Below are 55,796 nucleotides of genomic sequence, written 5' to 3' on the forward strand. Positions count from 1 at the left end.
GCAGCCCGGGGGCGCCGCCCTGCGCGAGGACCACACGCTGGTGCAGGACGACTGCCGTGCCCTGGGTGACGGCCGGCCCGACGCACTCTTCGGAACCGTCGCCGCACATCGCATGCACCATCACCTCGCCTCCGACGGTGCGGAGTCGGTGGCCGACTATCTGACCCAGAGCCTCTCCACCAGGAACACCCGCGAGTGGTGCGAGGAGCTGCTCGCGATCGCGGGCGCTCCGCTGCTCGGTGGTCTCGGCGGTACGGACGACCGGCGGGCCCGCGCGCTCGGCGAGGCCCCGGAGGTCGCGGGCGATGCCCGGCGTCGGCTGGTGGACCGCCTGCTGCACGCCGTCTGGCTGTGCGAGGACCCGACGCAGCCCCCCGACGATGCGGTGAACGGCGTCCTGAAATCGGCGCTCGACTGGCTCAGTGTGGATGCGCCGCACGGGGCCGAGGTACTGGCGCACAGGGCCCGCGACTGGAGCGGGCTGGCCGACAGCAGACAGCCGTTGCAGCCGTGCGCGTGCACGAACCACATTGGCTAGGGCGTGCCAGGCCCCGCGAGACAGGCGGAGCTTCTCAAACAGGCCCGAGGAGGCAGCGTTGCGGAACGATCTGTTCATCAGCACGGGGAACTGGCTCTACAACACCTTCTGGTCCAACCGCATACGGAAGGCGCTCACCGGGGTGCTCGCCTTGGCCTTGATCATGGGCGCCGTCTACTTCCGGCCGTCCTCGGATCCGGACACCTGCGCCGCCGGCATCGCCAAGCGCGGCGGCGAGTGCATCGGCGTCAACGGCTCCGGCTACGACTTCGGCACGCCCGAGATCACCAAGGTGAGCGCCGCGATCGCCCGGGAGAACGAACGGATCGCCGAGAAGCCGCACATCACGGTGGCGATGATGCTGCCGCTGGAACCGAAGATCCCCGCCGAGCGCAAGCAGCTCCGCAGCGATCTCCAGGGGGCGTATCTCGCGCAGTACCGGGTGAACCGCAGGGAGAACACGCCGTTGCTGCGCCTGGTGCTCGCCAACCCCGGCAAGGACTACCGGCAGCAGGAGGAGGTGGTAGACGCCCTCGCGGAGATGGCGGACTCCCAGGAGAACCTGCGCGCCGTCACCGGCTTCAACCTGAGCCTGTCCGACACCGAGAAGGCGATCCGGCGGTTGACCAACGAACTGGGCATTCCGGTGCTCGCGAGCAGGGTCAGCGCCGACGGGCTCGCCAACGAGGACGGCGGAACCGGCGAGCTCGCCTACGACGGGCTGGCCCGGGTCATCCCGACCAACCGGCAGCAGGCGGACGCGCTCGCCAGCTTCCAGGGCGACCTGAGCGACCGGGAGACCGTGCTCGTCCGGGACACCCGGCCGCGCGACATCTACGTGAAATCGCTCGCCAGGGCGTTCAGCCGGGACGAAGACGGTCCGCCCGGGGCCAAGGACCAGCCGTTCGAGTCGCCCGGGATCACCGAAGTGGGGGACACCGGCAACGACTTCACGACGATCGGCCACAACATCTGCCAGTCGGCGGCCAAGGTCGTCTACTTCGCCGGCCGCCCGGCCCATCTGCGGCTGTTCGCCCTGAAGCTGGCCGACACCCCCTGCCACGGCAAGCGGTACACGGTGATCAGCGGTTCGGGCGCGGCCACCCTCGAGCGCTATATGAGCGAGGCGGACTGGAAGCGGCTCGAAGGGAGCGACGACGGCACGGGCGAGCCCGCGGTCACCGTGCAGTACTCGGCGCCCGCCCACCCGGATACGTGGGACCGCGCACTGAGCGACTGGGAGAAGGAGCGCGAGGAGGAGACTGGCAGGAAACCGGCGGCGAAGGAGCGCCCGGCCTATCTGACGGAGCCGCAGAAGGAGCTGCGGGCGCTGCAACGCGTGATCGAGCAGCAGAGCGCGGGCGACATCGGTCCGGTGGCGCTGGAGGACTCCAGGACGATCATGGTCCATGACGGGGTGCGCACCGTCGCCGAGGCCGTCTTCCTGGCGAACTCCCAGACGGAGGGTTCGGTGCCGCCGCTCGACCGCGTCACGGCGCAGTGGGCACGGCTGGAATCCCGGCACCGGGTGACCGGAGCGAGCGGCTGGATCTGCCTGACCAACGGGGGGAATCCGTACGACAAGCCGGTGGCCGTGGTCGAGCTGGACCCGAGCACGCGCAAGCTGGCCTTCGAGGGGATCGGCTGGCCACTGGGGGAGGCGCAGCCGTCCGACTGCGTGGTGCCGAGCGGCATCGACTGACGCGGCGGGCCGGGCGACCGGGCCGGGCGACGGGGGCGGGCGACGGGGGCGGGGGCGGGGCCGGGAGGTCAGCCTCGGGCGCAGGCGGCCACCGCGTCCGCGACCGGCGTTTCGCCGCCCACCAGCTCCAGCGTCCGCCCCGCCGTGCCGGGCTCGTCCAGCAGCGCGAGCAGGACGGCCGCCACGTCGTCCCGCGCGATGTCCGCGCGGCCCGTCTGCTCGGCGAGGTGAACGTACCCGCTGCCGGGGGCGTCGGTCAGCCTCCCCGGGCGCAGCACCGTCCACTCCAGCGAGGCGCGCGCCCGTACGTCGTCGTCCGCCTGGCCCTTCGCGCGCAGGTAGGCAGCGAAGACCGGGTCCGTCCCGGCGGGCGGCTCCGTGGCCACGCCCATGGCGGAGACGACCAGGAAGCGGCGCACGCCCGCGCGTTCGGCGGCGTCGGCGAACAGGACGGCGGCGTCCCGGTCGACGGTCTCCTTGCGTTCGACGCCGCTGCCGGGGCCCGCGCCGGCGGCGAAGACCGCGGCGTCGGCGCCCTCCAGATGGCGGGCGACCTCGCCCACCGGCGCGGATTCGAGGTCGCAGACGACCGGCTCGGCGCCCGTGGTGCGAAGGTCCCCGGCTTGTTCCGGGTCGCGGATGAGGCCCACGGCGGCGTCGCCGCGCGCGGTGAGGAGCTGTTCGAGGCGTTGGGCGATCTGACCGTGCCCACCGGCGATGACTGTGCGCATACCGCGACCGTACGCCCTTGCGGGGGTCGTTCAGCCCTGCGACTGGCGGGGCAGGTCGAGTTCCGCCGCGGCGGCGGAGTCGCAGTACTCGCGGACCGCGCTCGTCCGGGCGACGATCCGGCCCCGGTGCACCACGATCCTGCTGTACGCCAGCGACAGTGCGCCCGCGATGCTCGTGCCCCGTACGGCCAGCAGCTCGGCGGGGAATCCGGCCTCCACCCGCACCTCCGGGAGCCCCATCGCGGCGCGGGCGCGGGTGCTGACGGTGTCGTAGGCGGCGATCGCGTGCGCCTCGCCGTACGCGGCGAGCAGGTAGGCCGCGCCCAGCGGATCGCCGCGTCCGACCTGGTTGGAGGCGTCCCGCAGGGCGCCGCTGCCCGCCGCCACCTTGACCCCTGCGGCGCGCAGCAGCCGTACGGGGGCGACACGGGAGGGGAAACGGCGCTCCAGGGTGCCGCAGCTGCCCTGCGGGAGGGCGACGACGCCGATCCCGGCGGCGGCCAGTTGGTCGGCCGCGCGCATGGTGGTCTCGTGCGGCAGCCGGGACAGCCCGCCGCAGGGCCCCAGCGTGACGCCGGGGCGCAGCCCGCCCGCCGCGGCGGCGAGCCGGGCCAGGCGGGCGGGGTCGTCGGCGTCGGTGTGCAGGTCGACGGCGCAGCCGTGTTCGGCGGCGACCTCGAGGACCACCTCGACATATCCGCCCGGGTCCGGGTCGAGGTCGGGGCAGCCGCCGACGACGGTCGCGCCCATCTTCACCGCGTCCCGCAGCATGGCGAGGTCCTCCGCTCCGGCCAGGCCGGTCAGCAGCCGGGGTACGGCGACGGTGGTCAGGTCGGCGAGCCCGCGCAGCGCGCGGCGGGCCTGGAGCACGGCCTCCAGGGAGCGCAGTCCGGCGACGTCGCCGATGCGTACGTGGGAGCGGAGGGCGGTGGCGCCGTGGCCGAGCTGGAGGAGGGCGGCCTCGGTGGTGCGCCGCTGGACCTCGTGCGGATCGCTGGACGGGGGGCTGTCGGCGCCCGGGGCGGCGGCGCTCAGCGCGGTGAGCGCCGTGTCGTAGTGCGCGTGCGGTTCGGCCGGTGCGGGGAGCAGCAGATAGCCGGACAGGTCGACGCGGGTGTCCTCGGGGAGCTGCGGGGAGTGGGCGGCGGCCGGGGCGAGGGCGGCGGGGGAGAGGCTGCCCGCGGTGCCGACGGCTTCGATGCGACCGTCGACCAGGCGCACGTCGACGGTGCGGCCGTCGGCGAGCCGGGCGCCGCAGAGCAGGAGCGCGGCGGAGTCGCCGGCCGCGACGCGGTCGGGGTGTCTCGGCTCCTGCGGCTGGCTGTCGGACATCGGGCTCCCCACGGTCGGCGGATGATCGAAGTCACATCGTGATCACACAGAGTGAGTCGAGGGTAAGGGCTGCGAAGGATGCCGTCTGGGAGGAGCGCAATAGTCGTACCGGCGTGGTGTGAGGTGCCGCGTGTGACGTGGTGTGAGGTGTGGTGTGAGCGACGTCGGCGCCGGGTACCAAGGGCCGGACACGGGCGGCCCGATACTGATTTCACCTTCGGCGGCCGAACGTGTAATGTCTTCATCGCTCGCCCCAATAGCTCAGTCGGCAGAGCGTCTCCATGGTAAGGAGAAGGTCAACGGTTCGATTCCGTTTTGGGGCTCTGGTGCGTGAGGTCTCCCATCATCTGATGGGAGCCGTCGCATCGTGGCGGTGTAGCTCAGTCGGTAGAGCAAGCGGCTCATAATCGCTGTGTCACCGGTTCAAGTCCGGTCACCGCTACTTTACTCAAAGTAGCCGATTGTGGGGTCGGTCCTCCGATCGGCTACTCTTCCTGCGTTCATCGTCCTATTCCGTCAAGGAGCACTCTCACGTGGCTGCCACCGACGTCCGCCCGAAGATCACGCTGGCATGCGTGGAGTGCAAGGAGCGGAACTACATCACCAAGAAGAACCGGCGTAACAACCCGGATCGCATGGAGATGAAGAAGCACTGCCCGCGCTGCAACTCGCACACCGCGCACCGCGAGACGCGATAAATCGGTTCGTCAGCGAGGCCGTCCCCGTTTTTCCGGGGGCGGCCTCGTTTCTTTTCGCAGGTGACGCACGTCTTACGTAGGTGACGTTCGCTCCGCGGGGCCCACAGGTGACGACCTGCCCGCGGGCATCGACCAGGAGGTAACTGAGCGATGGCGCTCGATCAGTCGTTCGTCGGGCGGACCTATCCGCCCACCCGTCCGTACGAAGTGGGCCGGGAGAAGATCCGGGAGTTCGCCGAGTCCATCGGTGACACCAATCCGGCCTACACGGACCCCGCCGCCGCGGCAGCGCTCGGCCATCCGGATGTGATCGCACCGCCGACCTTCGTCTTCGCGATCACCTTCAAGGCGGCCGGTCTGGTGATAGAGGATCCGCAGCTCGGGCTGGACTACACCCGAGTGGTTCACGGTGACCAGAAGTTCGTCTACGTGCGCCCGGTGTGCGCCGGGGATGTTCTGACAGTCAGCTCGCGGGTCGAGTCGATCAAGTCCCTGGCGGGGAACGACGTCCTGGACGTACGGGGCGACGTGCACGACGCGGCCGGCGAGCTGGTGGTGACCGCGTACACCAAGCTGGTGGCCCGCGCTGCCGAGGAGGGCTGACGAGGATGACTGCGAAGATCGCGTACGCCGATGTCGAGGTCGGCACCGAACTGCCCGCGCAGACCTTCCCCGTGACCCGCGACGCGCTGGTGCGCTACGCGGGGGCCTCGGGCGACTTCAACCCCATTCACTGGAACGAGCGGTTCGCGGTGGAGGTCGGGCTCGACGACGTCATCGCTCACGGCATGTTCACGATGGCCGAGGCGATCCGCGTCGTCACCGACTGGACGGGCGACCCGGGGGCCGTACGGGAGTACGGGGTGCGCTTCACCCGGCAGGTCGTCGTCCCCGACGACGGCGTGGGCGCGTCCATCGAGGTGACCGCACAGGTCGCCAAGAAGCTGGACGACGACGCGCGTACGGTGCGCGTCGATCTCGTCGCCAAGAGCGGCGGCCAGAAGGTGCTGGGAATGTCCCGCGCCGTTGTCGTGCTGGCCTGAGCCGAGCCGAGCCGAGCCGAGTCACGCCAGAGCCTGAGCTGTACGGCCCGGCCGCCCCCCCCGTGGGGCGGCCGGGCCGAGCCGGATCCGGCGGTTGACTTAGGTAGTGAGTGGCCACTACCTTTCTCTCATGGTCAGAATGAGTGCCGACGAGCGCCGCGAGAGTGTCATCCGCGCCGCGCTCACCGAGTTCGGGCACGGCGGTTACGAGGGCACTTCGACGGAGGCGATCGCGCGCCGGGTGGGTGTCTCGCAGCCGTACCTCTTCCGGCTCTTCCCCGGCAAGCGGGCGATCTTCCTGGCCGCGGTGAGCCGTGGCCTGAGCGAGGTCCGGCTGGCGTTGGAAGCGGCGGCGCGCGACGCGCCGGCGGGGGAGGAGCGGGTGCATGCGATGGGCGCGGCGTACCAGCAGCTCATCTCCGCCAATCCCGACGTGCTGCTGATCCAGGCGCAGGCGCACGTCGCGGTGGCCGCCGCCGAGCGCTCCGGCGATCACGAGCTGGGCCGGCGGGTCCGCGGCGAGTGGCTGGAGATCTGGGACGCGGTGCATCTGCAGCTCGGTGCGGACGCGGGCGAGACCACCCAGTTCCTGGGCTACGGGATGCTGACCAACACCCTGGTGCTGATGGGCTTCCCGGCCGAGCACCGGGTGTGGGGCGGCTTCTACGTGGCCGTGCAGCCGCCGCCGGAGTCAGAGCCGCAGCCGCAGTGTGCGCCGCAGGTCCGCGAGGAGGTTCCGGACACCCGCACCGGGTGAGTCCCCGCTGAGGCACCTGTGCCGGTCCTGTCGGTCCTGTCGGTACCTCGGGCCAGCTGAGCTGTGTGCGCGAAAGTTAGTGACTGATAACTCATTTCCCTTCCCCTGCTTCGGAGATACCGATGGACCAGCCAGCATCCCGCCGCGGCAGCGCCGTCTGGGCGCTGATCATCACCGGCGTCGCCAGCTTCATGGCCGCGCTCGACAACCTCGTCGTCACCACCGCCCTGCCCGCCATCCGTGACGATCTCGGCGGCGGCCTCGAAGAACTCGAATGGACCGTCAACGCCTACACCCTCAGCTTCGCCGTACTCCTGATGCTCGGCGCCGCCCTCGGCGACCGCTTCGGACGGCGCCGGATGTTCATCCTCGGCATCGGCCTCTTCACCGCCGCCTCCGCGGCTGCCGCGCTCGCCCCCGGCGTGGGCGGCCTGATCGCGGCGCGGGCGGTGCAGGGCGCGGGCGCCGCACTGCTCATGCCGCTCAGCCTGACCCTGCTCTCCGCCGCCACTCCGCCCGCCCGGCGCGGCGCGATCTTCGGCGTCTGGGGCGCGATCCAGGGCCTCGCCGTGGCCATGGGCCCGCTCATCGGCGGGGCCGTCACCGAACACATCTCCTGGCAGTGGATTTTCTGGCTGAACATCCCGCTCGGCATCGCGCTGATCCCGCTCTCCCGCGCCCGCCTGCTGGAGAGCCGTGGCCCGAACGGCCGTCTCGACGTCCTCGGCACCGTGCTGGCCAGCCTCGGCCTCCTCGGCATCGTGCTGTCCCTGGTGCGCGGCAACGCACAGGGCTGGGGCAGCCCGCAGATCCTGCTGGGCTTCACGGCCGGTGCGGCACTGCTGGTCGGCTTCGTGCTGTACGAGCGGCGCGCACCACAGCCCATGCTGCCGCTCCGCCTCTTCCGCTCCCGCACCTTCAGCGCGGTCAACGCGGCCAGCCTGCTGATGTCCCTGGGCATGTTCGGAGCGATCTTCCTGCTCGCCCAGTTCCTCCAGCTCGTCCAGGGCTACACGCCTATGCAGGCCGGGCTGCGCATGCTGCCGTGGACGGCCGTGCCGATGCTGGTGGCGCCTCTCGCCGGGATCCTCTCGGACCGCTTCGGCGGGCGGGTCATCGTCGCCACCGGGCTGTCCCTGATGACCGTCGGCCTCGGCTGGTTCGCGCTGATCACCGAACCCGACGTGTCGTACGCCGCCCAGGTCCCGGCCTTGGTCATCAGCGGCACCGGCATGGCGATGTTCTTCGCCCCGGTCGCCTCGCTGGTGATGGGATCGGTCCGGAGCGAGGAGCAGGGCATGGCGTCGGGCGCCAACAACGCGCTCCGCGAGATCGGCGGCACGCTCGGTGTCGCCGTCCTGGCCTTGGTCTTCGCCTCGTACGGCGGCTACGGGGCGCCGGACCACTTCGTCGACGGGCTGGTCCCCGCGCTCTGGGTCGGCACCGCCGCCCTGGCGCTCTCGGCGATCGCCGCGCTGCTCGTGCCGCGCGTCCGCCGGGCGGGCGGTGCCGGGGCAGCGACGGCCCCGGCAGAGGACCAGGCAGCGGATCGGGCGGCAGATGTCGCACCGGTCACGGAAGGAAAGGCGGCCCCCATGGCGCAGCGCTGACGGCGCCCCCGCGCGGCCCTTGGCGCACCCCCTCACCACCCACGCCCGCGCACGGGAGCGGCCACGGCGAAACGCCGGGGCCGCTCTCGTACTCTTGACGGCGTGCAGGAACTCCACGAAGCCCCTCTCGCCCCCCTGACCACCCTCCGGCTCGGCGGCCCCGCCGCCCGCCTCCGGACCGCGACCACGGACGACGAGGTCATAGCCGCCGTACGGGAGGCCGACGCCGCCGGCACGCCCCTGCTCGTCATCGGCGGTGGCAGCAACCTGCTCATCGCCGACAAGGGCTTCCCGGGCACCGCCCTGCGCATCGCCACCACCGGCTACCGGCTCACCGGCACCAGCCTGGAACTGGCCGCGGGGGAGAACTGGTCCGCGTCCGTCGCCCGCACGGTGGAGGCGGGCCTCGCGGGCATCGAGTGCCTGGCGGGCATTCCCGGCTCCGCGGGCGCGACCCCGATCCAGAACGTCGGCGCGTACGGCCAGGAGGTCTCCGCCACCCTCACCGAGGTCGTCGCCTACGACCGCCGTACCGGCGACACGGTCACGATCCCCCGGGAGGACTGCGGCTTCTCCTACCGGCACAGCCGCTTCAAGGCGTATCCGAGCCGCCATGTCGTACTCCGTGTCCGCTTCGAACTGGAGGACGCGGGCGGGCTCTCCGCGCCCCTGAAGTACCCGGATGCCGCGCGGATGCTGGGAGTCCAGCCAGGGGAGCGGGTCGCGGCGGAGGAGGCCCACGACGCGGTGCTCAAGCTGCGTGCGGGCAAGGGGATGGTGCTCGACCCGGAGGACCACGACACCTGGTCGGCGGGCTCCTTCTTCACCAACCCGCTGCTCACCGAATCCGAGCACGCCGCGTTCCTCGCCCGGGTCGCCGACCGGCTCGGCCCGGAGGCGGCGCCGCCCGCCTTCCCCACGGGGGACGGCCTGATCAAGACCTCGGCGGCCTGGCTGATCGACAAGGCGGGCTTCGCCAAGGGTTACGGCACCGGGCCCGCCCGCATCTCCTCCAAGCACACCCTCGCGCTCACCAACCGTGGCCACGCCACCACCGAGGACCTGCTGGGGCTGGCACGCGAGGTACGGGAGGGCGTGCGCCTGGCGTTCGGCGTGACCCTGGTGAACGAGCCGGTTACCGTCGGCTGCGCTGTGTGAGGGGCGCGCGTGAGTGAGGCGCGTGAGTGAGGCGCGTGAGTGAGGCGTTGGTGGGCGCTCACTCACCCTTCTAGAGTAAAAGGATGCCCACCGAGAAGCCGACCCGGTCCACGCGTGACCGCATCCTCGACGCCGCCCACGCACTCATGCGCACCATCGGCCTCGCCCGCACCACCACCAAGGAGATCGCCCGTGCCGCGGGCTTCTCGGAGGCGGCCCTCTACAAGCACTTCAGCAGCAAGGAGGAGCTCTTCGTACAGGTGCTGGAGGAGCGGCTGCCGCCACTCGGGCCGCTGCTCAACGAACTCGGCGCCGACCCCGGCGATCGCAGTGTCCACGCCAACCTGGCCGAGATCGCCACGCGTGCCGCGCTCTTCTACGAGTCGAGCTTCCCGATCGCCGCCTCCCTCTACGCCGACCCCACGCTGCTGCGACGGCACCACCGCGCGACACAGGCGCTCGGTACCGGCCCGCGCAAGCCGGTGGAGGCGCTCGCCCGTTACCTGCGCGCCGAGCGCGAGGCCGGGCGGATCCGCCCCGGCGCGGACCCGGACGCCGCAGCCGCCCTGCTGCTGGGGGCGTGCGCCCAGCGCGCGTTCCTGTACGACTTCCAGGGCGGAGAACGACCGGAGCAGCCGCTCGACGACTTCGCCTCCGCCGTCGCCCGCACGCTCCTTGAGGGCGTGGGCTGACGGCGGCGTGGGCTGACGGCGTGGGCTGGGGACCGGTCTGTGGGCGCGCCCCGGCCGGTCAGGGCTCGGACCGGAGCCAGTCCTCGATGCCCGCCAGCATCGCGTCACGCTCCCGCGCCGGTGCTGCCGAGGCGCGCACCGACTGGCGGGCCAGCTCGGCCAGTTCCGTGTCCGTGAACCCGTGCGCGTCCCGGGCGATCTCGTACTGCGCCGCCAGCCGGGAGCCGAACAGCAGCGGGTCGTCCGCGCCGAGCGCCATCGGCACCCCCGCGTCCCACAGCGTCCGCAGCGGTACGTCCTCCGGCTTCTCGTAGACACCCAGCGCGACGTTGGAGGCCGGGCACACCTCGCAGGTCACCCCGCGCTCCGCGAGCCGCGCGAGCAGCCGGGGGTCCTCCGCCGCACGCACGCCGTGCCCCACCCGCGCCGCCTGCAGGTCGTCCAGGCAGTCGCGGACGCTGGCGGGCCCGGACAGCTCGCCGCCGTGCGGCGCGGCCAGCAGCCCGCCGTCCCGGGCGATGGCGAAGGCACGGTCGAAGTCGCGTGCGAATCCGCGGCGTTCGTCGTTGGAGAGCCCGAAGCCGACGATGCCGCTGTCCCGGTAGCGCACCGCCAGCCGCGCGAGCGTACGGGCGTCGAGCGGGTGCTTCATGCGGTTCGCCGCGACCAGCACCTGGATGCCCAGGCCGGTGTCCCGCCGGGCGCGTTCCACCGCATCCAGGATGATCTCCAGGGCGGGGATCAGACCGCCCAGCCGGGGCGCGTACGAGGTGGGGTCGACCTGGATCTCCAGCCACCGGGAGCCGTCCCGTACGTCCTCCTCGGCGGCCTCCTGCACCAGCCGCTGGATGTCCTCGGGATCACGCAGGCAGGAGCGCGCCATGTCGTAGAGCCGCTGGAAGCGGAACCAGCCGCGCTCGTCCGTCGCGCGCAGCTGGGGCGGCTCGCCGCCCTTGAGCGCGTCCGGCAGGTGTACGCCGTGCTTGCCAGCGAGCTCCAGCAGTGTGCCGGGCCGCATCGATCCGGTGAAATGCAGATGCAGATGGGCCTTCGGCAGCAGCCGGATGTCTCGAACCGTCCCCATCTACCCTCCGTATCCGAATGCCCGCTGACCGGGCCGTCCCCGCCGATCCTGCTGTACGCCGCCGTACGCGGGCGGCCCGGTCCACCGAACGGGTGCCGGGCCGTCCATACGTACGGAGCTTGTCTAGTCCTTGGCCTCCGCCAGCAGCTGCTGGATCCGGGTGACCCCGGTCGCGAGGTCCTCGTCGCCCAGCGCGTAGGAAAGCCGCAGATAGCCGGGCGTACCGAACGCCTCGCCGGGTACGACCGCGACCTCCGCCTCCTCCAGGATCAGCGCGGCCAGCTCCACCGAGGTGGCGGGCCGCCTGCCGCGGATCTCCTTGCCGAGCAGGGCCTTGACCGACGGGTACGCGTAGAACGCGCCCTCGGGCTCCGGGCACAGGACGCCGTCGATCTCGTTCAGCATCCGGACCATCGTCCGGCGCCGCCGGTCGAACGCCTCGCGCATCCGCGCGACCGCTTCCAGGCCGCCGGAGACGGCGGCCAGGGTGGCGGCCTGCGCGACGTTGTTCACGTTCGATGTGGCGTGGGACTGGAGGTTGGCCGCGGCCTTGATCAGGTCCTCCGGGCCGACGACCCAGCCGACCCGCCAGCCGGTCATCGCGTAGGTCTTCGCCACGCCGTTGACCACGATGCACTTGTCACGCAGCTCGGGTACGACCACCGGGAGGGAGTGGAACTCGGCGTCGCCGTAGACGAGGTGCTCGTAGATCTCGTCCGTCAGCACCCACAGGCCGTGCTCGGCGGCCCAGCGGCCGATCTCCTCGACCTGCTCACGGGTGTAGACAGCGCCGGTCGGGTTGGAGGGGGAGACGAAGAGCAGCACCTTGGTGTGCTCGGTGCGGGCGGCCTCCAGCTGCTCGACGCTCACCCGGTAGCCGGTGGTCTCGTCCGCGACGACGTCGACCGGGACACCGCCGGCGAGCCGGATCGACTCGGGGTAGGTGGTCCAGTACGGGGCGGGGACGATCACCTCGTCGCCCGGGTCGAGGAGCGCGGCGAACGACTCGTAGATCGCCTGCTTGCCGCCGTTGGTGACCAGGATGTTCGCGGCCTCGACCTGATAGCCGGAGTCGCGCAGCGTCTTCTCGGCGATCGCGGACCGCAGCTCCGGCAGGCCGCCGGCCGGGGTGTAGCGGTGGTACTTCGGGTTGCGGCAGGCTTCGACGGCCGCCTCGACGATGTAGTCGGGCGTCGGGAAGTCCGGCTCGCCCGCGCCGAAGCCGATCACCGGGCGCCCGGCGGCCTTGAGAGCCTTCGCCTTGGCGTCCACGGCGAGCGTCGCGGACTCGGAGATCGATGCGATGCGGGCCGATACACGTCGTTCGGTCGGAGCCTGTACGGGTGGAGTGGCAGCGGTCATGCAGGCATGTTCCCAGACGCCCGCGGCGCCCCGCACCGGGGATTCGGGGAGTCTCGGGGAGTCGCGGCCCCAACCTGTTCGACGGGGCGGCGTGGACCACGTACACTCCTACGTCGTTGGCCCTCAATCAGTCGTTCCGTGCTGCGTACTCCATGCAGCCCCCCGGATGCGGTAGGTTGGGGGGACTACAAAGGGTCGTAGCTCAATTGGTAGAGCACTGGTCTCCAAAACCAGCGGTTGGGGGTTCAAGTCCCTCCGGCCCTGCTACACATTTGCCGATATGATGTGTGCTTGCGTACGTACTGAAATGCACCGCCGTGCGGCCGGGCCGGACGCCGCATGGCATCGACCCGGATCAGGTGAGGACGAGTGACGGAGATCACGGACTCCATCGAGGTCCCCGAGCCTGGACGGTCGTCGGACGACAACAAGCCCCGGCGCGGAGGCAAGCGCGGCAAGAAGGGCCCCTTCGGACGCCTCGCGCTCTTTTACCGACAGATCGTCGCGGAGCTTCGCAAGGTCGTATGGCCGACGCGGAACCAGCTCACGACGTACACGACTGTCGTGATCATCTTCGTAGTCATCATGATCGGGCTCGTGACCGTGATTGACTATGGATTCGCCGAGGTCATGAAAATCGTCTTCGGCTGAGTCCTGCCGCGGAGGCTGGCGAGCTACAGCATGTGCCCCGCAGAAGCAGCCACCGCATGTTCGACCCGAGAAGCCAGGAAGAAGCAGCCACCGTGTCAGACCCGAACCTGAACGACACCGTCGAGCCCGTAACGGGTGCCGACACCGCACGCGAGATCGCTGACGCGGCGGATGACAGTGTCGACCAGGCGGCAGCTGCCGATGTCGCTGTGGGCGAGTCGGCCGAGGAGGCCGCCGCCCAGGTCGAGACCGAGTCGACCGCGGAGACGGGCGAGGCCGCCGAGGCGGAGGAGTCCACTGAGGACTCCGGGGCTGAAGAGTCCGCTGGGGCCGAAGAAGCCGCTGAGGAGCCCGAGGCCGAAGAGGCCACTGAGGACGCTGAGGCGGAAGAAGCCGTCGAGGAGGCGCCGGTCGACCCGGTCGCCGCACTCCGCGATGAGCTGCGCTTCCTTCCCGGCGAGTGGTATGTGATCCACACCTACGCGGGGTACGAGAACCGCGTGAAGACTAACCTCGAGCAGCGTGCCGTCTCGCTCAACGTCGAGGACTTCATCTTCCAGGCCGAGGTGCCGCAGGAAGAGGTCGTCCAGATCAAGAACGGCGACCGCCGCACCGTCCGGCAGAACAAGCTCCCGGGCTATGTCCTGGTCCGGATGGACCTGACGAACGAGTCCTGGGGCGTCGTCCGCAACACCCCGGGCGTCACCGGCTTCGTCGGCAACGCCTACGACCCGTACCCGCTGACCCTCGACGAGATCGTCAAGATGCTCGCCCCGGAGGCCGAGGAGAGGGCAGCCAAGGCTGCCGCCACGGACGCCGAGGGCAAGCCGGTGAGCGGTCCCGGCCGCCGGGTCGAGGTGCAGGTGCTCGACTTCGAGGTCGGCGACTCGGTCACCGTCACCGACGGCCCGTTCGCGACGCTGCAGGCGACGATCAACGAGATCAACGCCGACTCGAAGAAGGTGAAGGGCCTCGTCGAGATCTTCGGCCGCGAGACCCCGGTCGAGCTCAGCTTCGACCAGATCCAGAAGAACTAGGCGCTGTCCGGGCGCGAGCAGGCGCCGACGCGCATCGGGAAGGCCCTCATCAGCGGGAAACCGCCTGGCGGGGGCCTTTTCTGATGCCCCGCGCGCATCGGGGCCGCTACCCGATTTCAGTGCCTGGCGCAGTACCCGCTATCGTGGTGCGGTATGCCTTCGTCCGACAGGCGGATCTCTACGGACTCCCGCGGCGGACGGCGGCGCCATCAACTCTCACTAGGACCCGGAGAGAGCATGCCTCCCAAGAAGAAGAAGGTCTCGGGGCTGATCAAGCTCCAGATCCAGGCCGGTGCGGCGAACCCGGCTCCGCCGGTCGGCCCCGCACTGGGCCAGCACGGCGTCAACATCATGGAGTTCTGCAAGGCGTACAACGCCGCGACCGAGTCGCAGCGCGGCTGGGTGATCCCGGTGGAGATCACGGTCTACGAGGACCGCTCCTTCACCTTCATCACCAAGACGCCGCCGGCCGCCAAGATGATTCTCAAGGCCGCGGGCCTGGAGAAGGGCTCGGGCGTGCCGCACACCAACAAGGTCGGCAAGCTCACGCCCGAGCAGGTGCGTGAGATCGCCACGACCAAGATGCCCGACCTGAACGCGAACGACCTGGACGCCGCCTCGAAGATCATCGCAGGCACCGCGCGCTCCATGGGCGTCACCGTCGAGGGCTGACCGCCGCAGAATCCCGTGGGAGGGCCGCAGCGCGGGCCCGCACCACGACTCCATATCCCCGCCTGCGGCGTCTGCCGCACGGCGTGATCGTCAGGAGCAGAAGTGAAGCGCAGCAAGTACCTCCGCAGCGCGGACGCCAAGATCGACCGGGACAAGGTGTACGCCCCGCTCGAGGCCATCCGCCTGGCCAAGGAGACCTCCTCGTCCAATTTCGACGCGACCGTCGAGGTCGCCCTGCGCCTGGGTGTCGACCCGCGCAAGGCCGACCAGATGGTCCGCGGCACCGTGAACCTCCCGCACGGCACCGGCAAGACCGCCCGGGTCCTGGTCTTCGCGACCGGTGACCGTGCTGCGGCTGCGGAGGCCGCGGGAGCCGACATCGTCGGCTCCGACGAACTGATCGACGAGGTCTCCAAGGGCCGTCTGGACTTCGACGCCGTCGTCGCGACCCCGGACCTCATGGGCAAGGTCGGCCGCCTCGGCCGCGTGCTCGGTCCGCGTGGTCTGATGCCGAACCCGAAGACCGGCACCGTCACCATGGATGTCGCCAAGGCCGTCACCGAGATCAAGGGCGGCAAGATCGAGTTCCGTGTGGACAAGCACGCGAACCTGCACTTCATCATCGGCAAGTCGTCGTTCGGCGAGACCACGCTGGTCGAGAACTACGCCGCCGCCATCGAAGAGGTGCACCGCCTGAAGCCGTCGGCCGCCAAGGGCCGTTACGTCCGGAAGGCGACCCTGAGCACCACCATGGGCCCCGGCATCCCCTTCGACGGCAACCGGACCCGCAACCTCCTCACCGAGGAGGACCCCGCCGCCGTCTGATCCACGGACATCGGCCGACGGCCACCTCGGCGTACGCGGCCGCGCGGCGAAGCGCAGCTGGGCCGGGCCCGCTCTCCTCGGAGGGCGGGCCCGGTCTTTGCCGTATCCGTGCGGGCACGGCCCGTCTCGGCACTGCGGGGCGGCAGAGATCATTGCGGACGCAGGGAATGTGAGGTGGGTCACAGCTCTGCCAGAGAGAGGAACCTCACGCCGGGCTCCGGTCGTCCCCCCAGTTAAGCAATAAATAAAGGCTATTAGGATCAGTCAGGCTTTCACTACGACAAACGCACTGACTCACAGGGGGATCCGTGTACAGGACTCGAATCACCGCGCTCGCCGCCGGCGTCGTCATGGTGGCAGGTCTGACGGCCTGCGGCAGCGAGAGCGCCGACGGCGGCGGCGACGACAAGGTGACCTCGGACAAGAAGGCCGGTGGCCTCTCACCGCTGGCGGCGCTGAAGAAGGCGTCGGACCAGACGGAGAAGCAGGAGTCCGCGAAGGTGGACGGCACCACCGACCAGGGCACTCCGCAGGGCACGACGTCCTCGACGATGAAGGGCGAGCTGACCTGGGCGGAGGGCGGCACCACCGGCAACATGGACATCACGCAGCGGGGCGGCATGGTCTCGGGCACCCCGACCGAGGGCAAGCCGATGAAGGCGCGCTACACGGCCGACGCGATGTTCATGAACATGGGTGACGAGTTCGCGTCCACGGCGGGTAAGGGCAAGCACTGGATCAAGTACGACTACGACAAGCTCGCCGAGACGGCGGGTGCCTCCGGTGCCTTCATCAAGGACCAGATGCAGAACAACAACCCGGCCCGCTCGGTCCAGCTGCTGATGGCGACGGGCAAGGTGGAGAAGGTCGGCACGGAGACGGTGCGCGGCAAGAAGGCCACGCACTACAGCGGTACGGTCGACGTCTCCGAGATGGCCCGTATGCAGTCCAAGGAGCTCAGCGAGACGGAGCTACAGGAGCTGCAGGACCAGCTGGAGCAGGCCGGGATGGAGAGCGAGAAGATCGATCTCTGGATCGACGGGGACAACCTCCTCGTGAAGAAGCAGGAGACCGCCAAGAGCAGCAACGGCAGCAGCGGCTCCTATGACTCGACCGTCTACTACGCGGACTACGGCACCGAGGTCACCGTCGAGGAGCCCCCGTCCGCCGACACGGTCGGCTTCGAGGAGCTGACCGGCCCGGGCGCGGGCGTCTGACCCGAGCTGGGGCTGATCGCAGCCGACGGCGGCGGGGGCGGATTTGCCGCCCCCGCCGCCGTGCGCGTAAGCTCTCCAGGAAGCCAAAGACCGCTGGTTTCCGGTGTGCCCCGTCCGGGGCGTGCCGGGTGAAGGATCCGCTAGCTGCGGACGACCCGCGCAGGTGTGTATGGATGAGCTCCCGGAAGTGTTTCCGGTCGAGTGTCGCCCCGTGCGCCTGCGCCGGGGCGTTTCGTTTTGCACAGCCCCTCCCCCCGCGGTCCAGATCACCCGGAAGGAGGCCGAGGCTCATGGCGAAGGATCAGGTCGCACCCGACAAGGTCGCTGCTGTCGAGGAGATGACGAACAAGTTTCGTGACTCCAGCGCCGCCCTCGTGACCGCATACACCGGACTCAGCGTGGCGCAGCTCAAGGAGCTGCGCCGTTCTCTCGGTGAGAACGCTCAGTACCGCGTGGTGAAGAACACGCTGACGAAGATCGCGGCCCAGGAGGCCGGGATCAACGAGCTGAACGACTACTTCGAGGGCTCGTCGGCCGTCGCCTTCGTGACCGGTGACCCGGTCACGGCGGCGAAGGGTCTCCGCGACTTTGCCAAGGCCAACCCCGCCCTGGTCATCAAGGGCGGAATCGTCGACGGCAGCGCGATGTCGGCTGCCGAGATCAACCAGCTTGCGGACCTCGAATCCCGTGAGGTGCTGCTCGCCAAGCTGGCCGGTGGCATGAAGGCGTCCATGGCGAAGGCCGCGGCGACCTTCCAGGCCCCGCTCACGAAGATGGTCCGCACCGCGGACGCTCTTCGCGACAAGGTCGAGCAGGGCGGTGCCGGTACGCCGGCTCCCGCCGAGGCCGAGTAGCACCACCGCTCGGTCGCAGCGGGCCTGCCCGCACGTGACGCATGCCGCGAGGCATGCGCCCGCCCCCATGTACATACCGGCACCAGCCGAATTAGTGGAAGGACCGCCATCATGGCGAAGCTCAGCCAGGACGACCTGCTCGCGCAGTTCGAAGAGATGACCCTCCTCGAGCTCTCCGACTTCGTGAAGAAGTTCGAGGAGAAGTTCGACGTCGAGGCCGCCGCCCCGGCCGCCACCGTTGTCGCCGCCCAGGGCCCCGCCGCCGAGGCCGAGCCGGAGCAGGACGAGTTCGACGTCGTCCTCACCGGTGCGGGCGACAAGAAGATCCAGGTGATCAAGGTCGTGCGTGAGCTGACCTCGCTGGGTCTGAAGGAGGCCAAGGAGCTCGTGGACGGCGCCCCGAAGGCCGTCGTCGAGAAGGTCGCCAAGGACGCTGCGGCGAAGGCCAAGGAGTCCCTCGAGGCCGCTGGCGCCTCGGTCGAGGTCAAGTGACCCACTGAGTCTCCGGGCCGCTCAGGCCCGGCCTCAAGCAGGGCCTCAGGCGCCACGGTGCCACCGTGGACCGCGCTGTACCGAAGGGCGATCACCCAGGTGGGTGGTCGCCCTTCGGCGTTGCCCTTCCCGCTTCCTTGCCCTGGGGTGAGGGGCGGGTATGGTGATCTTCGCTGCCCTGGGGGCCTTGACGAATGGCACGCAGCGCGCAATTCTCGGGACGCGTCGTTACGCCGATCCAGATCCGAGGCATGGATCGGAGACGAAGCGGGAAGCATCGATATGCGCCGGCAGCACGTACCGCGTGCCGCTTGCCTACACAGGAGAACGAGAGGGGGAGAGTGGCACTGCGCCAGTCTCCGAATAACCGCTCTGGACATCAGTGTGCCATGAGGCTACACTGACCCTTTGCGCTGCCTGTTAGCTGCTCCCTGCCCGTCACCAGGAGCACCGGTATGCGCGTAGTGAGTCCGAGCCCTCGGAAGGACCCCCTCTTGGCCGCCTCGCGCAACGCCTCGACTGCCAATTCGAACACCGGCGCCAGCACTGCCCCGCTGCGTATCTCTTTTGCGAAGATCCGGGAGCCCCTCGGGGTTCCGAACCTCCTTGCGCTGCAGACCGAGAGCTTTGACTGGCTGCTCGGTAATGACGCCTGGAAGGGTCGCGTCGAGGCCGCGCTGGACAGTGGTCAGGATGTCCCCACGAAGTCCGGTCTGGAAGAGATCTTCGAAGAGATCTCCCCGATCGAGGACTTCTCCGGGTCGATGTCCCTGACCTTCCGCGATCACCGGTTCGAGCCGCCGAAGAACTCCATCGACGAGTGCAAGGAGCGCGACTTCACGTTCGCGGCACCGCTCTTCGTCACCGCCGAGTTCACCAACAACGAGACCGGTGAGATCAAGTCCCAGACGGTTTTCATGGGCGACTTCCCGCTCATGACCGACAAGGGCACATTCGTGATCAACGGCACCGAGCGTGTCGTCGTCACACAGCTCGTCCGCTCGCCGGGTGCCTACTTCGACAGCTCCATCGACAAGACGTCCGACAAGGACATCTTCTCCGCCAAGATCATCCCGTCACGTGGTGCCTGGCTGGAGATGGAGATCGACAAGCGCGACATGGTCGGTGTCCGTATCGACCGCAAGCGCAAGCAGTCCGTCACCGTGCTGCTCAAGGCCCTGGGCTGGACGACCGAGCAGATCCTCGAGGAGTTCGGTCAGTACGAGTCGATGCGCGCCACCCTGGAGAAGGACCACACCCAGGGCCAGGACGACGCGCTGCTCGACATCTACCGCAAGCTGCGCCCGGGTGAGCCCCCGACCCGCGAGGCGGCGCAGACGCTGCTGGAGAACCTCTACTTCAACCCGAAGCGCTACGACCTCGCCAAGGTCGGCCGGCACAAGATCAACAAGAAGCTCGGCGGAGACGAGCCGCTGAACTCCAGCGTGCTCACCACCGCCGATGTCATCGCGACGATCAAGTACCTGGTCAAGCTGCACGCCGGCGAGACGGAGACGACTTCGGCCGAGGGCCAGACGATCGTCGTCGAGACCGACGACATCGACCACTTCGGCAACCGCCGTCTGCGCAACGTCGGCGAGCTCATCCAGAACCAGGTCCGTACGGGCCTCGCCCGTATGGAGCGTGTCGTCCGTGAGCGGATGACCACGCAGGACGTCGAGGCGATCACACCCCAGACGCTGATCAACATCCGGCCGGTCGTCGCCTCCATCAAGGAGTTCTTCGGCACCAGCCAGTTGTCGCAGTTCATGGACCAGACGAACCCGCTGTCGGGCCTGACCCACAAGCGCCGCCTCAACTCGCTCGGCCCCGGTGGTCTGAGCCGTGAGCGGGCCGGCTTCGAGGTCCGTGACGTGCACCCCTCGCACTACGGCCGGATGTGTCCGATCGAGACGCCGGAAGGGCCGAACATCGGTCTGATCGGTTCGCTCGCCTCCTACGGCCGCCTGAACGCCTTCGGCTTCGTCGAGACCCCGTACCGCGTGGTCCGTGAGGGCGTCGTCACCGACGAGGTGCACTACCTCACGGCCGACGAGGAGGACCGCTTCGTCATCGCCCAGGCCAACGCGCCGCTGGGCGAGGACATGCGGTTCGCCGAGGAGCGGGTCCTCGTCCGCCGCCGTGGCGGCGAGGTCGACCTGATCCCGGGCGACGACGTGGACTACATGGACGTGTCGCCGCGCCAGATGGTGTCCGTCGCGACGGCCATGATCCCGTTCCTGGAGCACGACGACGCCAACCGCGCGCTCATGGGCTCCAACATGATGCGCCAGGCGGTGCCGCTGCTGAAGGCGGAGTCGCCGCTGGTCGGCACTGGCATGGAGTACCGCTGCGCGGTCGACGCCGGCGACGTCATCAAGGCCGACAAGGACGGTGTCGTCCAGGAGGTCTCCGCCGACTACGTCACGGTGGCCAACGACGACGGCACCTACACGACCTACCGCGTCGCCAAGTTCTCCCGCTCCAACCAGGGCACCTCCTTCAACCAGAAGGTGCTCGTGGACGAGGGTTCCCGCGTGGTCGAGGACCAGGTGCTCGCCGACGGCCCGTCCACCGAGGACGGCGAGATGGCGCTGGGCAAGAACCTGCTCGTCGCGTTCATGCCGTGGGAGGGCCACAACTACGAGGACGCGATCATCCTTTCGCAGCGCCTCGTACAGGACGACGTCCTCTCCTCGATCCACATCGAGGAGCACGAGGTCGACGCCCGCGACACCAAGCTCGGCCCCGAGGAGATCACCCGGGACATCCCGAACGTCTCCGAGGAGGTCCTGGCAGACCTCGACGAGCGCGGCATCATCCGCATCGGCGCCGAGGTCGAGGCGGGCGACATCCTGGTCGGCAAGGTCACGCCCAAGGGTGAGACCGAGCTGACCCCGGAGGAGCGCCTGCTGCGGGCGATCTTCGGCGAGAAGGCCCGTGAGGTCCGCGACACCTCGCTGAAGGTGCCGCACGGCGAGACCGGCAAGGTCATCGGCGTGCGCGTCTTCGACCGCGAGGAGGGCGACGAGCTGCCCCCGGGCGTGAACCAGCTGGTCCGCGTCTACGTCGCCCAGAAGCGCAAGATCACCGACGGCGACAAGCTCGCCGGACGGCACGGCAACAAGGGCGTCATCTCGAAGATCCTGCCGGTCGAGGACATGCCGTTCCTGGAGGACGGCACCGCGGTCGACATCATCCTCAACCCGCTGGGTGTCCCGTCCCGGATGAACCCGGGCCAGGTCCTGGAGATCCACCTGGGCTGGCTCGCCTCCCAGGGCTGGAAGATCGACGGGATCGAAGAGGACTGGAAGAAGCGTCTGGCGGCGATCGGCGCGGACGAGGTGCGGGCGGGTACGAACGTCGCCACCCCGGTCTTCGACGGTGCCCGTGAGGACGAGATCACCGGTCTCTTCGAGTCCACCATTCCGAACCGCGACGGCGAACGGCTCGTCAAGTCGTCCGGTAAGGCAAACCTCTTCGACGGCCGCTCCGGCGAACCTTTCCCGGAGCCGGTCTCCATCGGCTACATGTACATCCTGAAGCTGCACCACCTGGTGGACGACAAGCTGCACGCCCGGTCCACCGGCCCGTACAGCATGATCACCCAGCAGCCGCTGGGTGGTAAGGCCCAGTTCGGTGGCCAGCGCTTCGGCGAGATGGAGGTGTGGGCGCTCGAAGCCTACGGCGCGGCGTACGCACTCCAGGAACTGCTGACCATCAAGTCCGACGACGTCACCGGCCGAGTGAAGGTCTATGAGGCCATCGTCAAGGGCGAGAACATCCCGGAGCCGGGCATCCCCGAGTCCTTCAAGGTGCTCATCAAGGAGATGCAGTCGCTCTGCCTCAACGTGGAGGTGCTGTCCTCGGACGGCATGTCCATCGAGATGCGCGACACCGACGAGGATGTTTTCCGCGCGGCGGAAGAGCTCGGTATCGACCTGTCCCGGCGCGAGCCGAGCAGCGTCGAAGAGGTCTGACGGGTCTGGCCGGCGTTCCCTGACCGGAGCCCGGCCGTCCCAGGACCCGCAGACCACGAACCTGCCTGCATATTCCGCTCACGCGGAGGGGCACGACCCTGAAAGAGGGATTGACGACAGTGCTCGACGTCAACTTCTTCGACGAACTGCGAATCGGCCTGGCCACCGCTGACGACATCCGTCAGTGGTCACATGGCGAGGTAAAGAAGCCCGAGACCATCAACTACCGCACCCTCAAGCCGGAAAAGGACGGGCTCTTCTGCGAGAAGATCTTCGGTCCGACCCGGGACTGGGAGTGCTACTGCGGCAAGTACAAGCGCGTCCGCTTCAAGGGCATCATCTGTGAGCGCTGCGGCGTCGAGGTGACCCGCGCCAAGGTGCGCCGTGAGCGGATGGGCCACATCGAACTGGCCGCGCCCGTCACCCACATCTGGTACTTCAAGGGCGTCCCGTCCCGGCTGGGCTACCTGCTGGACCTGGCGCCGAAGGACCTCGAGAAGGTCATCTACTTCGCGGCATACATGATCACGTACGTCGACGAAGAGCGGCGCACCCGCGACCTGCCCTCCCTGGAGGCGCACGTCTCCGTGGAGCGTCAGCAGATCGAGCAGCGCCGTGACTCCGACCTCGAGGCCCGTGCCAAGAAGCAGGAGTCCGACCTGGCCGAGCTCGAGGCCGAGGGCGCCAAGGCGGATGTCCGCCGCAAGGTGCGCGAAGGCGCCGAGCGGGAGATGAAGCAGCTCCGTGACCGCGCCCAGCGCGAGATCGACCGCCTCGACGAGGTGTGGAGCCGCTTCAAGGGCCTCAAGGTCCAGGACCTCGAAGGGGACGAGCTGCTCTACCGCGAGCTGCGCGACCGCTTCGGCACCTACTTCGACGGCTCGATGGGCGCCAACGCGCTCCAGAAGCGCCTGGAGACCTTCGACCTCAACGAAGAGGCCGAGCGGCTCCGGGAGATCATCCGTACCGGCAAGGGCCAGAAGAAGACGAGGGCCCTCAAGCGCCTCAAGGTCGTCTCCGCGTTCCTGCAGACCAGCAACAGCCCCAAGGGCATGGTGCTGGACTGCGTGCCGGTCATCCCGCCGGACCTGCGTCCGATGGTGCAGCTGGACGGCGGCCGCTTCGCGACCTCCGACCTCAACGACCTGTACCGCCGGGTGATCAACCGGAACAACCGCCTCAAGCGGCTGCTCGACCTCGGCGCGCCCGAGATCATCGTCAACAACGAGAAGCGGATGCTTCAGGAGGCCGTCGACGCGCTGTTCGACAACGGCCGCCGTGGCCGCCCGGTCACCGGACCGGGCAACCGTCCGCTCAAGTCGCTGTCCGACATGCTCAAGGGCAAGCAGGGCCGGTTCCGGCAGAACCTGCTGGGCAAGCGCGTCGACTACTCGGCCCGTTCCGTGATCGTCGTCGGCCCGCAGCTCAAGCTGCACCAGTGCGGTCTGCCGAAGGCGATGGCGCTGGAGCTCTTCAAGCCGTTCGTGATGAAGCGCCTGGTGGATCTGAACCACGCGCAGAACATCAAGTCGGCGAAGCGCATGGTCGAGCGCGGCCGTACGGTCGTCTACGACGTGCTGGAAGAGGTGATCGCCGAGCACCCGGTGCTGCTGAACCGCGCGCCGACGCTGCACCGCCTCGGCATCCAGGCCTTCGAGCCGCAGCTGGTCGAGGGCAAGGCAATTCAGATTCACCCGCTCGTGTGCACCGCGTTCAACGCGGACTTCGACGGCGACCAGATGGCCGTGCACCTGCCGCTCTCCGCGGAGGCGCAGGCCGAGGCCCGCATCCTGATGCTGTCCTCGAACAACATCCTCAAGCCGGCGGACGGCCGTCCGGTCACCATGCCGACCCAGGACATGGTCCTGGGGCTGTTCTTCCTCACCACCGACGAGGAGCAGCGCAAGACCATCGGCGATGGCCGGTCGTTCAACTCCGTCGCCGAAGCGATCATGTCTTTCGACGCCGGCGAGCTGTCGCTCCAGGCGAAGGTGGACATCCGCTTCCCGGTCGGCACCGTCCCGCCCCGTGGCTGGACACCGCCGGTGCAGGAGGAGGGCGCTGCGGCCGACGGCGGCTCCGCCGCGGACGAGTACCAGCAGGGCGACCCCTTCCGGCTGCGTACGACGCTGGGCCGCGCGATCTTCAACGAGCTGCTGCCCGAGGACTACCCGTTCGTCGACAACTCGGTGGGCAAGAAGCAGCTCTCCGGGATCGTCAACGACCTGGCGGAGCGCTACCCGAAGGTCATCGTCGCGGCCGCGCTGGACAACCTCAAGGCCGCCGGTTTCCACTGGGCGACCCGCTCCGGTGTGACCGTCGCGATCTCCGACATCGTGGTGCCGGAGGCCAAGAAGGCGATCATCCAGTCGTACGAGGCTCAGGACGAGAAGGTCCAGAAGCAGTACGAGCGCGGTCTGATCACCAAGGACGAGCGCACGCAGGAGCTCATCGCGATCTGGACCAAGGCGACCAACGAGGTCTCCGAGGCGATGAACGAGAACTTCCCGAAGACGAACCCGATCTTCATGATGGTCGACTCGGGTGCCCGAGGGAACATGATGCAGATGCGTCAGATCGCGGGTATGCGTGGTCTGGTGTCCAACGCGAAGAACGAGACCATCCCGCGGCCGATCAAGGCGTCGTTCCGTGAGGGTCTCACCGTGCTGGAGTACTTCATCTCCACGCACGGCGCCCGTAAGGGTCTCGCGGACACCGCGCTGCGTACCGCCGACTCGGGTTACCTCACCCGTCGTCTGGTGGACGTCTCGCAGGACGTGATCATCCGCGAGGAGGACTGCGGCACCGACCGCGGCCTCAAGCTGGAGATCGCGGCCGAGGGCCCCGACGGCGTGCTCCGCAAGGCGGAGAACGTCGAGACCAGCGTGTACGCGCGAGCGCTCGCCGAGGACATCGTCGTGGACGGCAAGGTGCTGGCCCCGGCCAACACCGACCTGGGCGACGTCCTCATCGACGAGCTCGTCCGGCACGGCATCCAGATGGTCAAGACCCGCTCCATCCTCACCTGCGAGTCCACCGTCGGCACCTGCGCCATGTGCTACGGGCGCTCGCTGGCCACCGGCAAGCTGGTGGACATCGGCGAGGCCGTCGGTATCATCGCGGCCCAGTCGATCGGTGAGCCCGGCACCCAGCTGACGATGCGTACCTTCCACACCGGTGGTGTGGCGGGTGACGACATCACGCAGGGTCTGCCGCGTGTCGTCGAGCTCTTCGAGGCCCGTACGCCCAAGGGTGTCGCGCCGATTTCGGAGTCGGCCGGCCGGGTGCGGATCGAGGAGACCGAGAAGACCAAGAAGCTCGTCGTCACCCCCGACGACGGCTCCGAGGAGACCGCGTACGGCGTTTCCAAGCGCGCCAGGCTGAAGGTGGGCGAGGGCGACCACGTCTCCGTCGGCCAGCCGCTGACCGTCGGTGCCACCAACCCGCACGACGTGCTGCGCATTCTCGGCCAGCGTGCGGTGCAGGTGCACCTGGTCAACGAGGTGCAGAAGGTCTACAACTCGCAGGGCGTGTCGATCCACGACAAGCACATCGAGATCATCATCCGGCAGATGCTCCGCCGGGTGACGATCATCGAGTCCGGCGACGCGGAGCTGCTGCCGGGCGAGCTGGTGGAGCGGACGAAGTTCGAGGGCGAGAACCGTCGTGTGGTCACGGAAGGCGGCCACCCGGCCTCCGGCCGTCCGCAGCTGATGGGTATCACCAAGGCTTCGCTGGCCACCGAGTCGTGGCTGTCGGCGGCGTCCTTCCAGGAGACGACCCGGGTGCTGACCGACGCGGCGATCAACGCCAAGTCGGACTCCCTGATCGGCCTCAAGGAGAACGTCATCATCGGCAAGCTCATCCCGGCCGGTACGGGTCTGGCCCGTTACCGCAACATCCGGGTGGAGCCGACCGAGGAGGCCAAGGCCGCGATGTACTCGGCCGTCGGTTACGACGACATCGACTACTCGCCCTTCGGTACGGGCTCCGGCCAGGCGGTCCCGCTGGAGGACTACGACTACGGTCCGTACAACGCCTGACTCAGCGTGCTCGTGAGGCGGTGAAGTACCGTCCATCGGGTCTCAGTTGTGGAACAGAGGGCGGTCATCCCCATGGGGGGTGACCGCCCTTTCCGCGTCGCAGGTGCATGATGGAGGCGGGGGTGAGGCCATGCTCGCTGGTAACGCGGATCGTGAGCGCGCGCTCGACGTGCTCCGTGCCGCATTCGCGGAGGGTCGGCTGACCGAGGAGGAGCATGACGAACGCTCGGGGCGTGCGCTCAGCGCGCGGACGGTCGAGGAGCTGCAGCAGCTGACGTCGGATGTCCCGCACGGGCCTGACGGCGGGTCGGTGCCGGGGCCGGGCACCGTCCTCGGCACCGGGTTCGGGCCTGGTCCCGGGCCGGGGTCCGGGCCGGGGTTCACTGCCTCGCCCGGGGCCGGCGGGAGTGCTCCGCTGCCGGGGACGTTTCAGGGGCCCGTGCCGTACCCGGGGCCCGGGCAGCGGCATCCCGGCCCCGCGCCGTTGCCGGGGCCCTATGCGGGGCTCCACCACCCGGCACGGCCGATGTACCACGGCCCGGTGTACCCGCAGGCGCCGGTGTATCCGTATCCCCAGCCCTATCCCCAGATGTATCCGTACGCCCCGCAGCCACTGGTGCCCTACCGTCCGACGAACCCGGCGGCGACCGGGGCGCTGGTGTGCGGGCTCGTCACACCGCTGACGCTCGGCATCAGCGGGCTTCCCGCGGTGATACTCGGGCACAAGGCGCGGGCGGAGATCCGGCGTACGGGAGACCGGGGGGACGGCACGGCGGTTGCCGGGCTGGCGCTGGGCTGGCTGGCGATGGGCCTGCTGCTGCTGGCGCTGCTCGCGTCCTGAGGCGTCCGCACGGTGAACTCCCTCCGGGTGCCCGCCTGGAGGGCGCCCGAGGGGATACGGCCATCGGGGCATAGCGGGTGCGGCTGCGGGTAGGGTGCTGCGAAACCGCACGTACCCGGCGCGGGGTTCCTCCCGCCCGCCGCACTCGCACACGGTGTGGGCGCCGCGGCACTCGCAGTGCCGCGCGAATACCCGTTTTGACCGTGGCCGAGGTGCTGGGTACGCTCTGACCTTGTGCCTGGGGTATCCCCTGCGCTCCCACACGCGTAAAGCCGCCCGGGAAGCGCTGACGGTGATACCGAAATCTGCATGGCCTCCGCAGTCCTCGGATGAGCAGTCCTCACAGCAGAGGACCCGCCTCGCCGGGGGAGTCAGCCAGATTCGACACACCCGACCGCGTGGGTCGGTGTTGTGGCCCAGGTTAGCTTCACCCAGACGGCACACAGAAACCGGAGAAACGGTGCCTACGATCCAGCAGCTGGTCCGGAAGGGCCGGCAGGACAAGGTCGAGAAGAACAAGACGCCCGCTCTTGAGGGTTCCCCTCAGCGCCGCGGCGTCTGCACGCGTGTCTTCACGACCACCCCGAAGAAGCCGAACTCGGCCCTGCGTAAGGTCGCACGTGTGCGCCTGACCAGCGGCATCGAGGTCACGGCCTACATTCCGGGTGAGGGCCACAACCTGCAGGAGCACTCCATCGTGCTCGTGCGTGGTGGCCGTGTGAAGGACCTGCCGGGTGTTCGGTACAAGATCATCCGCGGCTCCCTCGACACGCAGGGCGTCAAGAACCGTAAGCAGGCCCGCAGCCGCTACGGCGCCAAGAAGGAGAAGTAAATGCCTCGTAAGGGCCCCGCCCCGAAGCGCCCGGTCATCATCGACCCGGTCTACAACTCTCCTCTGGTGACGTCCCTCATCAACAAGGTGCTGCTGAACGGCAAGCGCTCCACGGCTGAGCGCATCGTGTACGGCGCCATGGAGGGCCTGCGCGAGAAGACCGGTAACGACCCGGTCATCACGCTGAAGCGCGCCCTGGAGAACATCAAGCCGACCCTCGAGGTCAAGTCCCGCCGCGTCGGCGGTGCGACCTACCAGGTGCCGATCGAGGTCAAGCCGGGCCGTGCTTCGACCCTCGCACTGCGCTGGCTCGTGGGTTACTCCCGCGCCCGTCGCGAGAAGACCATGACCGAACGCCTCATGAACGAGCTGCTCGATGCCTCCAACGGCCTCGGCGCCTCCGTGAAGAAGCGTGAGGACACCCACAAGATGGCCGAGTCCAACAAGGCCTTCGCGCACTACCGCTGGTAGCCGCAGACCCCATCGAGAGAACCGAGAGAAGACTGAAGCCTTATGGCTACCACTTCACTTGACCTGGCCAAGGTCCGCAACATCGGGATCATGGCTCACATCGACGCGGGCAAGACGACGACCACCGAGCGGATCCTGTACTACACCGGTGTGAGCTACAAGATCGGTGAGGTCCACGACGGCGCTGCCACGATGGACTGGATGGAGCAGGAGCAGGAGCGCGGCATCACCATCACGTCCGCCGCGACGACCTGTCACTGGCCGCTCAACGATGTCGATCACACGATCAACATCATCGACACCCCCGGGCACGTCGACTTCACCGTTGAGGTGGAGCGTTCGCTGCGGGTCCTCGATGGTGCCGTGACCGTGTTCGACGGCGTGGCCGGCGTCGAGCCCCAGTCCGAGACCGTATGGCGGCAGGCGGACCGGTACGGCGTACCGCGTATCTGCTTCGTCAACAAGCTGGACCGCACCGGAGCCGAGTTCCACCGCTGCGTCGACATGATCGCGGACCGCCTTGGTGCGGTTCCGCTGGTCATGCAGCTGCCGATCGGTACCGAGGCCGACTTCAAGGGTGTCGTCGACCTCGTCCGCATGAAGGCGCTCGTGTGGTCGGCCGAGGCTGCGCTGGGCGAGATGTACGACACCGTCGACATCCCGGACACGCACATCGAGGCCGCCGACGAGTGGCGCGGCAAGCTGCTCGAAGCCGTCGCGGAGAACGACGAGGAGATGATGGAGCTGTACCTCGAGGGCCAGGAGCCCACCGAGGACCAGCTCATGGCGGCTGTCCGCCGCATCACTCTCGCCTCCACCGGCGTCGAGGGCACCGTCACCGTCACCCCGGTGTTCTGTGGCACCGCGTTCAAGAACAAGGGCGTGCAGCCCCTGCTCGACGCGGTCGTGCGCTACCTGCCGTCGCCGCTGGACGTCGAGGCCGTCGAGGGCCACTCCGTGAAGGACTCGGACGAGGTCCTGAAGCGCAGGCCCTCGGAGGACGAGCCGCTGGCCGCCCTTGCTTTCAAGATCGCGAGCGACCCGCACCTCGGGAAGCTCACCTTCATCCGGATCTACTCCGGCGTACTCAAGACCGGTACGCAGGTGCTGAACTCCGTGAAGGGCCGCAAGGAGCGCATCGGCAAGATCTACCGCATGCACGCGAACAAGCGTGAGGAGATCGAGTCGGTGAGCGCCGGTGACATCGTCGCCGTCATGGGTCTCAAGCAGACGACCACCGGTGAGACGCTCTGCGACTCGGCGAAGCCCGTGATCCTCGAATCCATGGAGTTCCCGGCCCCGGTGATCGAGGTCGCCATCGAGCCGAAGTCCAAGGGTGACCAGGAGAAGCTGGGCGTCGCGATCCAGCGGCTGGCCGAGGAGGACCCGTCCTTCCAGGTCAAGACCAACGAGGAGACCGGCCAGACGATCATCGCGGGTATGGGCGAGCTGCACCTTGACGTGCTGGTCGACCGTATGAAGCGCGAGTTCCGTGTCGAGGCGAATGTCGGTAAGCCCCAGGTGGCCTACCGGGAGACGCTCCGCAAGGCCGTCGAGCGAATCGACTACACGCACAAGAAGCAGACTGGCGGTTCCGGCCAGTTCGCGAAGGTGCAGATCGCGGTCGAGCCGCTCGAAGGCGACGGCTACGAGTTCGTCAACAAGGTCACGGGTGGCCGCATCCCGCGGGAGTACATCCCGTCCGTGGACGCGGGCTGCCAGGACGCCATGGAGTTCGGCGTGCTGGCGGGCTACCCGCTCACCGGCGTACGGGTCACGCTGCTGGACGGCGCGTACCACGACGTCGACTCCTCCGAGATGGCGTTCAAGATCGCCGGCTCGATGGCCTTCAAGGAGGCCGCACGGAAGGCCAGCCCGGCCCTCCTGGAGCCGATGATGGCCGTTGACGTCACCACGCCCGAGGACTACATGGGCGATGTGATCGGCGACATCAACTCCCGCCGTGGCCAGGTACAGGCCATGGAGGACCGGGGCGCCGCCAAGCTCGTCAAGGGCCTGGTGCCGCTCTCGGAGATGTTCGGTTACGTCGGTGACCTGCGCAGCAAGACCTCCGGTCGCGCAAGTTACTCCATGCAGTTCGACTCCTATGCCGAGGTTCCCAGGAGCGTCGCCGAGGAGATCATCGCGAAGGCCAAGGGCGAGTAACTCCGGAACCCCGGAGCTGTCCACCCCTTAAGCTGGAGCAAAGGCATTCGGGGCATCCGCCGCAGATCGCCCACCGATCTGCGGCGGGGCCCCGGCCGCCCGCCCACAAGTCGAAACGGTCAAGGGCGTCCCCTCGGGGTCCTGACCGGTTCGGAACGACCACCTGAACCCTTCCGCAGTCAGCGGCGGGCGTACAGCATCAGTCCACAGGAGGACCCCAGTGGCGAAGGCGAAGTTCGAGCGGACTAAGCCGCACGTCAATATCGGCACCATTGGTCACATTGACCACGGTAAGACGACGCTCACCGCGGCGATTACCAAGGTGCTGCACGACGCGTACCCGGACCTGAACGAGGCTTCGGCCTTCGAGAACATCGACAAGGCTCCTGAGGAGCGCCAGCGCGGTATCACCATCTCCATCGCGCACGTCGAGTACCAGACGGAGCACCGTCACTACGCCCACGTCGACTGCCCCGGTCACGCGGACTACATCAAGAACATGATCACTGGTGCCGCCCAGATGGACGGTGCCATCCTCGTGGTCGCCGCCACCGACGGCCCGATGCCGCAGACCAAGGAGCACGTGCTCCTGGCCCGCCAGGTCGGCGTTCCGTACATCGTCGTCGCGCTGAACAAGGCCGACATGGTGGACGACGAGGAGATCATGGAGCTCGTCGAGCTCGAGGTCCGTGAGCTTCTCTCGGAGTACGAGTTCCCGGGCGACGACCTGCCGGTCGTGAAGGTCTCCGCGCTCAAGGCGCTGGAGGGCGACCCGGAGTGGGCCGAGTCCATCGTCAAGCTGATGGCCGCCGTTGACGAGGCGATCCCGCAGCCCGAGCGTGACATCGAGAAGCCGTTCCTCATGCCGATCGAGGACGTCTTCACGATCACCGGTCGCGGTACGGTCGTCACCGGCCGTATCGAGCGTGGTGTCCTGAAGGTCAACGCGACCGTGGACATCATCGGTATCAAGCAGGACAAGACCACCACCACGGTCACCGGCATCGAGATGTTCCGGAAGCTGCTGGACGAGGGTCAGGCCGGTGAGAACGTCGGTCTGCTGCTTCGTGGCATCAAGCGCGAGGACGTCGAGCGCGGCCAGGTCATCATCAAGCCGGGCTCGGTCACTCCGCACACGGAGTTCGAGGCGCAGGCGTACATCCTGTCGAAGGACGAGGGTGGCCGTCACACCCCGTTCTTCAACAACTACCGCCCGCAGTTCTACTTCCGCACGACGGACGTGACCGGCGTAGTGACCCTCCCCGAGGGCACCGAGATGGTCATGCCGGGCGACAACACCGAGATGAGCGTTTCGCTCATCCAGCCTGTCGCCATGGAAGAGGGCCTGAAGTTCGCCATCCGCGAGGGTGGCCGCACGGTGGGCGCCGGTCAGGTCACCAAGATCAACAAGTGACCTCCGGCTCCTAGGGCTCCGGCCCGGCGGAAGGGCCCGTACGACCACGCGGAAACGCGGGGGCGTACGGGCCCTTCCGCGTGCTCGCCGTTTCGCCGATCTGCTTCGCCCGGCCCGCCTCGTGGCGCCCGGGTGCCCTCGGCCTTACGACCTGATCCACTGGCTGTCGTGCACCAGGTCGTCAGTCGTCGTGCGTCGGGTCGGTGCGCGCGGGCGGAGGTGTGGCCGGGGGAGTCTCCGGGTGGGTGCCCGTCTGCTCGTCCCGCAATTGCTGTCCCAGCTCGCTGTTCCCGATCTGGACCTCCGACAGGCCCGGGCCCTCGAAGTCGGGTGAGGTGAAACCCGGCGAGTGCGGCCTGGAGCCATCGGAGCTTGAACGGGACGCGGGGTCCGCGTCCTCCAAAATCTCGCTCACGGTGTTCGGAAGGTGTGACTCGTCATGCTCCTGCTGAGGATCCTGCTCCGTCACGGGTGCCTCCCCTTGGTGTGGTCGCGCTGTCAGAGTACCCAGGGGATGACCAGTTGATCCGGTCGGTGACGTCCGGTCGGTGCCGTCTGGTCGGTGCCGTCTGGTCGGTGGCGCCCGACCAGTGACGCCTGCCGCCGGAGCGCCGTCCCGGACTACGCGGTGGCGAAGCTCAGTTCGCCACCGGTGATGACCCTTCCGAAGCGGGGGAGGTTCAGCGTCACCGCCGCGTGGTGTTCGTCCGCCGTGAGCGCGGTCATCGCGTCCTCGACGAAGACGAGGTCGAAGCCCCGGTCGGAGGCGCCCCGCGCGGTCGACTCGACGCCCATGTTCGTCGCGATACCCCCGAAAACGAGAGTGGTGGCGTCGTACCCCTCCAGCAGCTCGGCCAGCCTGGTGCCATGAAAGCCGCCGACGCCGCGCTTGACCACGACCGAGTCGGCGAGCGCCGCGACACGCTCCACCAACTCGCTGCCCGACGGCTGCCGGTCGAGGTTCGGCCGCTCCGCGCGCAGGGCCACCACCGGCGCACCCGCCGTACGGAACTCCCCGGCGAGCCTGCAGGCGGCCTCGACCGCCTGCTGCCCGGTGCGGGGTGCGAGAGGCAGCTCGGTGATCCGCCTCATCAGATCGACCAGCACCAGGACGGTATGAGCGGGGTTGACTGCGGTCATGCCCGGCACCCTAGCGAAATCCCGCCGAGGCGACCCCGATCCACCAGACCGACCCGGATGCGTGCGACGCAATCAGGCCGCGTGGGCGGTGCCCTCTCGGCCTGCGTGGGTCCAGGCCTTGTCGCGGAGGAGGCGGAGGCCGTTGAGGCCGACGATGACGGTGGAGCCCTCGTGGCCGAGTACGCCGAGCGGCAGGGGCAGGTGCCCGACCAGGTCCCAGATGACGAGCCCGGAGATGAACACCCCGGCGATCACCAGGTTCTGGACGACCAGGCGGCGGGCCGCGCGGGAGAGGGCCAGAGTGGTGGGGACGGCGGCGAGTTCGTCGCGTACGACGATCATGTCCGCCGTCTCCAGGGCGAGATCGGACCCGGCCCGGCCCATCGCGACGCCGGTGTGTGCGGCGGCCAGTGCGGGGGCGTCGTTGACGCCGTCGCCGATGACCAGTACGCGGTGGCCTGCGCTTTCGCGTTCCCGTACGGCGGCGACCTTGTCCTGGGGCAGCAGGCCGGCGCGGACGTTCGTGATGCCTACCTCCTCGGCGAGCCGGGCGGCGGCGCGCGGGTTGTCGCCGGTCAGCAGTGCGGGTGCGGTGCCCGTCAGGGCCGCCAGGCGGGCGACGGCGGTGGCGGCGCCGGGGCGCAGGCGGTCGGCGATGCCCAGTACGCCTACGGTGACGCCGTCCCGCTGGACGAGGACCGCAGTCCGTCCGTCGTCCTCAAGCCGTGCCGTGAAGGTCGAGGCTGTGGTGTCGGCGTCGGCGTCGGCGTCGGTGCCGCTGAGGTCGCCGGCGGAGCCGGAGGGATCGAGCAGCCGTGCCGGGGTGCCGACCGCGAGTGTGCGGCCTTCGACCACGGCGGTCACCCCGGTGCCGGGTGTGGAGGTGAACTCCCGTGCCTCGGGCAGGTCCAGGCCCCGGGCACGGGCGGCGTCCACGACTGCCCGGGCGAGTGGATGCTCGCTCGGATACTCGGCGGCGGCGGCCAGGGCGAGCAGCTCGTCCTCGGTGAGGCCGGCGTCCGGGAGGGGGCGGATGTCGGTGACGCGCGGGGTGCCCTCGGTCAGAGTGCCGGTCTTGTCCAGCGCGGCGGCGTCGGCCTGGCCGAGCCTTTCCATCACGACCGCCGATTTCACCAGTACGCCGTGCCGCCCGGCGTTCGCGAGGGCGGAGAGCAGCGGCGGCATGGTCGCCAGCACGACGGCGCACGGCGAGGCGACGATCATGAAGGTCATCGCCCGCAGCAGCGCGGCGCTCAGCTCGGCACCGAAGGCGAGTGGTACGGCGAAGACAGCGAGGGTGGCCAGCACCATGCCGATGGAGTAGCGCTGTTCGACCTTCTCGATGAACAGCTGGGTGGGTGCCTTGCTCTCGGACGCCTCGGCGACCATTGCCACGATCCGGGCGATGACGGTCTCGGAGGCGTCCCGCCCGACCCGCACGCGCAGCGCGCCGGTGCCGTTCAGCGTCCCGGCGAACACCTCGTCGTCGGCCTGCTTCGCCACCGGCAGCGGCTCGCCGGTGATGGTTGCCTGGTCGACCTCGGACGCGCCGTCCAGCACCCGGCCGTCGGCGCCGATGCGCTCGCCCGGCCGGATCAGGACGGTGTCGCCGACGGCGAGAGCCTCGGTCGGCACGCTCTCCTCGCCGCCTTCGACTCGCAGCCGGGTGGCGGTGGCGGGGGCCAGGTCGAGCAGTCCGCGCACCGAGTCCTGGGTGCGGGCGGTGGCCAGGGCCTCCAGTGCGCCGGAGGTGGCGAAGATGACGATGAGCAGCGCGCCGTCCCGCACCTGTCCGATGGAGGCCGCTCCGAGGGCGGCGACGATCATGAGCAGGTCGACGTCGAGCGTCTTCTCCCGCAGCGCCCCCAACCCGGCCCAGGCCGGTTCCCAGCCGCCGGAGACGTAGGCGAGGGCGTATAGCGGGCCGACGACCCAGTCCGGTGCGCTCGTCAGGTCGAGCGGCAGTGCGAGCAGGAACAGCAGCAGGGAAGCGGCAGCCCAGCGGGCCTCGGGCAGTGCGAGCACGGGCGTACGGCGCCTCGGCAGGGTCACGGGGCGGGCGGGCGCCGGTTCCTCGGGGTGCTTGAGCAGGAGGGCAGGGGGCATGACGGAACAACCCTTCGCGGGGGTGGACGGCGGCAGCGGCCTCACCTTACAGGAATGAATGAACAGGTCTTCATCTATCGTCAGTAGGATGGACCCATGGGCCACGGAGTTGACGACACCAGCACCGCCACCACACGGGAACGCCTCGACGCGGTGGGGTCCGCCGACGTCGCCGCCACTCTCCAGGCCCTCGCCACCCCGTCCCGGCTGCGCATCCTCGCCCGCCTCCGGGAAGGCCCCTGCGCGGCGGGCGACCTCGCCGAGGCGGTGGACATGGAGCAGTCCGCCTGCTCCCACCAGCTGCGCCTGCTGCGCAACCTCGGCCTGGTCACCGGCGAACGGCACGGCCGCTCGATCGTCTACGCGCTGTACGACCACCATGTGGCCGAACTCCTCGACCAGGCCCTCTTCCACGTCGAACACCTGCGCCTGGGCCTCCACGACGCGCCGGCGGCCGAGGCCGTCAAGGCCGAACGCCCGAGCCGGTCCCTGCCCGCACGCCCGTAGCCCTCCGCACGCCGGGATCGATGCCGGATCGATGGGCGGACCAGCTCGGCAATGCGGCCGTCATCTGTCATCGTCGGCGTCAACGCGCCGTTGGCGCAGTGCAGTTGCGCAGTCATTCGTTCGGCTCGACTCCGGGGGATCGCATGTCACCGAAGTTCTTTCAGATGGCCGGGTACGTGCTCGTCCTGATGGGCATCGGGCAACTGATCGCCCTGGATACGCCGACCTGGCTCAGCGTGTGGAACATCATCATGGGTGTCGCCGCCATCGCCTTCGCCTCGGCGAACAAGGCGAAGGAGTAGTGACCCTGGCGCCCGTGGAGCCCAGGCCCTGGGCTTGTCACCGCATCACCTGCTGGAGCGGATGTGCGAAGTACCCCGGGCAGACATACACCTGGAGGCTGTAGCCCCGCCGGATGCCCGATGCTCACCATCGCGGAGGCGAACGGGCGCCGGAACAGCAAGGGTTGACCCCGTCGGCGCTCCACCACAGTTCGCTGTCCTCCACCGGCTGCCAGCTCTTGCTGCCGGGGCCCCGTTCGCAGCCGTCGGCCGTGAGTAGCGGCCGTACCTCCGCACCGCCCGTGCCGCGTGCGACATCCCGGCTACGCGGCCAGGGGCAGGGGCGCTGTCTGCGGGCGGCAGGTGGGGCAGGGGCCAGGGGTGGGGGAGCGGTGGGCGCGGTCGCAGTGGTCGCAGTTCTGGAGCGGGTGCGGGCGTGGGGCCGGTGGTGGAGCCGCTGGGAGGGGCGGCGGCATCAGGGCGGTGAGGCGGTGCGCGAGCAGTGCGGCCGGGTGCCGCAGGGGCCCTTGCGGGAGATTCGCGGTGAGGGTGCGGCGTACGGCGGCGGGGTCGATGCCGCGTTCCAGCCAGGTGGCGGTGGCCGGGGCGAGGCGGCGGACGTCGCGCTCCGGGAGCAGCAGGCGCGGCTCGTCGCGGCGCAGGGCGGCAAGGAGGTCGGCGGCGGTGCGGTGCCGGGGCAGGTCGGCCGTCCGGGGCTCGGGCAGAGGGGCCGGTGCCGGTGCCGCGTGCTCGCGGCGCTTCGGCTCCGGCTCCGGCTGTGGGCACGCGGGTACGGGCGGCGCGCCCGGCTGGTCGTACGAGACCGTGTGCGTGACGATCCGGCCGCTCGGGAGCCGCGCGCGCGTACGCGTCAGATAGTCGTGCGCCTCCAACTCGCGCAGCGCGGCGGCGATTCGGACCTCGCCCTCGGGAAAGCGGGCGGTCAGCGTCTTGATGTCGACCCGCGCGCCGTCCGGAAGCGACTGGATGTGTACGGCGAGCCCGATCGCGACGAGCGTCAACTCGCGGTGCTGGGCCAGGTGGTTGCCGACGACGGTGAAGCGGTCGGCGTGCCGGGTGCGGACATGTGTGACACCTGCGCGCGGGGTCGCGCTAGGCTGAGGTTCACCCATCAGGGAAGCTCCTACTTCCTCGGTGGTCAGGCCCTCGCTCCGGGATGCCAGTCCCGGCCGGGGGCCGTCTCATGTGTGGAGTTGTGTGCGGTCGCGCGGCGTTCGCGGTGCGGTTCGCGGCGAGCCTATGCCAGCGGATGGGCGCGGAGTCCAGCCCAGTTGCGCCGGTTCACCCGGACGGGCGAGTGGGGTGTCGTGCCTGCCGGTGGGCTTGGTGAGGTGCTTTCCCAGGGGCTTTTGAAGCTTTTGATGTCGCGCCGCACCACCCGTCCGCCGACCGGGACGCGATTCGCCGCGTTCCGGTGGGCAGGGCCGCGCGGCTCACCGCAGGAGGGTGATCTCGGCCCACACCGTCTTGCGCGGCGCCGGGCCGACCTCCACACCCCAGCGGTCGGCGAGCGCCTCGACCAGCAGCAGCCCACGCCCCGACTCCGCCTCGTCCGGCACCGGTTCGAGGGCGGTCTCCGGGAGAGTGTCGCCGCGCGTATCGGCGACTTCGATGCGCAGCACGGCCCTGCCCCTCACCTCGGTCACGGCGAGTGAGAGCCGGAAGTTCCGCCCCGGCACGCGCCCGTGCGACGCGGCGTTCGACGCCAGCTCCGCGACGACGTACGCGGCGTCCTCGGTCGGCAGTCCCCAGCAGCACAGGTGCGCCACCGTCAGCAGCCGTGCGAGGCGGGCACCGCGCCGGGTGGGGGACAGCAGCACGGTGAACGGGGGAGCGGGGGATGGGGTTCGGGGGAGGGTGATTTCGTGGGTCACGTCACTCAGAGTGGCGATGTGTATGCGCGGTGGGAAGGCGATCGGGTCGCACGCACGGCGAGTGTCCGGGTCACTTCCCGCACTTGTCCGTCCCGTACGCCGTGTCCCGGCGGCCACGGCCCCCGTTGGGCACCGCAGGTAAGCGGACCGATTGAGTCCGTCGACGGAACGGACACTTTCCGCGCGGTTTCGTGGTCAGAGCGTCGACTGATTCGAGGTGCGGACGGAAGACGTCCGCACCGCCTGCTCCGGCCCCGCAGGCATTTCTGCAACGGACCCGAATCCGCCGGAAGCTGTCACGGTTTCTTACCTGCTCAATGACCCTGAAGTGATAGCCCAAACGTCACCGGCAGAAATGCCACCCGTCGCCACATTCGCGACCAGAACCTGGACTCTCCGAATGCTGTCTCTTGCTTCAAATACTTGCAAAGCATCATCCGGTGAGTCCACAACTCGGTCTAGCATAAGGCCACCAGAAAGAAGCGCCTCGTAGGGAAGATGCGACCTGAACTCTCCGAACTTTCGACTCAGGGGCTCAGGGATGATATCGACATCGGTCATGGCTAGCCTGTGGACCTGCAGGGAAACTCCAAAACATTCCCATGTGCGCTGTGCTTTCTGAAACGAGATTTCAATCAGGCCGTAATCGCGGCGGCCATAGTTCTTTCTAAAATCATCGACATATTCGCCACCCAGGTTGGATTCCCAAACTTCAGGTGCGGACCTCAGGTCGACACCCAAAACTTTACTCTCCTGGATGAAATGCACATAGAATTGCAAATCACTCATTCCATTTTCTCCAATGCCTTGATAATGAAATGGATTTCTGCCGCCCTGTTGGAACTCATGCCATACTCGCCCTTGTTCATGCTTTCGCGTGCTGATTTCGCTTTCTCCATGAGATCTTTCCTGAACTCCGGATTCGAACGCACCTCCTGCAGAGCCCGCTGCGCATCACGCTCACTGGCTGTTCCAGCCTTGAGGCGAATGGGCTCAGCTCCGATACCACCCTTGCCGTCCGGAAATATGCGAACCTCCCGATTTCCCACATGTATGTGCGCTCCCTTGGTTCCCCAGTCCTGATAGGCCACGGATGTCAAGCAGCGCTGGACACTACCTCTGACAGAGCGGCCCCGTGCGGTGGTGAGACACCGGCACGGGGCCTTGACCTCCAACCCTGTAGACGAGGGATGAAGACCATGAACGAGGGTATCGGCCGTGCTGCGCGCGGCAGAAGCGAACTCCCCTTCCCCACGGCGCCAATTGAGTCGGCACCCTGGCAGACGCGTCGGGCCGGGGGTGCACTGTGAGGCGCACCGCTCTCCAGACCAGCGCCACGGACACCGCCCTCAAGGCCGGTCCGGTAAAGGGCCGCGTGCTGCGCGCGGCGATCTATGCCCGCGTCTCCAGCGATCCGAACAACCGGGGGAAGTCCGTAGCCGATCAGATCGCTGAATGTGAGGCGGTCTGCGAGCGTGAGGGCTGGAAGGTCGTCAAGGTCTTCCCGGACAACGACCGCTCCGCCTCGCGCTACGCCACGAAGGACCGGCCCAAGTACAAAGAGCTGATCGAGTTCCTGCGGGCAGGGAGCTGTGACGTCCTGGTCACCTGGGAATCGTCACGCTTCCAGCGGGATCTTGAGCTGTACGTGAAGCTGCGGGAGTACAGCCGGGAGTGCGGAGTCCTGTGGTCGTATTCCGGTCGGACGTACGACCTTGACCGGATGGACGATCGAATGTCCACGGGGCTTGACGCGCTTCTGGCCGAACGCGAGTCGGACCAGATCAGGGAGCGCGTGTTGAGGGGGCTACGCAGTAGCGCAATACAGGGCCTGCCGCACGCCCGGACGCCCTACGGCTACCGGCGCGAGTATGACCCGGTGACCAAAGCCCTGGTGGGGCAGTTCATCCGTGAGGACCAAGCCGCCGTGGTGCGCGAGGCAGCCCAGCGCATCGCTGCTGGGGATGCCCTCACCGGTATCGCCACGGACTTCAACGAGCGGGGCATACCTACGGCCAAGGGTGTCAAGTGGTTGGGGGCTATGGTCCGTGAGCTTGTGATGCGCCCCACGTACATCGGGAAGCGCTCGCATCACGGGGTTCTGACGGACGGGATTTGGGACGCCATCTTGAGCGAGGAGACGTACTACGCGTGCGTCCAGCGGCTGAATGCTCCAGAGCGGCGCACCGCCAAGGACAACGCTGTACGGCACCTGGTGACGGGTGTGGGCCGTTGCGGCGTATGCGGGGCAGGGCTGCGGACCTCTTCACGAAGGGGATACCACTACTACGCGTGCCGTGGCTTGTACGCGGGGGTTGGTCAGTGCGTGTCCATGACGCATGACCGCGTGGACGAGTACGTGAACACGGCCGTTGTTGAGCGTCTGGCACGGCCGGACGCAACGGAGCTTCTCGGAGATGACACCCGAGCCGAAGAGGCGAAAGCAGCGGCGGCGGAGGCAGCGGAGAAGCGCGTTCGGCTGGATGAGTTCTACGACTTGGCGGCGAGCGGTGAACTGACGGCCGCTGCGCTGGCGCGGATCGAGGGGCGGTTGCTGCCTGAGATCGAGGCGGCGGAGCGCGGGGCCGCAGCCCTGCGCACCCCTGCCGTTCTTCGCGATGTGATCCGCCCGGACATCGCGGAGGTATGGCCGCTGCTCCCGATCACCCGACGTCGCGAGATCGTCCGCACGCTGATGCAAGTCACCTTGATGAAGGAGGTACCGGGCAGCCGTAAGGACCCGTCCTTGCGCATCAGCATCGTGTGGAAGCACGAGCGGGCGGCAGCGGAGTAGCGACACCGACAACCATGTGAGCGTGACCGGACGGCCGGACACGGATACCCCCCGGGGTGCCCGTTCCGGCCGTTCGGCATGTCCGGCCCGTGCGGGGCCGGGAACCGAAGGAGAGGGGGCCGGTCCATGTCTGGGGAAGCGAGTGAGCGGGATGCGCGGGAGGAGGAGCGGCGGGCGCGTGTGCGCGCTGCGGTGGTGCGCCTGGTGGATGCGGCGCCGCCGCTCTCGGAGCGGCAGCGGGAGCGGCTGCGCGCGATTCTGGCGGGATGGCGCCGACCGCCGCCGCCGGACCCGCCACCGCCGGACGGGAGCGGGCACCGTGACCCGGGGCCGTAGGGCGGGCGGGGCCGTGGACGGGTGTGTGCGCGTTCCTGCCGCACCCGTGGGAGCACGGGGACCGCCAGCCGCGCCCGGTGCCTGTGCTGCTCCCCGTCGACCGCCAGCCGCGCCCCATCACTCGGGATGCGCACCTAAGCGGAACCAGCCACACAGTCACCTACCCACCAACCCCGACCCTCTGACCTGCACGAATGTGCACCGCGGGACGTCGCCGGCGGAAATGAACCGGAACCCCGGAACGAGAACCCAACCCCACGGAGATGGAGAACAGACATGGACTTGACCGAAGAGGTAGAAACGATGCTGGACGCCTACGCCCAGGCAGCCACCAAGCACAGCAGCGAGCACCCCACCGGCAGTCTGCCGATGCCCGGCCGTAAGAGCGTCTCCGCCGCCCTCAACACCGCCAGCTCCATAGCAACCGTCGTGCGCTCCGCACATCGGGAGCTGGACCGGCTGCGGATGGACGACACCATTTTCCCGGACGGGCGGCGCCGCATGATGACCGAACTCCTGGCGGACGCTGAGGACAAGACGAAGGAGAAGGCGGACCAGGCCGCGAGCCAAGCTCAAGTCGCACGCGCCTTGTTCGTCGTGGACGCGTTCCCGCAGCTCACCAGGACTCGGGAGCTGGTCGCCCGCCAGGACGCGCGCATGATCCTGGACGCGTCGCCGGACCCGGTTACCGCGCTGGCACGTCTCGCGCTGCGCCAGGACGACATCGGGGCGCTTGTGGTGACCGCGTGGGGAGCGGACTACCTGACCTCACGCGGCTGTGATGAGCGGCAGATCAGGGAAGCGCAGCGGGCGGTGATCGGGATGGCGCTGAACGGTGCCCGCGACCAGGGCGCCGACGAGGAGCGTTCAGCGGCAGCGCGGGGGGTGATGGCCGCAGACTCAGCTGAGGGTCTGGCAGGCGCGGCCGGGCAGGTGGCGCACACGCTGCTGAACTCCTTCGCGAGGCGGTACGGCATCACTCGGGAGGGTCCGCCCAAGCCGCGCGACCCGCGCCGACCGGCCGCACCCACCGTGCTCGGTGAGGAGGTCGAGGCGTACCAGTTCTGACACGCCGCGCCCCTGCCCCTGCCCGACGTCGTGCGTGCGGTCCCGCTGCTGGTCACACACGGTGGGGGTGGGGTGGGGGGTGACCCCCAACCGGTCGGGGGTCCCGAACGCCGGGGAGCGCTCTGCGGGATCGGTCGACCAATCAACCCCAACGACAGCGACGGAGAGTGACCAGTGCCCAAGCAGCGTGACCCCTCACGGCCGTTCAGCCGTGCGCACCGTGGGCAGGGGCGCACCGGCTCCCTGGTGATGCTGCCCGCCGCAGGCTGCACGCTCCCGGTTCCGCCCCTGCCGACCGGACGCCAGTGGACGGATGCGGACCGGGAGCGGTGGGCGGAGCTGTGGCAGAGCCCGCAGGCGACGCAGTGGGATGACACGGTGCGCGGCACCGTCGCCGTGCTCCTCGTGTATGAGGCGGCGATCCTGGCGGGTGAGGCGTCCGCGTGGCAGGCGCAGGAAGCGCGGCACGCGGGCGAAGCACTCGGCCTCACACCCCGGGCCATGATCGCTTTGGGGTGGCGCATCATCGACGGCGGTACGGAAGAGGGTCAGGGGTGAGCGCCCGCAGGCGGGCGCGCGCGGTGCGGGCGCGGGTGAGCGCTCCGCCCTCCTTCGACTGGCGTCACCCCCGCTACGGCATCACCGCGTGGCCACCCCGGCCCGGCAGGCCGGTGACCCTTGTCCGGATCATCGCTGCCCGCCGTGCCGCCCGCGCGGCACGCGCCGCGTGGGAACGCGAACACGCACCGCCCGACCCTCCCCCGTGACTCTCACCGTTGGTCACCGCGTATCCGGCGCAGGTACGCGTCTGGGGCAGCGAACACCGGGGAAGGTGCGGCGCGGTCCTCAACGAGAGCACCGGAGAGCGGGCAGGGCAGCAAGGCGCGGGTGTGCTCAGCGATGCGGCCCCCTGATATGGAGACGCGGCGGCGGCATCGCGGGCATGGCAGTGACGTCAGTCGCCCGAGTGGATCGCGGTGCCCGTGGGTGTGGTGCATGGCTCGCTTCCTGGCGACGGAAAGGGGGGCAGGGGGGGAAGGTGTGGCCCCGGCAGCGGGCGGACACTGCCAGGGCCACGGGTCCGCTCCCGGCAGCGCGCGCGGGCGGGCGGAGCGCTGCCGGAAGCGGTGGCCCCGGGGCCGGTCCCGCGCCCGGGGGAAGGCGCGGCCGGAACCCCGGGACCGGTCTTATCTGACCGGGGCCGGGCCGGTCGGGTCGCCCAGCTCGAGCAGCGGCAGCTCGTTGCCACGCTCAAGCGCCTGAAGCGCCTGATAGATACGCCGCTCCTGATACGGCTTGGCGTACCAGGACAGATCACGCGGCGAGATCAGCGAGCAGGCGGACAGCTCAGCGGCAGCCCCCACGGGCACGCGCAGCGCCCGTGCTTCGGCGGGGGTGAGCACGCCTCCATCGCACACCACGTTCAGACCCTCAGCCGAAGTACCGTCCGCACTGGCCGGTACCTGATCGAGCGTCAGATAGTGGGTGAACGTGCGGACGAGACCGGTCTCCTCCAGCAGTTCGCGCGCGGCAGCGTCCGCGATGCGCTCGCCAGCACGCGCGCCGCCGCCGGGCAGAATCCATCCGGGCTTGTAGGTGGGATTGACCATGAGGACGTGCCCGGATTCGTCGGTCAGCAGCGCGACGCAGCCCAGACGGCGGGCGGGGGGACGGGCGGGATCGATGTCGGCATGCGACACGGAGACTCCTTCACGGCAGGGGGAACGGGCGGAGAGAGGGGGTGCCCACCGGGGGCCGCGCGGGATCTCCGCACGGCCCCCCGGGGGCCGGTCGGCTCCACCCGCGCCGCGCGCCGTGGGTAGGCGCGGGACGGGGGTGGAGCCAGCTTTCAGGGGAAGGCGCGCATGGGCCGCGCATCCGGTGCCTGCGGCGGCTGGTCGCAGCCCAGCGCGCGGGAGCACTGGGCATGCAGCGTCTCCGCCTCGGCAGGCGACAGGTTCAGATTCAGATCCGCGCGCGGCACACCGTCGCGGCACAGTCGCAGCGCCAAGCGGCAGCGCCCGTCCGCTTCCCGGAGCAGCGGCACGCCCGGGACCAGGACGACACTCCAGCCGCGCGGACACGGGGCGCTCACCGGCCCGTGCTCCGGGGCGCCCGGTGGCTCCACCTGGCCGCACAACGCCCGGGAGAGCTGCGCGAGCAGCGCCCCCGCTTCGTCCCGGGGCAGCGACAGATCGACGTCCGCGAACGACTCGCCATCGCGCAGCACCCACAGCGGCAGCACACACCCAGCGCCCCCGGCCCGCACCGGTCTGCCGGGGATGAGATCGATACGCCAGCCGCGCTCACGCGGCACCCCGGTCACCGGTGCGCCCGCTCAAGGTGACGGGCCAGCAGCACCCGAACATCGGTCTCCCCGCTGACGTCTCCCCGCTTCCGCGCGGCGTTCCCTTCCTCGCGGAGCCGGACGCACGCGGCGCAGCCGGGAACCGGTTCCGGGGCGGGCAGGTAGCCGCTCACCGCTTGGTCTCCCGCTGCTCCAAGGCGTAGTGAACCCATTCGGGAGCGGCGGGGGTGTCGAGGGCGGGCAGGCACGGCGGGCAGGCGTACGGGAGGAAGCGCGCCATGGTGGTCTGTTCCACCGTTGACGAAGTGCCGCAGCGCACGCAGGTGCGGGTGAGGATCACCGCACGCTCCCCTCATCCGCGCCCGGGGCCGGGGTGATGCGCGGTGCGCAGTCGGGGCAGGCGTACACGGACTCGACCGGCCCCCGCCCCGACTCCACCCGCGCCACCAGGACCCCCGCACACGTCGGACGCGAGCAGCGGCAGCAGGTGACCGCAGCACGCAGCCGCACCGCACTCACGAAGCGGCCCCGACCCGCATCCCGTGGATGATGTCCGGCCCGACGTCGACGCCTTCCACGGCGAGGAACAGCGCGCGGCGCCGCTCCCGCCGCTCATAGGCGGTCACGTACGGGCGCACGATCGGCAGCTCATCCGCATCAATGACCGTGTCCTCGGGAAGACGACGGCGGGGAGCCGGTACCGCCAGCGGCAGGGGCAGCGGCAGCGGCGCGGCAGGCCGTGCGGCAGGCGCACCGACACGGTGGCGCCCCGTCGACGGCGGAGCCAGGAACTCCCTCACACGCGCTGCGGTACGCCGGATAGTCTCGAACATGTCGACCTGCTCTCTCAGGTTGGCCACGCCCCCGGACCGACGCACATCGGTTGCGGGGGTACTCGCGTGGCGGGTGTCTCTGGGTCCCCACCATTGCCAAAAGAACGAGTCAGGTACACGGATTGCATGTGACCAAATACACTCAGTGGACAGTCTCTTGAGGGGTGGTCAGCACGGTGGAGCTTGAGAGGGACGAAGGTGCGATGCCCCCGACACCTGGGGGGATGCTGGCGAAGCGCGCTATGCGGGCGCGGAACAAGGCGGGTCTGTCGCTGCGCGCGCTCGCTGAGAAGCTGGGGTACCCACATACGTACCTGAGCCGCGTTGAACGAGGGGAGCAACTACCTTCCGATGCGCTCGCGGAAGCCCTTGACGACTTCTACGACGCCGATGGGCTCTTCACTGAGCTGTTGGAGGTTGCCAGGTCGGCAGAGATCCCGACATGGGGCCGCCGCGTACTGGAAGAGGAGAAGCGCGCCGCTCGCATTCAGACCTTCAACAGCAGCGTGGTTCCCGGCCTCCTTCAGACAGAGCCGTACACGTCCGCCCTGTTCGTTGAGTCGATGCCCGGCAAGGACGCTGACAAGGTGGCCCTACAGGTCGCCATGCGGTCGCACCGGAAGGCGGTGCTGGACTCGTCCGCGCCCCCGCTGTACTGGGCGATCATGGATGAGGCAGCGCTACGGCGCCCCGTGGGTGGCCCGGCGGTCATGGCGGACCAGGTCCGACACATACTCAACATGATCGAGAGCAACAGCGCTGTTCGCGTGCAGGTACTTCCCTTCGCGCGTGGAGTGCATCCCCTGTTGGGCGGTAGCTTGAGCTTGCTCACCCTTCGGGACGGCGTGACGTTCGCCTACGTCGAGTCGTTTGCGTCAGGCACCTCCGTGGACGCTCCGGCAGACGTGTTGGAGTTGACGACGTTGCTTGACGTTGCCAGGTCGGAGGCCCTTGACAGCGGGGAGAGCGTGGCCTTGTTCACCAAGTACCTGAAAGAGTATGAAGATGACATCTAACGAGAATCCGCCGTCTCCGGTCTGGGTGAAGAGCAGCTACAGCAACGGTCAAGGTGGCGAGTGCATCGAGTGGGCACCGGACGGCGCGGCGGCTCGCCGTGTTGTTCCCGTCCGTGACAGCAAGAACCCGCACGGCCCCGCGCTGGTCTTCCCGGCATCGTCCTGGACATCGTTCGTCTCAGCGGTCAAGGACGGAGAGCCGCGCGCCTGACCGCGCGCGTCACCTAGTTGCGCACAACGGCCCCCGCCACGGCGGGGGCCGTTGTGCTGTCGCAGCAGCATGGAACAGGATCACCTCACCGCGTCAGCAACATCGTGATCATGCTCTGACCTGCACAAATACCCACCGCGGAACCGGACTTCTGTAGGTAGCGCTCAGCATCGGTTGACTGAGGTATGTATGTATGGCGCGAGGCCGAGGGGGTCGGTTTGGGTGTGGGGGTTGGGGACGTAGGTGTGGGGGTTGGGGGCCGGGTCCAAGCCGAGGGGGTCGGGGGTGAGGTAGCGGGCGGTGTGGGGGTCGTAGTAGCGGAAGTAGTTGTAGTTCAGGCCGGTTTCCGGGTCGGCGTATTGGCCGGGGAAGCGGAGGGGGCAGTCGACGCTGTTGGGGGCGGGTATGGCGGGGTTGGGGAGTGGGGTGCCCCACAGAGTTGTGCGGTGCTGCCAGACGGTGTCGCCGTCCGGGGTGACCAGTTCGGTCGGGGTGCCGGTGTGGTCCGTGAGGACCGCGTAGAGGACGGGGGCGTCGGCGGTTGCGGTCGTGGCCGCGAGGCGGGCGAGGGGGGAGGCGGCTCCGGAGGCGAGAGGCGCGTGGCGGGTGGTTTGGGTGAGGGGGGTGTGGGTGCCGGGGGTGTAGTCCCAGGTGGTGACGTCGCCGGTGAGGGTGGTCTGCTCCGCGAGGCGGGTGCCGTCCCAGGTGAAGAGGAGATCGGGCGCGTCGCCGCCGTCCTCGGACACGAGCCGCTTGGTGACGCGGCGGCCGAGGGGGTCGTAGGTGTAGTGCCACTGTTCGCCGTCGGGGGTGGTGGCGTGGGTGAGCTGGTCGTGGGCGTTCCAGGTGTAGTGCTGGGTGCGGGTCTGGCCGTTGAGTAACTTGCGGGAGGCTTGGAGCAGGCGGCCCTGGCCGTCGTACGTGTAGTGGGTGCGGCCGGAGCGGTGGAGGAGGGTGCCGGTGTGTTCGCGGTCGTCGGCATCGTCGGCGCCCCCGGTGCTCTGCGCACGGGTGAGGTTGCCGGTGGAGTCGTAGGCGTAGGTCTCGGTCCAGCCGTGGGCCGTCACGGAGGTGATGCGGCCCTGCGGGTCGAGGTCGAAGCGGCGGGTGCCGGAGGCGAGTTCGCTGATTTCGGTGAGCAGGCTGTCGGGGCGGTAGGTGTAGGTGCGGTGTTGGAGAAGACCCGCTCCTGCGGCGCCGGACTCGCGGGTGAGGGACTGGGTGCGCAGACGGCTGTTGGCGTCCCAGGATTGGCTGAATACGACGTCCGGGCCGAGGCGTCGGGAGACCTCGCGGCCTACGGCGTCATGGGTGAAGTCCAGGGAACCGCCGTCGGTGGCGAGTTGGGCAGGGCGGCCTGCTGGGTCCCAGGTCCAGATGGAGACCGCGCCACCGGGTGTGGTGCGCCGGGTGACGCGGCCCACGGCGTCGCGCGTGTACCGGGTGGTGCGGTCGTCGGTGGTCTCGGCCAGGACGCGGCCCAGCGCGTCGTGTTCCCAGGTGAGGGTGTGGTCGGGGTTGGTGGCGCGGGTGAGGTGACCGGAGGTGTCGTGGGTGAAGGTGGTCTCGTCGCCGCTGTCGGCCGTGGCAGTGCGAATGCGGCCGAGGGCGTCGTGGGTGTAGCGGAGGGTTTCGCCCGCGCCGTTGGTGCGGGAGGTCAGCCGTCCCGCACCGTCGTGGGTGTAGGTGAGGGTGCGGTCGTTGAAGTCCGTCTCGGAGGCGAGGTGTCCGGCCGCGTCGTAGGCGTAGGTCCAGCGCAGACCCTGCGGGTTGGTGACCGCAGTCAGGCGCAGCTCCGCGTCGTAGGCGAAGGCGAAGTCGGTGCCGTCCGGCTCGGTGCGGGTGACCGGGACGTCGAAGGGGCCGTAGCTGTGGCGGGTGGTGTTGCCCATCGGGTCGGTGTGGGTGAGGAGGCTGCCCTCCGCGTCCCAGGTCCAGGATTCGCGTGCGCCGTCGGGTAGTTCGCGCCAGGCGGGTTTGCCCTCCGGGGTCCAGCCCATCCGGGTGGTCGCTCCGGTCGCGTCGGCGAGGGCGGTGATGCGGCCGAGGCGGTCCCGGCTGACGGTGGTGGTGTGGCCCAGTTCGTCCGTGACGGCGGTGGGCAGACCGGCAGCGTTGCAGGTGATGTGGCGGGGGCGGCCCAGCGGGTCGGTGACGGTGGCTGGATGGCCCAGCGGGTCGTACGTGTAGCGGGTCTCGGCGCCCACCGGGTCGGTGGTGGCCAGGAGGTTGCCGCGTTCGTCCCAGGTGTGCTGCCAGCGGGCGCCGCCCGGCTCGGTGACTTCCAGCGGCAGGCCCAGCGCGTTGTACGCGGCGCTGGCGCGGCTGCCGTCGGGGAGGGTGACGGCGGTGAGGTTGCCCGCCTCGTCGTAGGTGTGCTCAACGCAGTGGCCCAGCGGGTCGGTGACCGAGAGGGGGCGGGTGCCGGTGGCGTCCCAGGTGGTGTGGGTGGTGTGGCCGAGTTCGTCCGTCTCCTCGATGATCTGGAAGGCGGCGTCGTGGCGGTAGAGCCGCCGCTGCCCCAGGGAGTTGGTGACGGTGACCCGCTGCCGCTTCTCGTCGTACTCCAGCGTGCCGGAGAGGAACCCTCCGCTCCCCTCCGTACGCACCACGCGGCCCCGCGTGTCGTAGCTGTAGGCGTACGACGCGTCGTTGCGGTCCTTCCAGGAGGTGATGCGGCCTTCGGCGTCATAGGTGAACCGCAGCGGTCGGCCACTGGAGTTGGTCACCTCGCTCAGGTGCCCGGCCTCGTTGTACGCGTAGCGGACCAGGAGAGTCCCGGAGGAAGGAGGAGAGGAAGAGGAGGGCGGCGTGTAGGCGGAGGGCGGCTCCTCCAGCAGGCGCAGGGCAGTGATGCGGGGGCCGGTGGTCTCGACCGCCAGGTGGTAGCCGCCGGAGTGCCGGATGGCGAGCGGAGCCCCTTCATCGGAACGGTCGATGTCGATCCGGGCACCGTTGCGGTCCTCGATGCAGGCCAGCGGAAGGTCCAGGACGCCGCTGTCGTCGACGGGAGTTGGGGTGGCGAAGGTGCGGGTGGTGCCGTCTTCGGGGTTGGTGACGGTGAGCACGCCGTCCGGGCTGCCGTCCCAGAGCAACGGCCAGCGCGGACCGCACACCGGCAGGGCGGGCTGGCCGGGAACCGGCACGGGATAGACCAGGCGCATGCCGTCCGCTGCCGCGAACACCGCGCCTTCGCTGTCGAGTTGGACTCGTTCGTCCACCGTCGAGGCCCAGCTCGAACCGAACCATCCGCCTATCCGGTAGGAGGAGAGGTGGGTGCGCTCGAAGACGAGCGGGAGGGCGCCCGGCAGTTCCACGTCCGTCTGCGGCAGCAGCATCTCGCCGGTGGCCACGTCGATCGGGTCGAGGTCGGCCTTGACGCCCTTGGGCGGCCGGGCCCAGGCGGGTATCTCGGCGCCGTTGGGGCGCATCCTGACCCCGGGCGGAATCCGCACACCGTCGAAGTGCGGCCCCTTCAGGAACGGGGCCATCGCGCCGCCGAAGATGCCGCCGTACAGCATGCCGTCCCTGGAGGCCTGTGCGGTCGATCCGGGGTTGTAGCCGTCCTGGAGTCCGGCGCTGATCCGCATCGGCTGAGCGACGGCGAGGTTGAACACGACGGATTCCACCCCGCCGAACGCCGCACCGAGCAGGGCGGTCGTGGCGATACGGGCCGCTGCCGCGGCCAATGTCCCGCCGATCGCCAGGGCGGCCTCGCCGACGGCGGCCGCGGCGGCAGCCGCCGGCCCGGATGCGGCTCCGAGGGTGAGCCAGGTGGCCGTGATACCCGCGACGATGACCACGGCTTCGACGGCGATCACGGTGTTGATCTCGGACTTGACCCTGTCGATTTCGTCCGCGAACTCGTCAAGCCCCTTGGCCATGGCTCGGACCGCGTCTTCCAGGTCCTGCAGCCAGCCCGCTTCCTGGTGGTAGTAGCGGTGCCAGAAGACGGTGAAGGCGTCGATGGCCTCGCCGTCGTTGTTGCGGATGAGGGCGCTGGCCTTGCCGTCCGTGGCCCGGCGCACCTCGTCGATCGTGGTGGCGAACTCCCGCCAGGCGGTCGCCGCCTCCCGGCACTTGTCCTCATCGGCGTCCGGCCACCACATCCCGAACGATTCGATGAGCCATTCCTTGGCCTCCTCGAAGGCCCCCATCAGCCGTGCTGGCCGTCACCCTGCTCCGGCGGCGCAGGCGGGACCGGTGGCGCCATCGGCGGACGCCACTCCGGTCCCGCCGCCCACTCGGGCGGCGGGGCCATGTCGTTGAACATGCCCCGGATGCCCTCTTCGTTGTCCACATGGCCATCGGTCATGTCGGTCATCGCGGCTTTGACGCTGGCCAGGCCCTGGACCAGAATCCCGACCGCGTACTCGATCTTCATGCGCTGGTCGGAGTAGGTCTCGGCGAACTTCCGCACCTGCTCCTCGCCGCCCCAGGGCTGCCCCAGCGCGGCGAGCTTGGTCCCCAGCGTCGTCGCACCCTCCAGCAGCTTCGTGCTCTGGGTCTGAAAGGTCGGAGCGGCGGACTTCAGATCCGCGGTGGATATGTTCAGGACCTTGTCGGGCACGCCCATGACGGCTCCCTGTGACGACTACAATGCGTGGTCATCAATATACAGTCAGGTGTTCGGTGGGCGGCGTTGGGGCCAAGTCCGCAAGTCATGCGCCTGTCTTGGTGGCTCGGTTGGCTTCCCGTGGAGATCCGTAAGCGGAGTTTCCGGTTCGGGTGAATTCTCGAACTTCGTTACTCACTGTGGTCGACTGGCGCGTAGATTGGTGACGGATGCTGCACGCACGGTGAGTACGTGGTGGAGGTGGCGGGTGTGGGGACTGCGGAGCACGCGGCAGACGGCGCGGACGTGGAGGACTGGGGCTCGGGGCTGGAGGATGACAGCGCAGCCGTGCTGAAGATGGTCGCTCGCCAGATCAAGCTGTGGCGGGAGGCGGCCGGCCTGCGGCAGGCGGAGTTGGGCGAGGCGATCGGATACAGCGAGGACCTGGTCTCGGCGGTCGAGCGGAGGCGGCGGGTGCCTCAGCCGGAGTTCCTGGACGCGGCAGACCGGGTGCTGGGAGCGGGCGGCAAGATCGCGGAGATGAAGCGGGACGTGGCGGAAGCCCGGTATCCGAAGAAGGTCCGCGACCTGGCGAAGCTTGAGGCGGACGCGGTCGAGCTCGGCGCGTACGGGAACCACAACCTGCATGGCCTGTTGCAGACGGAGGAGTACACGCGAGCGCTGTTCGGAGTGCGGCGTCCTGCGCTCAGCCCGGACGATCTCGAACGATTCGTCTCCGCTCGGCTCGCGCGGCAGGCCATCTTCGAGCGACAGCCGTCGCCCACGCTCACCTTCGTCCAGGAGGAGGTCACCCTGCACCGTCCCATCGGGGGTAGAGCAGTCCTTCGCCGTCAGCTGGAGCAGCTGCTGTTCGCCGGTCAGCTGCGGCATGTCGAGATCCAGGTCATGCCGACGAACCGTGAGGACCACGCGGGGATGGGCGGTGAGCTTCAGGTCCTGAAGCTCAAGGACGGGACGGCCGTCGGGCATTCCGAGGCTCAGTTGACCAGTCGCCTTGTGTCCGACCCCAAGCAGGTTCAGTTGCTGGACATGCGGTATGGGATCATCCGGTCGCAGGCTCTCAGCCCGTGGGAGTCTTTGGCCTTCATCGAGAAAGTGCTGGGGGAGACATGACCTGCAAGTCCTCTGCCGAAGGCTCGCCGACGCCTGCCTGGTTCAAGAGCAGCTACAGCGGCAGCAACAACAATGACTGCGTCGAGGTCGCGGCGATACCCGGCGTCGTCCGGGTGCGGGACTCGAAGGACCCGCAGGGTCCGGCGCTCGCGTTGTCGCCCGCCGCGTGGGCTGCCTTCGTCTCGTACGAGGGTCAGCGCTGATCCCGATGACCGACGGGTGACCGTCGCGTCACCGGTCGTGACCGGGGTGCGTTAGAGTCCTGGTGCGGGTGGCGTCGTGGACTCGCCTTGGCCCGATTGGCGTGGGTCAAGCGTGCTATGGCACACTGTGCAGGTTGCTCGGTTGAGTGCCGATGCTGTGCGCCTCCCGTCGGGAGGACTGGAAGCGAGTCCCAAAGTATTCGTCGCCCCTTGTCAGGGGCGGAAGTACGGGAATCTTCCGGGAAGTGCAGGAGGGGCTTCAGCCAGGTACCGGTGGGATTCTTCCCCCGACTCCTTCCCAGGGAAACCTTCCTCGGAGAATTCCGGGAGGGGGACGACACGCCCGACCGCGTGGGTCGGGAAGTCGTCGGGGAAGCGAAGGAAGCCGCAGGTTCCAGAGCGTGACGAGAGACAGGATTGCGAAGTAGCCATGGCGGGACAGAAGATCCGCATCCGGCTCAAGGCCTACGACCACGAGGTCATCGACAACTCGGCGAAGAAGATCGTCGAAACGGTGACGCGTACTGGTGCGTCGGTCGCGGGCCCGGTGCCGCTGCCCACTGAGAAGAACGTGTACTGCGTCATCAAGTCGCCGCACAAGTACAAGGACGCGCGGGAGCACTTCGAGATGCGCACCCACAAGCGTCTGATCGACATTCTCGACCCGACCCCCAAGACCGTTGACTCGCTGATGCGCCTGGACCTTCCGGCCGGCGTTGACATCGAGATCAAGCTCTGAGAGGCGCGGGAGAGATGACTAAGCAGATGAAGGGTGTCCTGGGCGAGAAGCTCGGCATGACCCAGGTCTGGGACGAGAACAACCGTGTCGTCCCCGTGACCGTGGTCAAAGCCGGACCCTGCATCGTCACCCAGGTGCGCACCAATGACAAGGACGGCTACAGCGCCGTCCAGATCGCCTTCGGCGAGATCGACCCGCGCAAGGTGAACAAGCCCCTCAAGGGCCACTTCGCCAAGGCCGACGTCACCCCGCGCCGTCACCTCGTGGAGCTCCGCACCGCGGACGCCTCCGAGTACACGCTCGGCCAGGAAGTCACCGCCGAGGTCTTCGACTCCGGTCTCAAGGTCGACGTCACCGGTAAGAGCAAGGGCAAGGGCTTCGCCGGCGGTATGAAGCGTCACGGCTTCCGCGGCGGCAAGGCCTCGCACGGTGCCCACAAGGTGCACCGCAAGCCCGGCTCCATCGGTGGTTGCGCCACTCCCGGCCGTGTCTTCAAGGGCACCCGGATGGCCGGCCGCATGGGCAATGAGCGGGTCACCACCCAGAACCTGACCGTCCACGCCGTTGACGCGGAGAAGGGTCTGCTGCTCATCAAGGGCGCGGTCCCCGGTCCGAACGGCGGCCTCGTCCTGGTCCGCACCGCGGCCAAGGGGGCGTGAGGTAAAAGATGAGTACCCCTAACACAATTCATGTTCTTTCGCCGACAGGCGAGAAGGCCGGGTCCGTCGAGCTCCCCGAGAGCATCTTCGGCGTGCAGGTCAGCATTCCGCTGATCCACCAGGTCGTCACCGCGCAGCTGGCTGCGGCCCGTCAGGGCACGCACAAGACGAAGACGCGCGGCGAGGTCCGCGGCGGTGGCAAGAAGCCGTACCGCCAGAAGGGCACCGGCCGCGCCCGCCAGGGTTCGACCCGTGCGCCGCAGTTCGTCGGTGGTGGCGTCGTGCACGGTCCCGTGCCGCGTGACTACTCGCAGCGGACGCCGAAGAAGATGAAGGTCGCCGCTCTGCGCGGTGCCCTCTCCGACCGCGCGCGTCACGACCGTGTCCACGTCATCGAAGGCGTGGTCGAGGGCGACATCTCCACAAAGGCCGCCAAGGAGCTCCTCGGCAAGGTCAGCGAGCACAAGAACGTGCTGCTGGTCGCCGAGCGCAGCGACGAGGCCGCGTGGCGCTCCGCTCGCAACCTGCCCCAGGTGCACCTCCTGGACCCGGGCCAGCTGAACACGTACGACGTGCTCGTCTCCGACGACGTGGTCTTCACCAAGGCCGCTTTCGAGTCTTTCGTGTCCGGCCCCAAGGCCACTGAGGCCGTCCAGGCCGAAGAGAACACAGAGACCGAAGGGAGCGAGGCCTGATGGCTACGCGACACCCGAGCGTGGCGCCCAAGGCGGCGAAGGTCGCCAAGGCCGCGCGACTGGCCAAGGCCCGTCGCATCGCGACCGAGGGCAAGGTCACCGTTGAGACGCCGCCGAGCAAGGCCTTCACCGACCCGCGGGACGTGCTGCTGAAGCCCGTGGTCTCGGAGAAGAGCTACGCGCTGCTGGACGAGGGCAAGTACACCTTCATCGTCCACCCGAGCGCCAACAAGACCCAGATCAAGCAGGCCGTCGAGGCGGTCTTCTCGGTCAAGGTCTTCGGCGTGAACACGATCAACCGGCAGGGCAAGCGCAAGCGCACCCGCACCGGTTACGGCAAGCGCGCGGACACCAAGCGCGCCATCGTGACCCTCGCCGAGGGCGACCGCATCGACATCTTCGGCGGTCCGGTCTCCTGACGGAGTCCGGTCCGTCCGATATCGGACGAGGACTGACAAATGGGTATCCGCAAGTACAAGCCGACGACGCCGGGCCGTCGTGGCTCCAGCGTCGCCGACTTCGTCGAGGTCACGCGGTCCACGCCGGAGAAGTCGCTGGTCCGCCCGCTGCACAGCAAGGGCGGCCGTAACAACGCCGGTCGTGTGACCGTTCGCCACCAGGGTGGTGGCCACAAGCGCGCCTACCGCGTGATCGACTTCCGTCGGCACGACAAGGACGGCGTGCCCGCGAAGGTCGCGCACATCGAGTACGACCCGAACCGCACCGCGCGCATCGCGCTGCTGCACTATGTCGACGGCGAGAAGCGCTACATCATCGCGCCGGCCGGCCTGCAGCAGGGCGCGAAGGTGGAGAACGGCCCCGGCGCTGACATCAAGCCGGGCAACAACCTGCCGCTGCGCTACATCCCGGTCGGTACGACGATCCACGCCATCGAGCTTCGGCCCGGCGGCGGCGCGAAGATCTCCCGCTCCGCGGGTGCCTCCGTGCAGCTGCTGGCGAAGGAGGGCCGCATGGCGACCCTCCGGATGCCGTCCGGCGAGGTCCGGATGGTCGACATCCGGTGCCGCGCGACGGTCGGCGAGGTAGGTAACGCCGAGCAGTCGAACATCAACTGGGGCAAGGCCGGCCGTATGCGCTGGAAGGGCGTACGCCC

General features: G+C 69.0%; 56 protein-coding genes, 3 tRNA genes and 1 pseudogene (2 of these 60 cut by a window edge). 42 read left to right on the top strand and 18 right to left on the bottom strand.

Going from position 1 to position 55,796, the window contains the following annotated elements; translation table 11 throughout:
- On the top strand, window positions 1-538 hold the final stretch of the coding sequence (locus LHJ74_RS20230) for a hypothetical protein (protein WP_260219519.1). Its footprint begins 1,595 nt before the window's first position; 538 of the gene's 2,133 nt are visible here — the last part of the coding sequence; the start codon falls outside the window, past its left edge; it ends in the stop codon at window positions 536-538.
- A gap of 58 nt (window positions 539-596) precedes the next feature.
- On the top strand, window positions 597-2,240 hold the full coding sequence (locus LHJ74_RS20235) for an ABC transporter substrate-binding protein (RefSeq protein WP_260219520.1): 1,644 nt from the start codon (window positions 597-599) through the stop codon (window positions 2,238-2,240).
- 68 nt (window positions 2,241-2,308) lie between these two features.
- Here LHJ74_RS20235 and LHJ74_RS20240 read toward each other — a convergent pair whose 3' ends face one another.
- Together LHJ74_RS20240 and LHJ74_RS20245 are read right to left on the bottom strand one after the other, a co-directional pair.
- Window positions 2,309-2,971 (bottom strand): NAD(P)H-binding protein, encoded by a 663-nt coding sequence (locus LHJ74_RS20240; protein WP_260219521.1) that lies wholly within the window; start codon window positions 2,969-2,971, stop codon window positions 2,309-2,311.
- Between the two features lie 30 nt (window positions 2,972-3,001).
- Window positions 3,002-4,303 carry an amidohydrolase family protein gene (locus LHJ74_RS20245; RefSeq protein WP_260219522.1) on the bottom strand — a complete coding sequence of 434 codons (1,302 nt, stop codon included), beginning with the start codon at window positions 4,301-4,303 and terminating at the stop codon, window positions 3,002-3,004.
- A 250-nt stretch (window positions 4,304-4,553) separates the two neighbouring features.
- Here LHJ74_RS20245 and LHJ74_RS20250 point away from each other — a divergent pair.
- The 9 genes and pseudogenes from LHJ74_RS20250 to LHJ74_RS20290 all read left to right on the top strand — a co-directional run bounded on the left by LHJ74_RS20250 (window position 4,554) and on the right by LHJ74_RS20290 (window position 10,261).
- Window positions 4,554-4,626: transfer RNA gene (locus tag LHJ74_RS20250), tRNA-Thr, on the top strand.
- Between the two features lie 46 nt (window positions 4,627-4,672).
- Window positions 4,673-4,745: transfer RNA gene (locus LHJ74_RS20255), tRNA-Met, on the top strand.
- 91 nt (window positions 4,746-4,836) lie between these two features.
- Entirely contained in the window at window positions 4,837-5,001 is a 165-nt protein-coding gene (gene rpmG / locus LHJ74_RS20260) for a 50S ribosomal protein L33 (protein WP_007265873.1), read from the top strand.
- A 150-nt stretch (window positions 5,002-5,151) separates the two neighbouring features.
- Window positions 5,152-5,604, top strand: coding sequence for a MaoC family dehydratase N-terminal domain-containing protein (locus tag LHJ74_RS20265; RefSeq protein WP_260219523.1), 453 nt, complete (start codon window positions 5,152-5,154; stop codon window positions 5,602-5,604).
- A gap of 5 nt (window positions 5,605-5,609) precedes the next feature.
- Window positions 5,610-6,044 (top strand): MaoC family dehydratase, encoded by a 435-nt coding sequence (locus tag LHJ74_RS20270; protein ID WP_260219524.1) that lies wholly within the window; start codon window positions 5,610-5,612, stop codon window positions 6,042-6,044.
- A gap of 130 nt (window positions 6,045-6,174) precedes the next feature.
- A complete protein-coding gene (locus LHJ74_RS20275) occupies window positions 6,175-6,801 on the top strand; it encodes a TetR/AcrR family transcriptional regulator (protein ID WP_260219525.1) in 627 nt (208 codons plus the stop codon).
- A gap of 122 nt (window positions 6,802-6,923) precedes the next feature.
- Window positions 6,924-8,411: a DHA2 family efflux MFS transporter permease subunit gene (locus tag LHJ74_RS20280; protein ID WP_260219526.1), complete on the top strand. Its 1,488-nt coding sequence runs from the start codon at window positions 6,924-6,926 to the stop codon at window positions 8,409-8,411.
- A gap of 87 nt (window positions 8,412-8,498) precedes the next feature.
- Window positions 8,499-9,569 (top strand): annotated as a pseudogene (locus LHJ74_RS20285) (UDP-N-acetylmuramate dehydrogenase); the annotation flags it as partial.
- Between the two features lie 83 nt (window positions 9,570-9,652).
- Entirely contained in the window at window positions 9,653-10,261 is a 609-nt protein-coding gene (locus LHJ74_RS20290) for a TetR/AcrR family transcriptional regulator (RefSeq protein ID WP_260219527.1), read from the top strand.
- Between the two features lie 58 nt (window positions 10,262-10,319).
- On the opposite strand, the gene LHJ74_RS20295 is transcribed toward LHJ74_RS20290, so the two are convergent.
- Together LHJ74_RS20295 and LHJ74_RS20300 are read right to left on the bottom strand one after the other, a co-directional pair.
- Window positions 10,320-11,345 carry an adenosine deaminase gene (locus LHJ74_RS20295; protein ID WP_260219528.1) on the bottom strand — a complete coding sequence of 342 codons (1,026 nt, stop codon included), beginning with the start codon at window positions 11,343-11,345 and terminating at the stop codon, window positions 10,320-10,322.
- Window positions 11,346-11,468: 123 nt separating this feature from the next.
- Window positions 11,469-12,707, bottom strand: coding sequence for a pyridoxal phosphate-dependent aminotransferase (locus LHJ74_RS20300; protein ID WP_260219529.1), 1,239 nt, complete (start codon window positions 12,705-12,707; stop codon window positions 11,469-11,471).
- Between the two features lie 191 nt (window positions 12,708-12,898).
- Between LHJ74_RS20300 and LHJ74_RS20305 the strand changes: the two genes are divergently transcribed.
- The 15 genes from LHJ74_RS20305 (at window position 12,899) to tuf (ending at window position 32,202) form a co-directional block, all read left to right on the top strand.
- A tRNA-Trp gene (locus LHJ74_RS20305) sits at window positions 12,899-12,971 on the top strand.
- 105 nt (window positions 12,972-13,076) lie between these two features.
- The gene (gene secE / locus LHJ74_RS20310; protein ID WP_260219530.1) at window positions 13,077-13,358 is read left to right on the top strand and encodes a preprotein translocase subunit SecE; all 282 of its coding nucleotides are present in this window, start codon (window positions 13,077-13,079) and stop codon (window positions 13,356-13,358) included.
- 92 nt (window positions 13,359-13,450) lie between these two features.
- Entirely contained in the window at window positions 13,451-14,395 is a 945-nt protein-coding gene (gene nusG / locus LHJ74_RS20315; protein ID WP_260219531.1) for a transcription termination/antitermination protein NusG, read from the top strand.
- Between the two features lie 237 nt (window positions 14,396-14,632).
- Entirely contained in the window at window positions 14,633-15,067 is a 435-nt protein-coding gene (gene rplK, locus LHJ74_RS20320; protein WP_260219532.1) for a 50S ribosomal protein L11, read from the top strand.
- 102 nt (window positions 15,068-15,169) lie between these two features.
- Window positions 15,170-15,892, top strand: a complete 723-nt coding sequence (rplA, locus tag LHJ74_RS20325) for a 50S ribosomal protein L1 (protein WP_260219533.1) — start codon at window positions 15,170-15,172, stop codon at window positions 15,890-15,892.
- Window positions 15,893-16,200: 308 nt separating this feature from the next.
- The gene (locus tag LHJ74_RS20330) at window positions 16,201-17,109 is read left to right on the top strand and encodes an SCO4651 family lipoprotein (RefSeq protein ID WP_260219534.1); all 909 of its coding nucleotides are present in this window, start codon (window positions 16,201-16,203) and stop codon (window positions 17,107-17,109) included.
- 290 nt (window positions 17,110-17,399) lie between these two features.
- Entirely contained in the window at window positions 17,400-17,963 is a 564-nt protein-coding gene (gene rplJ / locus LHJ74_RS20335; protein WP_260219535.1) for a 50S ribosomal protein L10, read from the top strand.
- Window positions 17,964-18,074: 111 nt separating this feature from the next.
- The gene (gene rplL, locus LHJ74_RS20340; RefSeq protein WP_260219536.1) at window positions 18,075-18,455 is read left to right on the top strand and encodes a 50S ribosomal protein L7/L12; all 381 of its coding nucleotides are present in this window, start codon (window positions 18,075-18,077) and stop codon (window positions 18,453-18,455) included.
- Between the two features lie 494 nt (window positions 18,456-18,949).
- Complete coding sequence (gene rpoB / locus LHJ74_RS20345) at window positions 18,950-22,435, top strand: DNA-directed RNA polymerase subunit beta (RefSeq protein WP_260219537.1); 3,486 nt, start codon at window positions 18,950-18,952, stop codon at window positions 22,433-22,435.
- Window positions 22,436-22,554: 119 nt separating this feature from the next.
- On the top strand, window positions 22,555-26,478 hold the full coding sequence (locus LHJ74_RS20350) for a DNA-directed RNA polymerase subunit beta' (RefSeq protein ID WP_260219673.1): 3,924 nt from the start codon (window positions 22,555-22,557) through the stop codon (window positions 26,476-26,478).
- A gap of 130 nt (window positions 26,479-26,608) precedes the next feature.
- Window positions 26,609-27,319 (top strand): DUF1707 and DUF4190 domain-containing protein, encoded by a 711-nt coding sequence (locus LHJ74_RS20355; protein ID WP_260219538.1) that lies wholly within the window; start codon window positions 26,609-26,611, stop codon window positions 27,317-27,319.
- Window positions 27,320-27,779: 460 nt separating this feature from the next.
- Window positions 27,780-28,151, top strand: a complete 372-nt coding sequence (gene rpsL / locus LHJ74_RS20360) for a 30S ribosomal protein S12 (protein WP_003948652.1) — start codon at window positions 27,780-27,782, stop codon at window positions 28,149-28,151.
- On the top strand, window positions 28,152-28,622 hold the full coding sequence (rpsG, locus tag LHJ74_RS20365; protein WP_027749253.1) for a 30S ribosomal protein S7: 471 nt from the start codon (window positions 28,152-28,154) through the stop codon (window positions 28,620-28,622).
- 42 nt (window positions 28,623-28,664) lie between these two features.
- On the top strand, window positions 28,665-30,788 hold the full coding sequence (fusA, locus tag LHJ74_RS20370; protein ID WP_260219539.1) for an elongation factor G: 2,124 nt from the start codon (window positions 28,665-28,667) through the stop codon (window positions 30,786-30,788).
- Window positions 30,789-31,008: 220 nt separating this feature from the next.
- Complete coding sequence (gene tuf, locus LHJ74_RS20375; RefSeq protein WP_260219540.1) at window positions 31,009-32,202, top strand: elongation factor Tu; 1,194 nt, start codon at window positions 31,009-31,011, stop codon at window positions 32,200-32,202.
- A 181-nt stretch (window positions 32,203-32,383) separates the two neighbouring features.
- Here tuf and LHJ74_RS20380 read toward each other — a convergent pair whose 3' ends face one another.
- From LHJ74_RS20380 to LHJ74_RS20390, 3 genes are all read right to left on the bottom strand, one after another.
- On the bottom strand, window positions 32,384-32,671 hold the full coding sequence (locus tag LHJ74_RS20380; protein ID WP_260219541.1) for a hypothetical protein: 288 nt from the start codon (window positions 32,669-32,671) through the stop codon (window positions 32,384-32,386).
- A 152-nt stretch (window positions 32,672-32,823) separates the two neighbouring features.
- Window positions 32,824-33,342 carry an isochorismatase family protein gene (locus LHJ74_RS20385; protein WP_260219542.1) on the bottom strand — a complete coding sequence of 173 codons (519 nt, stop codon included), beginning with the start codon at window positions 33,340-33,342 and terminating at the stop codon, window positions 32,824-32,826.
- Between the two features lie 72 nt (window positions 33,343-33,414).
- Entirely contained in the window at window positions 33,415-35,448 is a 2,034-nt protein-coding gene (locus LHJ74_RS20390) for a heavy metal translocating P-type ATPase (RefSeq protein ID WP_260219543.1), read from the bottom strand.
- Between the two features lie 96 nt (window positions 35,449-35,544).
- On the opposite strand from LHJ74_RS20390, the gene LHJ74_RS20395 reads away from it, so the two are divergent.
- The gene (locus LHJ74_RS20395) at window positions 35,545-35,955 is read left to right on the top strand and encodes an ArsR/SmtB family transcription factor (RefSeq protein WP_260219544.1); all 411 of its coding nucleotides are present in this window, start codon (window positions 35,545-35,547) and stop codon (window positions 35,953-35,955) included.
- A gap of 143 nt (window positions 35,956-36,098) precedes the next feature.
- On the top strand, window positions 36,099-36,257 hold the full coding sequence (locus LHJ74_RS20400; protein WP_260219545.1) for a hypothetical protein: 159 nt from the start codon (window positions 36,099-36,101) through the stop codon (window positions 36,255-36,257).
- A 302-nt stretch (window positions 36,258-36,559) separates the two neighbouring features.
- On the opposite strand, the gene LHJ74_RS20405 is transcribed toward LHJ74_RS20400, so the two are convergent.
- The 4 genes from LHJ74_RS20405 to LHJ74_RS20420 all read right to left on the bottom strand — a co-directional run bounded on the left by LHJ74_RS20405 (window position 36,560) and on the right by LHJ74_RS20420 (window position 39,222).
- Window positions 36,560-37,369 carry a helix-turn-helix domain-containing protein gene (locus LHJ74_RS20405; RefSeq protein WP_260219546.1) on the bottom strand — a complete coding sequence of 270 codons (810 nt, stop codon included), beginning with the start codon at window positions 37,367-37,369 and terminating at the stop codon, window positions 36,560-36,562.
- Between the two features lie 321 nt (window positions 37,370-37,690).
- The gene (locus LHJ74_RS20410) at window positions 37,691-38,131 is read right to left on the bottom strand and encodes an ATP-binding protein (RefSeq protein ID WP_260219547.1); all 441 of its coding nucleotides are present in this window, start codon (window positions 38,129-38,131) and stop codon (window positions 37,691-37,693) included.
- A 306-nt stretch (window positions 38,132-38,437) separates the two neighbouring features.
- A complete protein-coding gene (locus LHJ74_RS20415; protein WP_260219548.1) occupies window positions 38,438-38,920 on the bottom strand; it encodes a hypothetical protein in 483 nt (160 codons plus the stop codon).
- On the bottom strand, window positions 38,917-39,222 hold the full coding sequence (locus LHJ74_RS20420; protein ID WP_260219549.1) for a hypothetical protein: 306 nt from the start codon (window positions 39,220-39,222) through the stop codon (window positions 38,917-38,919). Before LHJ74_RS20420 ends, LHJ74_RS20415 begins: the two co-directional genes overlap by 4 nt.
- A 284-nt stretch (window positions 39,223-39,506) precedes the next feature.
- Here LHJ74_RS20420 and LHJ74_RS20425 point away from each other — a divergent pair, with 284 nt between their 5' ends.
- The 5 genes from LHJ74_RS20425 to LHJ74_RS20445 all read left to right on the top strand — a co-directional run bounded on the left by LHJ74_RS20425 (window position 39,507) and on the right by LHJ74_RS20445 (window position 43,096).
- Window positions 39,507-40,925, top strand: a complete 1,419-nt coding sequence (locus tag LHJ74_RS20425) for a recombinase family protein (RefSeq protein ID WP_260219550.1) — start codon at window positions 39,507-39,509, stop codon at window positions 40,923-40,925.
- Between the two features lie 126 nt (window positions 40,926-41,051).
- The gene (locus LHJ74_RS20430; RefSeq protein ID WP_260219551.1) at window positions 41,052-41,261 is read left to right on the top strand and encodes a hypothetical protein; all 210 of its coding nucleotides are present in this window, start codon (window positions 41,052-41,054) and stop codon (window positions 41,259-41,261) included.
- 276 nt (window positions 41,262-41,537) lie between these two features.
- Window positions 41,538-42,329 carry a hypothetical protein gene (locus tag LHJ74_RS20435; RefSeq protein WP_260219552.1) on the top strand — a complete coding sequence of 264 codons (792 nt, stop codon included), beginning with the start codon at window positions 41,538-41,540 and terminating at the stop codon, window positions 42,327-42,329.
- Between the two features lie 174 nt (window positions 42,330-42,503).
- Window positions 42,504-42,887: a phage terminase small subunit gene (locus LHJ74_RS20440; protein ID WP_260219553.1), complete on the top strand. Its 384-nt coding sequence runs from the start codon at window positions 42,504-42,506 to the stop codon at window positions 42,885-42,887.
- Window positions 42,884-43,096 carry a hypothetical protein gene (locus LHJ74_RS20445; RefSeq protein WP_260219554.1) on the top strand — a complete coding sequence of 71 codons (213 nt, stop codon included), beginning with the start codon at window positions 42,884-42,886 and terminating at the stop codon, window positions 43,094-43,096. The genes LHJ74_RS20440 and LHJ74_RS20445 overlap by 4 nt, the downstream gene beginning before the upstream one ends.
- A 420-nt stretch (window positions 43,097-43,516) precedes the next feature.
- On the opposite strand, the gene LHJ74_RS20450 is transcribed toward LHJ74_RS20445, so the two are convergent.
- From LHJ74_RS20450 to LHJ74_RS20470, 5 genes are all read right to left on the bottom strand, one after another.
- Complete coding sequence (locus LHJ74_RS20450) at window positions 43,517-44,029, bottom strand: NUDIX domain-containing protein (RefSeq protein WP_260219555.1); 513 nt, start codon at window positions 44,027-44,029, stop codon at window positions 43,517-43,519.
- A gap of 149 nt (window positions 44,030-44,178) precedes the next feature.
- A complete protein-coding gene (locus LHJ74_RS20455; protein ID WP_260219556.1) occupies window positions 44,179-44,655 on the bottom strand; it encodes a hypothetical protein in 477 nt (158 codons plus the stop codon).
- Window positions 44,652-44,810 carry a hypothetical protein gene (locus LHJ74_RS20460; protein WP_260219557.1) on the bottom strand — a complete coding sequence of 53 codons (159 nt, stop codon included), beginning with the start codon at window positions 44,808-44,810 and terminating at the stop codon, window positions 44,652-44,654. Before LHJ74_RS20460 ends, LHJ74_RS20455 begins: the two co-directional genes overlap by 4 nt.
- The gene (locus LHJ74_RS20465) at window positions 44,807-44,977 is read right to left on the bottom strand and encodes a hypothetical protein (protein ID WP_260219558.1); all 171 of its coding nucleotides are present in this window, start codon (window positions 44,975-44,977) and stop codon (window positions 44,807-44,809) included. The genes LHJ74_RS20460 and LHJ74_RS20465 overlap by 4 nt, the downstream gene beginning before the upstream one ends.
- 175 nt (window positions 44,978-45,152) lie before the next feature.
- A complete protein-coding gene (locus LHJ74_RS20470) occupies window positions 45,153-45,470 on the bottom strand; it encodes a hypothetical protein (RefSeq protein ID WP_260219559.1) in 318 nt (105 codons plus the stop codon).
- 164 nt (window positions 45,471-45,634) lie between these two features.
- Between LHJ74_RS20470 and LHJ74_RS20475 the strand changes: the two genes are divergently transcribed.
- Window positions 45,635-46,486, top strand: a complete 852-nt coding sequence (locus tag LHJ74_RS20475; protein ID WP_260219560.1) for a helix-turn-helix domain-containing protein — start codon at window positions 45,635-45,637, stop codon at window positions 46,484-46,486.
- Window positions 46,476-46,697 (top strand): DUF397 domain-containing protein, encoded by a 222-nt coding sequence (locus tag LHJ74_RS20480; protein WP_260219561.1) that lies wholly within the window; start codon window positions 46,476-46,478, stop codon window positions 46,695-46,697. The genes LHJ74_RS20475 and LHJ74_RS20480 overlap by 11 nt, the downstream gene beginning before the upstream one ends.
- Before the next feature lie 164 nt (window positions 46,698-46,861).
- Here the strand turns inward: LHJ74_RS20480 and LHJ74_RS34235 are convergent, their stop codons facing one another.
- The gene (locus LHJ74_RS34235; protein WP_311203330.1) at window positions 46,862-50,854 is read right to left on the bottom strand and encodes a DUF6531 domain-containing protein; all 3,993 of its coding nucleotides are present in this window, start codon (window positions 50,852-50,854) and stop codon (window positions 46,862-46,864) included.
- The gene (locus LHJ74_RS20500; protein ID WP_260219562.1) at window positions 50,854-51,273 is read right to left on the bottom strand and encodes a WXG100 family type VII secretion target; all 420 of its coding nucleotides are present in this window, start codon (window positions 51,271-51,273) and stop codon (window positions 50,854-50,856) included. Before LHJ74_RS20500 ends, LHJ74_RS34235 begins: the two co-directional genes overlap by 1 nt.
- Before the next feature lie 234 nt (window positions 51,274-51,507).
- Here LHJ74_RS20500 and LHJ74_RS20505 point away from each other — a divergent pair, with 234 nt between their 5' ends.
- The 7 genes from LHJ74_RS20505 to rplB form a co-directional block, all read left to right on the top strand.
- Window positions 51,508-52,386 (top strand): helix-turn-helix domain-containing protein, encoded by an 879-nt coding sequence (locus tag LHJ74_RS20505; RefSeq protein WP_375546788.1) that lies wholly within the window; start codon window positions 51,508-51,510, stop codon window positions 52,384-52,386.
- Window positions 52,383-52,589: a DUF397 domain-containing protein gene (locus LHJ74_RS20510; RefSeq protein ID WP_260219563.1), complete on the top strand. Its 207-nt coding sequence runs from the start codon at window positions 52,383-52,385 to the stop codon at window positions 52,587-52,589. The genes LHJ74_RS20505 and LHJ74_RS20510 overlap by 4 nt, the downstream gene beginning before the upstream one ends.
- Before the next feature lie 430 nt (window positions 52,590-53,019).
- Window positions 53,020-53,328 (top strand): 30S ribosomal protein S10, encoded by a 309-nt coding sequence (gene rpsJ / locus LHJ74_RS20515; RefSeq protein WP_016909683.1) that lies wholly within the window; start codon window positions 53,020-53,022, stop codon window positions 53,326-53,328.
- 14 nt (window positions 53,329-53,342) lie between these two features.
- Window positions 53,343-53,987: a 50S ribosomal protein L3 gene (gene rplC / locus LHJ74_RS20520; RefSeq protein WP_260219564.1), complete on the top strand. Its 645-nt coding sequence runs from the start codon at window positions 53,343-53,345 to the stop codon at window positions 53,985-53,987.
- Window positions 53,988-53,995: 8 nt separating this feature from the next.
- Entirely contained in the window at window positions 53,996-54,682 is a 687-nt protein-coding gene (gene rplD, locus LHJ74_RS20525; protein WP_260219565.1) for a 50S ribosomal protein L4, read from the top strand.
- Window positions 54,682-55,101, top strand: coding sequence for a 50S ribosomal protein L23 (rplW, locus tag LHJ74_RS20530; protein ID WP_260219566.1), 420 nt, complete (start codon window positions 54,682-54,684; stop codon window positions 55,099-55,101). The genes rplD and rplW overlap by 1 nt, the downstream gene beginning before the upstream one ends.
- A gap of 39 nt (window positions 55,102-55,140) precedes the next feature.
- On the top strand, window positions 55,141-55,796 hold the 5' portion of the coding sequence (gene rplB, locus LHJ74_RS20535) for a 50S ribosomal protein L2 (protein ID WP_260219567.1). Its footprint extends 181 nt past the window's final position; 656 of the gene's 837 nt are visible here — the first part of the coding sequence; it begins with the start codon at window positions 55,141-55,143; its stop codon lies beyond the right edge, outside the window.

This window comes from Streptomyces gossypii, assembly GCF_025165795.1.
In the GTDB taxonomy this organism is placed as follows: domain Bacteria; phylum Actinomycetota; class Actinomycetes; order Streptomycetales; family Streptomycetaceae; genus Streptomyces; species Streptomyces gossypii.

Excerpts from the sequence above, each read along its gene's own strand:
- LHJ74_RS20395 (WP_260219544.1), top strand. The coding sequence starts at position 35,545 with ATGGGCCACGGAGTTGACGACACCAGCACCGCCACCACACGGGAACGC.
- LHJ74_RS20355 (WP_260219538.1), top strand. The coding sequence starts at position 26,609 with ATGCTCGCTGGTAACGCGGATCGTGAGCGCGCGCTCGACGTGCTCCGT.
- LHJ74_RS20430 (WP_260219551.1), top strand. The coding sequence starts at position 41,052 with ATGTCTGGGGAAGCGAGTGAGCGGGATGCGCGGGAGGAGGAGCGGCGG.
- LHJ74_RS20300 (WP_260219529.1), bottom strand. The coding sequence starts at position 12,707 with ATGACCGCTGCCACTCCACCCGTACAGGCTCCGACCGAACGACGTGTA.
- LHJ74_RS20270 (WP_260219524.1), top strand. The coding sequence starts at position 5,610 with ATGACTGCGAAGATCGCGTACGCCGATGTCGAGGTCGGCACCGAACTG.
- rplC (WP_260219564.1), top strand. The coding sequence starts at position 53,343 with ATGACTAAGCAGATGAAGGGTGTCCTGGGCGAGAAGCTCGGCATGACC.
- LHJ74_RS20275 (WP_260219525.1), top strand. The coding sequence starts at position 6,175 with ATGGTCAGAATGAGTGCCGACGAGCGCCGCGAGAGTGTCATCCGCGCC.
- LHJ74_RS34235 (WP_311203330.1), bottom strand. The coding sequence starts at position 50,854 with ATGGGGGCCTTCGAGGAGGCCAAGGAATGGCTCATCGAATCGTTCGGG.
- LHJ74_RS20290 (WP_260219527.1), top strand. The coding sequence starts at position 9,653 with ATGCCCACCGAGAAGCCGACCCGGTCCACGCGTGACCGCATCCTCGAC.
- LHJ74_RS20510 (WP_260219563.1), top strand. The coding sequence starts at position 52,383 with ATGACCTGCAAGTCCTCTGCCGAAGGCTCGCCGACGCCTGCCTGGTTC.
- rplW (WP_260219566.1), top strand. The coding sequence starts at position 54,682 with ATGGCTACGCGACACCCGAGCGTGGCGCCCAAGGCGGCGAAGGTCGCC.
- rpsG (WP_027749253.1), top strand. The coding sequence starts at position 28,152 with ATGCCTCGTAAGGGCCCCGCCCCGAAGCGCCCGGTCATCATCGACCCG.
- LHJ74_RS20265 (WP_260219523.1), top strand. The coding sequence starts at position 5,152 with ATGGCGCTCGATCAGTCGTTCGTCGGGCGGACCTATCCGCCCACCCGT.
- LHJ74_RS20280 (WP_260219526.1), top strand. The coding sequence starts at position 6,924 with ATGGACCAGCCAGCATCCCGCCGCGGCAGCGCCGTCTGGGCGCTGATC.
- LHJ74_RS20405 (WP_260219546.1), bottom strand. The coding sequence starts at position 37,369 with ATGGGTGAACCTCAGCCTAGCGCGACCCCGCGCGCAGGTGTCACACAT.
- fusA (WP_260219539.1), top strand. The coding sequence starts at position 28,665 with ATGGCTACCACTTCACTTGACCTGGCCAAGGTCCGCAACATCGGGATC.
- rplJ (WP_260219535.1), top strand. The coding sequence starts at position 17,400 with ATGGCGAAGGATCAGGTCGCACCCGACAAGGTCGCTGCTGTCGAGGAG.
- LHJ74_RS20415 (WP_260219548.1), bottom strand. The coding sequence starts at position 38,920 with ATGAGTGATTTGCAATTCTATGTGCATTTCATCCAGGAGAGTAAAGTT.
- LHJ74_RS20240 (WP_260219521.1), bottom strand. The coding sequence starts at position 2,971 with ATGCGCACAGTCATCGCCGGTGGGCACGGTCAGATCGCCCAACGCCTC.
- rplK (WP_260219532.1), top strand. The coding sequence starts at position 14,633 with ATGCCTCCCAAGAAGAAGAAGGTCTCGGGGCTGATCAAGCTCCAGATC.
- rplD (WP_260219565.1), top strand. The coding sequence starts at position 53,996 with ATGAGTACCCCTAACACAATTCATGTTCTTTCGCCGACAGGCGAGAAG.
- LHJ74_RS20295 (WP_260219528.1), bottom strand. The coding sequence starts at position 11,345 with ATGGGGACGGTTCGAGACATCCGGCTGCTGCCGAAGGCCCATCTGCAT.
- LHJ74_RS20390 (WP_260219543.1), bottom strand. The coding sequence starts at position 35,448 with ATGCCCCCTGCCCTCCTGCTCAAGCACCCCGAGGAACCGGCGCCCGCC.
- LHJ74_RS20435 (WP_260219552.1), top strand. The coding sequence starts at position 41,538 with ATGGACTTGACCGAAGAGGTAGAAACGATGCTGGACGCCTACGCCCAG.
- LHJ74_RS20470 (WP_260219559.1), bottom strand. The coding sequence starts at position 45,470 with ATGTTCGAGACTATCCGGCGTACCGCAGCGCGTGTGAGGGAGTTCCTG.
- LHJ74_RS20480 (WP_260219561.1), top strand. The coding sequence starts at position 46,476 with ATGACATCTAACGAGAATCCGCCGTCTCCGGTCTGGGTGAAGAGCAGC.
- LHJ74_RS20500 (WP_260219562.1), bottom strand. The coding sequence starts at position 51,273 with ATGGGCGTGCCCGACAAGGTCCTGAACATATCCACCGCGGATCTGAAG.
- LHJ74_RS20245 (WP_260219522.1), bottom strand. The coding sequence starts at position 4,303 with ATGTCCGACAGCCAGCCGCAGGAGCCGAGACACCCCGACCGCGTCGCG.
- rplL (WP_260219536.1), top strand. The coding sequence starts at position 18,075 with ATGGCGAAGCTCAGCCAGGACGACCTGCTCGCGCAGTTCGAAGAGATG.
- LHJ74_RS20385 (WP_260219542.1), bottom strand. The coding sequence starts at position 33,342 with ATGACCGCAGTCAACCCCGCTCATACCGTCCTGGTGCTGGTCGATCTG.
- rpsJ (WP_016909683.1), top strand. The coding sequence starts at position 53,020 with ATGGCGGGACAGAAGATCCGCATCCGGCTCAAGGCCTACGACCACGAG.
- LHJ74_RS20400 (WP_260219545.1), top strand. The coding sequence starts at position 36,099 with ATGTCACCGAAGTTCTTTCAGATGGCCGGGTACGTGCTCGTCCTGATG.